The following is a 57,386-nucleotide window of genomic DNA, read 5'->3' on the forward strand; positions in this document are numbered from 1 at the left end:
TACGTCAAAAGGCCTGGTCGTAACTTTTTTTTCGCGCGCGTGCCGCGCGGTGGACACCTTGCCGCGTCGCCCGGCGAGGTGAGAATCGTAGCGAGCGGGTGTTCGGCGAACGGTTGCCGACTCAGCCGGGATCGCCTGGGCGCGCGGCCGCGCGAAGTGGCCCGCTCGACCGCGGAAACCCCGCCGAAATCCCCGGCGCGACCTGCGGAAGATAGGTTTTAAGTGTGGTGGCGATCCTATTATCGAACGCGAAACCATCGGCGCATTTAATCGGGCGCAGCCGTGCTGAAGCCATCCGCGGTGGCGCATGCTATTCGTGGGACACTGGTAACTGCCCTAATTTTGGCGCCGTTGAAGGCGGATGCCCGGCATCGCCTTGTGACGTTGCACCGATCGACGACGGTAGCGATACAATGGGCTACTGGTGCGGCGTTTCACAGGTTTACTCGCTTGACGGGAACATGCAGAGCATGCTAACCGCATTTGACGATATTTTTCCGGGCAATACAGATTGGGATCCGGCGCCTCCCTTTTTGTGCGGCAACTTTTATGCTTGCAACCAGACCCCGCCAACCGCGACAAGCACCAGTTGCCAACCCGACCCGCTTGGCATAGCGATGATGTGTGCCAACAACGGAACCGTTACCCCCTATACCATGAATACGTTCGACCCCGATGGGTTCTCGCCAACATGCAACATTGGCATTGCACGCCTCCAACGGTTGGACAAACGTACTCTTGCTGTCGCGCGCGCGAACGGCATTTTCTTTACATTGGCCCCCACGCTGGATTGATCGGGAGAGACGAAAATGGTTTGCAGCCGCCGCAGGCGACTAGTACTAGTAGTGTGTGTGTGTCTCGCCGTTTGCCTGTCTGCGCGGCCAGCCAGGGCGGATTCGCGGGATCGCACCGAGCGAGTCAAGTTTCTAATGACGGGATTGCGCGACGGCCGTGAACGCCTTCGGCAAGGTATTGTGCGCATCCGCGGTTCCAAATTCGAGCATGCCTACAGGCAGGAGCCGCTGCGCGGCGAGGTCACACAATTCTACGCGTTTGACTACGACGCGCTGCTGCTGCGCTACGAACGCGCGGAGCCACGCCGATCGTTTGTGCCGACGGAGGCCAAACCTGGCGACAAGCCGAGCATGCCTCGAATCGGTGTTACGCCAACCGAAGATCTGGTGACGAATAGGATCTACTACCGACGTCCCGGCCTTAGCGTGCAGTATATGACCGGCGGAAACAAGATCGCGATTAACGCTGAGGATGCAAGTCGCCCGATATGCTCCGCGTTCGACGTCCGCGCAGTCGGCCTGCTTTACTTGCAGAGTTACCACCGCCAGAACACATTTGAAGAGATTTTCGAGAGCTTTAATAGGTACGCGGCCGACGAGCTAGTTGACGAGGGGAACGGTGTTTTCCGCGTTCAGTGGACCATTGGTACCGGCGATTCTTTTCCGCATCACCGCCGCACGCTATGGATCGATCGCGCCAAAGGCTTTAGCCCAATCAGGCTTGAACTACGGGAGCATCCTTACGGAGTGCCGCCCACGGAGCCGTGGGGAGAGCCTTATTGCAAAAGCGAAGCGACATGGGCCGAGGTATCGGGCGTCTGGGTGCCCGAGACGTTCCGTATTTCGGACGGCCCCGACGATCCGAACCGCGATGCTGCCCATCGCATGTCGAGCCGGTTTGAGCACAAGTTTGAGTGGGAGTCCGTCAATGAGCTACTGCCCGACGCATTGTTTGAGGTCGATTCACTCAATCCGCCCGAAGGCTGCCTCGTTGTCGACTGGCGTGGGCAGCGGCCTGTGGTGGAACGTGTCATAGGAGCGCCGAATTCACCAATAGTTGGAGAACTGCCTAGCAGAACCCGCGAACAGCCGCCGCCTCCGGTGGCGGGCCTGACAAAGTGGTTTTTTATAGTTAACGTCATACTGCTGGCGGCGGTGGCACTCGTTGTAGGTCTGCGAATGCTGACACGCCGCGCCGGCAGGCGGGGGTAGGCGACGACGGAGGCCCGCGTGGGGCACCAGAAAAAGGCGCGGGCGTGGAACGAGCAGGGAAAAGCGCCATGAGCGTGTCCGTGTCGCACAGATGCGTTCTTGCGATATTGTGCGGTATGCACTTGGTGCTTCTTATCGGGGCGGCGACAAGCGAGGGCCCGACGCGACCGGAGCCCGCCCATCTTGCCGCGGGCAACAGCCATTGGCGGTTCGCCGACTTCAGCCTCTATCGCGTCAACCCACCGCTGGTCCGCATGGTTGCGGCGCTGCCAGTTCTTCTGGCCGGCACAAGAGACGACTGGTCGTCGTTCAGCACGTCGTCCAATTCGCGAGCGGAGTTTGCCGTCGGCAGAGACTTTGTCGCGGCCAATGGTCCGCGAACGCTGAGGCTCATGATTCTGGCGCGAATGGCTTGCATCCCTTTTTGCCTCGTCGGCGCTTACATCTGCTATTGCTGGGGAGCGAGCTCTACGGCGGCACGCCGGGATTGGTTGCGACGGCGCTTTGGTGTTTTTGCCCAATCGTATTGGGGCACGGAGCGCTCGTCACGCCGGATGTGGCGGCCGCCAGCATGGGCGTCGCCGCATGCTATCTGTTTTGGCGCTGGCTGGGCGAGCCGACGTGGTCTTGGGCTCTCGCGGCCGGTGGGGGACTGGGCCTGGCGGAGTTGACCAAGTTCACCTGGCTGATTCTGTTCGCGGCCTGGCCGCTGACCGCCCTGATTGTAGCAGCGATCCGGTCTTTCAGCGGGTTGCGGGCCGCCGGCAAAAGCCCAACCGACGCCGCGATGATTGCGACGTTTCAGCGGCCGGTTTCGACGGCGGCGCAGCTCGCAGCAATGTTATCGCTGGCCGTGTTCGTCATCAACGTCGGCTATGGATTCAGCGGCTCGTGTGGGCGCCTTGGCGATCAGCGTTTCGTCAGCCGTCTGTTCAAGGGTTCGGAGGAAGGCCGCGACGAGCGCGATTACGGCCGCCATAACCGTTTCGCGGGCACCTGGCTGAAGTCGGCGCGCATTCCACTGCCGGGCGATTACGTGCTCGGCATCGACGTGCAGCGGCGCGACTTCGAAGCCGCCATGCCGACGTTCTTCCGCGGCGCTTGGCGCGAGTCGGCGCCCTGGTACGCATACTTATACGGCCTGGCGATCAAGCTGCCGCTGGGAACCTTGTGCGTATTGATCCTGGCCGCGGTTGACCGCCTTGTGCGGCGCGGCGGCGCCCGCGATGAATTCGTGCTGCTGTTTCCGGCATTGGTGCTGCTGGCAGTGGCATGCGGCCACACCGGGTTGAACAGCCAGGTGCGATACGTTTTGCCCGCCTTGCCGTTCCTCTTCATCTGGGCCGCCAAATCGGCGCGCGGCTTCGCAGTCGGGCGCCGCCGTATCGCCTGGCTTGCCGCGTTCGCGCTGGCGTGGTCCGTCGCGGCGACGCTTTATAACCATCCGCATCACCTCTCGTACTTCAATGAATTGTGCCGCTGGCCGAGAACCGCTCCGCCGCCGCTCCTCGACAGCAACCTCGATTGGGGCCAGGATCTCGTGTACTTGCGCGAATGGTCGAAACGCCACCCGGAGACGCGACCCTTGCGAGTGGCGTGCTATGCCAGCTTCGAACCCGCCGACCTTGGAATTGACTGCTTGCCGGCCGCCGACGTTTGCGATGGTCAGCCGGGCGAAAACCAGCCTCCCGGTGGCTGGTATGCCTTGAGCCTCGGAGAATTGTGGGGCAGGGGTGGCCGCTTTGCCTATTTCCGCCGCCTCGAACCGGTCGCCGTGGTGGGAACGACGATCCACATCTACCACCTCACCCGCGACGAGAAGTGAGAACACGCGTCACGGTCTTCGTCGAGAAACGATCGCCGGGACTTGTGGAGCTTGCCACGCGCTTTAGAATAGTTGGCTTACCGTGTCGGAACGAGCTTGCGCTGTTCGCTCAAGGTAGGGTGGGACCAGCGAGCTTGCGAGCGCCGGCCCACCAACAACGAGGGAGAGAGGGAGGGAAGGAGAGAGGGAGAGCATGGCGAGGCGCGTTGCGCTGTAATTTCTCTCCCTCGCTCCCTCTCTCTGTCGCTCCCTCTCCAATCGGTGGGCCGGCGCTCGCAAGCTCGCTGACCGCACGTTACGATGGCGATGCCCCGGCGCGTCGAACCGGGGCATCGCTTGGCCGCATCGCGGTTTGGAGGGATCGGCGTCAACCTTTGCCAAGCTCTGTCCCAGCCGCCGCCCATCAGCCGCCACTTTTCATTGGCCTCACACCTCGACGGCGGCAAATCTTGGCACGACGGGCGAAACGTAACCCAGGGGCTTCACCGCCAGCAGCGGCCGCTGGCTGGTGTGCAAGATGTTTTCGGCCGTGTTGCCAATCAATAGCCCGGCCACGCCCGCACGGCCCAACGTGCCCATCACGATCAAACCCGCGTCGATCTGCTCGGCTGTGGCCAGCGTGCGGGGCACGACTTCGCCCCACTCCGCGTGCAGCGCCGGTTCGACCGGCAGGGCCGACTCTTTCACAAACGTTTGCAGTCGCGCGACCGACTCGTGACGCCCCCGCTGGCGGGCCAGGTCGAGATCGTCTTCGGGCATGAAATCGAGATAGTACGAATGTTCCGGCGCGAAAACGTGCAGCACGTGCAGCTCGGCATGAAACTGCGCGGCCAGGGCCGCGGCCAGCCGCAACGACTCGTGGCCCACATCCGAGAAGTCGATCGGCGCCAAGATGGCGTCCAGCGTGCTTTTTGCCTCCGGCTTGACGACCCACACCGGGCAAGGACACTTGCGGACCAGCTTCGACGAGGTGCTGCCGACCAACATCCTGGAAATGGCCGAGCGGCCCCGCGTGCCCACCATCACCAGGTCGTGCCCTTCCTCGAGGACGGCATGGATGATCTCGATGAAAGGCGTCCCCCACAGCGTCTGGCAACTGATCTCGACGCCTTGGCCGCGATAGGGCTCCACGGCCTCGCGCAAGTGCTGCTCGGCGGTGGCCTGCAATTGCTCTTCGATTTCGGCGACGCCCTCCGACGGCTGCCATGCGGCCATGATTGCATCCGGCCCCGGCGAAAAAGCGGCCGAGCCTTCCACCTGCGGAATGACGTGCATCACCGTGACCGCCGCGCCGAGGCGCTTCGCCATTGTCACGGCTTGGGCCAAAGCGACGGACGCCGTCTCGGAGAAATCAATCGGAACAAGAATCTTGTGAAAGAAGGACGTCGCATTCACGGTCCACCTCCGCCTGTTCGTCTGAGGATTTACCACCTATATTTTAGGCGTGCCTCAAGCAGGCGGATATGACGCGCGCTAGGCAGGCGGGCTAACCTGACGGCGTCGTCGTCTTGGGCTGGAATCTCAATCAGAGAGGTGGTTAATGGCAGTACAAGCAATTGCGATGGCGAACGTCCAGACGTATTTGAACCGCATCGATCAGTTGTACGCCGACGTGCGGAATTGGATGGCGGCGTTGGAACCAAGTGCTCGGTTTTCTGAATCCGAAATCGAGCTCGCGGAGCAAGCAACGGGAGCCTACAAGGCGAAGCGCCTGGAAATCACGCGACCAGCTCGGCATTCGCTGAGCCTCATTCCGCGCGGGCGCTACATGGTCGGAGCGGAAGGGCGGGTCGACGTGCATGGTTGGTTGGGGCGTGAAATCTTGGTGTGGGTGCGAGCCGATGCACCGGCGCTCGGCTTTCGATTCATGGAGGGAAACGGCGGAGCGCCGGAGGAACTCTATGGGCCTCCCATGTTTCCGGGGGTCGCGGAGGGCTGGGCATGGGACGACGAGGCTGGCGGAGAACTGCTGCATCTCGACCTGACCGTCTTCCGGGACCGGATTCTGAATAGCATCGGTGATGCCTAATCCGCTCGAACCAATCTGGGATGCACACCAAACGGCCGGGGCGGCCCTTAAGGTTGTAACACGTTGCGTGAAGGTTGCTGGAATTGACCGCGCCAGGGCGTTTTCAAATACGCTTTTCCGCGGTATGACGGATCAGCAGTGCCTTGACTTGATTGATACTGCACAGGCAGAGATCGATGACTCGGCGGTTTTGTCTCTGTACGCGAGTTTCGAGGCGATTTTGCGGCAGCACGTCGTGCAGCAGGCGTATCACCTTCACGGAGCGCAACACCCGACACAGGACTTCGGCGTCGCGCTCGCCGGCTTGTTCTCGGAAAGTTGCGATCGCATACGGATGGATGATCTGGCGAACTTGTTCGTTTCGGCGGCTGGCCAGCCGTTGGTCGCCCAGGTCGGCAACATACGCACCTACCGGCACTGGCTCGCCCACGGGCGTGGGTGGACGCAACCGCCGACGGTCACGCCGAGGTTTGCCTACCAGACGCTGACGGCATTCTTGCAGGCGTCCAGACTCATTTGAACGACCCTTAGTCGAACGCCCACTCGCTCACCCGACTAGATCAATCCGATGGCTCAACAGTCGATATGCGGGATTTGGTTTGTCAACGACGGCGGCCCTTTAATCGTTTTGCCTCGCGAGTTGCTTGGCTACTGGCAAGGCGATACGGCCGTTCCGGGGCGCGGTGGATCTTCTGTCGGCTCAGACTACAAGAGGGCATGCGAAGCAGTTCACCCTGCGGCGCTCCTCACCGTTGGACCGGGCTTCGGGCTCGTAATCGGCGCTCAGGATCATATCGGAACCGCGAACTGGCTGGTTCTCACTGACCAGCCGGTCGCCGCATTGGTGGGGTGGAGTTATGGCGATGATGACTCGGAGGCCATGGTCATCGAACTGCTTCGCAAAGAGGCTTTGCCTTGGCGACGGCTACCATGCACGATTGCGCTATCACACGGCGACGTCGTGTTGTTTCATGCAGCTTCTCGGGGCGAAGAGTTACGGGAGCTTTCTTCAGCGGACGGCTATGCGGTCATCGGTGGCTGCGTTCCATTACGGTTAGATCCGGGCCACTACATGCTGGAAGTGCTGGAGGCCGGGGGCAATCTCGATCACGACAGTTTCGGCTGCGTCATCTGTCGGTGGGTTCACGTCCAGCGGAGCGACTAATGTCGCCCCGCAGCGCACCGCGCCTGCAGCAGTGCGCTACCTCGACCGCCGCCCATGCGTCGTGCGATGCGGACGATATCCCTGCTTGCGGCCGCGGATGTGGTCGCCTTCGCGCTGTTCGCCCATTTCTTCGTTGGCGCGACGACGACGCCGGTCGAGCGCTTCCTTCGGCGGCTTATCCGGTATCAGGCAATCGCAGCCCGATCCGATCAGGTCTTGCCGTCCCGCCTGCTCCAAAGCTTTGCGGACCTCGAAATAATTCTCCGGCTTGAAGAACTGCAGCAAGGCCCGCTGCAGCTTGCGGTCGCGCAGATGCTTGGCGATGTAGACCGGCTTCTGCGTGAACGGGTCGAGGCCCGTGTGGTACATGCAGGCCGCAATGTCGAACGGGCTGGGAATAAAGTCCTGCACCTGGTCGGGCCGATAGCCGTTTCGCTTCAGGAAAATCGCCAACTCGATCATCGAATCGAGATCGCTGCCCGGATGGCTGGCGATGAAGTACGGAACGAGATACTGCTTCTTGCCGGCCGCGCGAGAGGCCTTTTTGAACTCGCGGTCGAAGCCCAAAAAGTCTTCTTGGCCCGGCTTCTTCATCAGGTCGAGCACTTTGGGGTCGACGTGTTCCGGGGCGACTTTCATATAGCCGCCGACGTGGTGCGTGGCCAGCTCGCGCATGTATTCGGGACTGCGGCGGGCCAGGTCCATGCGGATGCCGGAGGCCACGAACACTTTTTTGATGCCCGGCTCTTGGCGGGTCTTTTTCATCAGCTCGATGAGCGGCCCATGATCGGTGCCCAGCAGCTTGCAGATCGTCGGATGAACGCAGCTCAAGCGGCGGCAGCGGGCCTCGACCTCCGGCCGCGTGCAGCGCATCTGATACATGTTGGCTGTGGGGCCGCCGATGTCGCTCACCACGCCCGAAAACTTCGGATCGGCGGTCATCTCGCGGACTTCGGCCAGCACCGATTCCTGGCTGCGGCTCTGGATGATCCGGCCCTCGTGGGCCGTGATCGAGCAGAACGTGCAGCCGCCGAAGCAGCCGCGCATGATCTGCACCGAGTCTTTCACCACCTCAAAAGCCGGAACCGGCTCGTCGTTATAACTGGGATGCGGACGCCGCGTGTAAGGCAAGCCGTAGACGCGGTCCATCTCGGCTTCGCCCAGCGGCAGGGCCGGCGGATTGACGACCACCGCCTCGCGATCGTGATATTGCACCAGCCGCCGGGCATTGTGCGGATTGGTTTCGTTATGGGCGATCTTGGTGAGTTGCGCGAACGCCCGTTTGTCGGCGGCGACCTCTTCGTAACTCGGCAGCCTGATCGTGTTCTCGATGGGGGGCAATTCGCTGGCTCCCAGCCGATACACGACGCCGCGCAGCTCGCGCAAATCGCGCACGCTCTCGCCGCGGGCGAGCCGATGGGCGATTTCGACGATCGGCCGCTCGCCCATGCCGAACACGACCAGGTCGGCCTTGCAATCGAGGATGATCGAGCGGCGGACCTTGTCGCTCCAGTAATCGTAATGGGCCAACCGGCGGAGGCTGGCTTCGACCCCGCCCGCGACGACGGGCACGCCCTTATACGCCTCGCGTGCCCGTTGGCAATAGGCCAGCGTGGCCCGATCGGGCCGGCGGCCGATTTGCCCGCCGGGGCTGTAGGCGTCGTCGTTGCGCACTTTGCGGTTGGCGGTATAGTGGTTGATCATCGAGTCCATGTTGCCGGCGCTCACGGCGAAGAACAGCCGCGGTTTGCCGAACGTCCGCCAGGCCTCGCACGACCGCCAGTCGGGCTGACTGAGAATCGCCACGCGAAAGCCCTCGGCCTCCAACAGCCGTCCCAACAAGGCCATGGCGAAGCTGGGATGATCGACGTAGGCATCGCCCGTGACGAACACGACATCGACTTCATTCCAGCCGCGGGCCAGCATCTCCTCTGGCGACATCGGCAGCGGCCGCGTCGCCCGGCGCGCAGCGGGAGCCTGACCGACGATCGGCAGGCTGAGCGAATCGAGTTGGCGAGGGGCGTTCATGGACAGGACGGCGGACAACGGGACCGTGGAAGAATGAACCTATTGTATCTGTCGCGTCCGGCGGGCGTCAGTCGGAACTACTCCGCGATGATCTTGTTGCCGAACAGAAGCTGATCGACGTCGGCCAGGCGGAACTCGCGCCGCTTGCCGATGCTCTCGTTGACGAGCCGCATTAGGGCCTCGGCTTCGATGAACACGACGCCGCGGATCGGCGTGCCGGTCATGAATTTCGCGAGCTTGTCCAGATCGTCGTGACGGAAGCCGCGACGCGCGGAGAGCAGCTCGGCCCAGGAGAGTATAAGGCATGCGCGGCGCGGAAAGAATACGGCGGAGGTCTTGGGTCTTGGGTCTTGGGTCTTCGCGGCGCGGCGCGGCTGGAACAAGCCAAGCCAGCGGCGTGATAGGATGCTGTCCGACTCTTGATCCGTGCCCATCCGTTTTATCCGTGGTTTTTCCCTCTTTTACGGCCATGCTGGCGTGCCTAAGAATTGAGCAGCGGGGCCGCGCGGGGTCCAACGCGGCACCTCGGCGCACGGCTTTTGCAAATTTGCAATAGCCGGTCAAAGACGGCGTTTTTTATCATCTCATACCTAATTGGAGGGGCAATCCGCGCGACTGCCTAATCTGTACGCATGCGGCTAATTTTGTGCATATATATTAGGCAATCGTGGATAAAGATGAGGGGTGCGAGACGAGGGACCGGAATCAGCGAAGCGGTGGACGAGCGCATCGCGAGAGCCATGCAAGCCAATGGCCGTGCAAGATGAGCGATGAGCCATCGGGGTTGAACCGCGCTCCAAGGACGGATGACGGAAAGATTACCTGACAGAAAAGTGAGCCACCCAAGGGCACCTCGCTCGACGCCCGCGGTTCCCCATTTTTCTGCCAGGTAATTCTTCTGTCAGGATCCGCGGCCGAAAGGTTCCATCACGGCGGAGCGTGATGCCTATCCCGGCGCGCCGGCATGCCCAAGCCAGTCGGCGAGTAGAACCAGTGGAGACGGCAGAGAGCAGACGGTAAACGGGAAGTCAAATCGACGATCCGCGACGCCCTGTCCCTCATCGCTCATCCTTGATCGCGCATCCCCCCGACGGAACTACGAGATGATGAAATCCCTCGGGTTTTTCCCGTTTGTGCAAATTTGCACGAACGAGGAACGCTCTGTCGGGAACGCCCTCCGTGGCGTTCCGCGCGGCGGGGTCGGCGCCAACCCGCACGACCTCGGAATGCCGGCGCGCCGGGAGAGGGCGGTCCCTACGGAGCCGCGAGAGAGTTCCGCGCTTGTACAAGTCGGCGTCGACGTTTTCGCGCGTCGCCCTAAGCCGCTGGCCCCTACCAGCTTAGATGGCCCAGGCGGCGCGCTTGGTTTTTATTTTTCACAAGCAAATCAGCCCCCCACGTGGCCGCGGCACACGCCTTGTCGCAGCAGCGAGTGGCCCAAATCGCCGCGCGTGTCGATGCCCGGCTCGCCGCCCACCCCGAACATCCGCTGGCCCAAAGCCTGCGGCTGCGCTGCGCGCGGCGCTGGGAGACGCTGTGGGATGAGTCGATGGCCAGCTTCGCGCGGAGCCGCCAAAACCGTGAAACCAAGAAAGAACGCACCGCCCGACGCAGGGCCACGGCCGCTGGCGAGGCACTACCCGTGACCACCGTCGTCGAACAGACTGTTCGCGAACAGAACGGCGACCCGCGGTTTCTGAGCATCGCCCGACATTCCAAGTCAAGGTTGCTTGCCGCTGGCGGCCGGGCAAACTAAGTTAAGATGCTGACCACGTTTGGAGCTTGAAAAGAATGCGTATCCCCGTGCTTTGCCCGCTTGCGCTCATCGTCGCCGCGGTGTTCCTGGTTTCCGCCGGCGCGGCGGCCGAACCCGACCGCGGCGGCGTGTTGCCCCTCGGCGCCGACGGCAAACCGCTCAACCTCGGCTTCGAAACCGGCACGCTCCGCGACTGGAAAGCCGAAGGCGAGGCGTTCGCCGGGCAGCCGGTCGAAGGCGACACGGTCTTTGCCCGACGTGGCGACATGCGCAGCCAGCACGTCGGCCGGTTCTGGATCGGCACCTACGAACGGCGGCAAGACCCGCCGCAAGGCACGCTCGCCAGCGTCGCCTTCAAGGTCACGCACCCCTATTGCAGCTTCCTCGTGGCCGGCGGACCCCACCCGGAAACGTGCGTGCAGCTTGTTCGCAAAGACACGGGCAAGGTCGTCTATCAGACCAGCGGCGAAACCACCGAGGACCTCAAGCCGGTGACGGTCGATCTGCGCGATTACGTCGGCAAGGAGATTTTCATTCGCCTGGTCGATCGGCACAGCGGCGGTTGGGGGCACATCAACTTCGACGACTTTCGTTTTCACGACACCAAGCCCGCCTATCCCACCAGGCCGGCAGCGCAGCCGCCCGACGTGTTTGCCCACGCGGGGCTGAGTCCCGAAGAAGCGGCCAAGGCGATGACCGTGCCCGACGGGTTCAAGGTGACGCTGTTTGCCGGCGAGCCGGACGTGGTGCAGCCGATCACCCAGGCCATCGACGACCGCGGCCGGCTGTGGGTGGCCGAGGCCTATTCCTATCCGCATCGCGTGCCGGAGGCGGAAGCCCATGACCGCATCTTGATCTTCGAAGATGAAGACGGCGACGGCCATTTCGACCGCCGCAAGGTGTTCATCGACAAGCTGAATCTGGTGAGCGGGCTGGAAGTGGGTTTTGGCGGCGTGTGGGTCGGCATGGCGCCGTACTTCCTGTTCATCCCCGACCGCGATGGCGACGACGTGCCCGATGCCAAGCCGCAAGTGCTGCTCGACGGCTGGGGATCGCACGATACGCACGAGACGCTGAACTCGTTTATTTGGGGTCCGGACGGTTGGCTGTATGGCTGCCACGGCGTGTTCACGCACTCGCGGGTCGGCAAGCCCGGCACGCCCGACGCGGAGCGGACGCCGATCAACGCCGGGCTGTGGCGTTATCATCCGACCAAGCACCGCTTCGAGGTGTTCGCCCACGGCACGAGCAATCCTTGGGGCGTCGACTTCAACGATCAGGGCCAGGCGTTTCTCACGGCCTGCGTCATTCCGCATCTCTACCATATGATCCAGGGCGGGCGTTATCAGCGGCAGGCCGGCACGCACTTCAATCCTTACACCTACAGCGACATTCAGACGATCGCCCTGCACCGGCACTGGATCGGCGACTTGCCGCATTCCGGCAACAACCGCTCCCACGCGGCGGGCGGTGGGCATGCCCATGCCGGGGCGATGATCTATCTGGGCGGAAGCTGGCCGGCCGAATATCGCAACCAGCTTTTCATGAACAACATCCACGGCGCCCGGCTGAATGAAGACCGGCTCGCGGCGAAAGGTTCGGGCTACGTCGGCGACCGCGCTCCCGATTTTTTGCTGGCCAACGACCTGTGGTCGCAGATATTGAACTTGCAATACGGCCCCGACGGGCAAATGTTCATGATCGACTGGTACGACGCCAATCAGTGTCATCACGGCAACGCCGCCGGGCACGATCGCACCAACGGCCGCATCTTCAAAGTCAGCTATCGGAACGCAAAGCCGGTGAAGGTCGATCTGCGCGCGAAGAGCGACGAAGAGTTGATCGAGCTGCTGCTGAACGAAAACGATTGGTATGTCCGCCATGCGAGGCGACTTTTGCAAGAGCGGGGCGTCAATCCGGCACTGCACGAGACGCTGGCGAAGATGGCCTTCGAGCACGCTGACCCGACGCGGCGGCTGCGCGGCTTATGGGCCCTACACGCATTCGGCGGACTGAACGAAGAACGAATCTTACGCGGGCTGACGAATGACAACCCTTATGTTCGCGGATGGACCATTCAGCTTGCCTTGGAAGACCGCAAGCCCTCGCCCGCCACGTTGGCAAAGCTCGCGGGCCTGGCCCAGAGCGATCCGTCGCCGATCGTGCGGCTGTATTTGGCGTCGGCGGCCGACCGGTTGTCGCTTGACCAGCGGGCACCGATCGTTCTGGGCTTGGTGGCGCATGGCGAGGACGCCGGCGACCACAATTTGCCGCTCATGTATTGGTACGCCGCCGAGCCGCTGGTCGAGTGGAATCCAGCGGAAGCCGCGACAATGCTCGATCGCGCGCGGGTGTCCTTGGTTCGTCAATATCTTGCTCGCCGGCTGGCGCAGTTCGCTTCGCCTGAAGCGCTGGCGATTCTGGTGAAGCGGCTCGGGGTAGAGAACGTTGGCTCGCAAAGAGAACTGCTGGAGCAATTCAACGTGGGCCTGCAAGGGAAGCGGCAACTCTCTATGCCGGACGGTTGGAACGATGTTTATGAGCGATTGTTGAAAACAGGCGATGCGCAGATTTCCTCGTTGGCCACCGCCATTGCCCTGACGTTCGGCGACCAACGGGCGTTCGGCCGGCTGGAGCAGACGCTGAGCGATGCCAAATCGAGCAACACGGCACGGCAGGAGGCACTGGCGGCGCTGGTCAAAGAGCGCGATGCGAACCTGCCGCCGATATTGCACCGCCTGCTCGACGACGCCGCGATGCGGCGGCCGGCCATTCGCGCCTTGGCCGCCTTCGCCGATCCGCATACGGCCAACCTGCTGCTCAAGATGTACGCGGGCTTGAATGCCGACGAAAAGCCCGACGCCCTGGCGACGCTCGTCTCGCGCAGCGACTATGCCGCGGACTTGCTGCGGGCGGTCGGCGAAAACCGCGTGGCCCGCGCCGATCTTTCGGGCGAACTGGTCCGTCAGATTCGCAACCTGAAAGACAAGCGGCTCGATGAAGAGATCAACAAGGTTTGGGGCACGGTCAACGACACGCCCGAAGAGCGGCGCAAGCTGATGGAGCATTACAAGGCGCTGGCGAGCAAGCCCGGCACGCCGCCTGACGCGATGCTCGGCCGGGCGTTGTTCGCTAAAACCTGCCAGCAATGTCACACGCTGTTTGTCGTCGGCGGCAAGGTCGGTCCCGACATCACCGGCTCGAACCGCGCCAATCTCGATTACCTCGTCAGCAACCTGGTCGATCCCAGCGCGCTGATCGGCAAAGATTATCAGGCGACGGTCATCCAGATGAGCGACGGCCGCACGTTGACGGGCATCGTGCGCAACGAAAACCAGGACTCGCTCGAGCTGGCCTTGGCCAACGAAACGGTCACGGTGCTCAAGAGCGATATTGAAGAGCGCGAGCTCAGCGCCAAGTCGATGATGCCCGACGACCAGCTCAAGCCGTTCAGCGACCACCAGGTCCGCTCACTGGTCGCCTATCTGTCCAGCCCATCGCAGACGCCGATGCTGGCGACGGCCGAGAACGTCTCGTTGTTTTTCAACGGCCGCGACCTGACCGGCTGGCGAGGCAACGAAGAACTGTGGAGCGTGGACGAGGGCGAAATCGTAGGGAAAACGACGGGCCTGGCCCGCAATGAGTTTCTCGTCAGCGACCTGGCGGCCGGCGATTTCCACTTGTCGTTGGACGTGAAGCTGGTCGGCAATGCCGGCAACAGCGGCATTCAATTCCGCAGCGAGGCGCTGGATGGCGGCGAGGTGAAAGGTTATCAGGCCGACGTCGGCGCCGGCTGGTGGGGCAAGCTTTACGAAGAGAACGGCCGCGGCTTGCTCTGGGACAAATCGGGCGAGGCGCACGTCAAGCCCGGCGAGTGGAACCAATACGAGATTGTGGCGGAAGGCGGCAAGATCATCACGCGCATCAACGGCCAGGATTGCGTCGAACTCGACGATCCCGCCGGCGGCAAGCGCGGCGTGTTTGCTTTGCAGCTTCATTCCGGCGGGGCGACCGAAGTGCGCTTCCGCAATTTGAAGCTGGAGCTTTTGCCGCCCACCACGGCCACGGACTCCGCCGCCGCCGGGCAATGACCTTACGCCGATTGTCGATCGGCAATATCCATGAGTTGGCTGACGCTGCTGCTGTCGAAAAGCTTCACGTCACCCTCGGTGCTGATATAGACCGCCACTGCTCCGCCATGTGCCAGTGCCTCTGGATGCTCGACCACGAAACGGTCGCCGCTGACCAGTTCCACCTCGAATGGCTTGAACGGTCGGCGGCGGATGAAAGCCTGCAAGCTCTTTTTGAAGTTCGCTTCGGTCATACAGATACAGCGATTATCGGCCAAGATTCTACATGTTAGTCATTAGCCCGCACCCCAAACAGTTTGCGCGCGCTCAATTTGGATTTCTCGACCAATGCACGGAATTTTGGATTCGACTCCAGCAATTCGTCCGTCAATTCATCGTCTTCCTGTGGATCGAGCGCACGAATTGCCAACCGTCGTTGATCGGGCAACTCGACGACCACCGTTTCGCCCGACTCGCAACACTCAGTCAGCGTCTCCGTTAGTTTCGCTTCCAGGAGGCTTAAGGAGATCGTTTTGATGGACATGGAATTCTTCTCCTTCGACAATCAGTTTGTTTCCGACCTATCGCCCCACCACCAAAATGATGACTTCATCGCCCTCAACATTATACAGCGCTCGAAGATCACCCGCTCGCAGTTCAAACTCGGCAAAAGGGTTCGGTCTCAGCCGCTTGATCGCCTTTGTAGCCGTATTTGGCTGGTGTTGAAGCCGCGTCAGCACCGCGTTTTCCAGTAGTCGCTGAGCGCGTGCCGGCAACGCACGGAACTGCGCGTCGGCGACTTCGGTAATCGTAATCTTGTAGGGCATGCGTCAGGAACCCCGGCGAATCTACGCGAAGATTACATGCCGTTTCAAAAACTCCTCCACCGCCCGATAAAAATGCTCGATCGTCTCCCGCTTTCGCCAGCCGTGGCCTTCGTCGTCGTAGACGTGGTAGATGTGCGGAGTGCCGTTGCGGCGCAGGGCCTCGACGATCGACTCGGCCTGGTCCTTCGGCACCACCGTGTCGATGCCGCCCTGAAACACCGCCAACGGACGGCGGATCTTTGCGGCGTGAAACACGGGCGAACGCTCGCGATAAACGGCCGCCGCTTCGGGCAACGGCCCCAACATCGAATCGAGATAGCGGCTCTCGAACTTGTGCGTGTCCGAGGCCAGGCTGAACTGGTTGGCCACGCCATACAGCGAGATGCCCGCTGTGAAGGCTTCCGGCTCGACGACCATCGTTTGCAATACGGTAAAACCGCCGGCGCTGCCGCCCATGATCACTGTCCGCTGGCCGTCGATCTCGTCGGCGTCAGCCAAGTGTCGCATTCCGCTCACCGCGTCCTCGACGTCGCAAATGCCCCAGTTGCCGCGGAGCCGCAGCATGTAATCGCGGCCGTAGCCGGTGCTGCCGCGATAGTTGACCAGCAGCACGGCGTAGCCGCGGGTGGCGAAGAACTGCGCCTCGGCCCGCCAGCCGGCCCGGACTTGCGACGTCGGCCCGCCGTGAATCAGCACGATCAGCGGCGGCCGGCCGGTCCCTTCGAACTCTTCGCTCGCGGGACGATAAAGCAGACCGTGCGCCTCGCTGCCGCCCGCCGTGTCCCACGTGATGGCCTGGCAATCGGCGAGCGACGCGGCGGGCACGGTCTCGCCGGCCGAGCGGGCCAACACGTGGGTTTGATTCGTTTGCAGGTCGTGCGTCACGACGCGGGGCGGCGTTTTCGGCCCGCTGGCAATGAAAGCGAACTTGGCGCCGGCCGGCGAGGCGGCAATCGACGAGACATCGCCGTAGCCCGCAAGATCATCGATCGCGTCGGCTTTTCCCGTCTCGACGATGTCGAGCACCTGCAGCCGGTGGCGGCCATTTTGGTTTCCTGCCGCGACCAGCGTGCGACCGTCGGCGCAGATCGCGTAGGTGCGCATGTCTTGCACCCAGGCGGGCATGCCGAATTCGACGCCCTCCGGAGTCAGCCAACGCGCCTGGCCCGTCGCCAACTCCTGCGCCGCCAGTCGGCCCCAACCGGTTTCGTCGGAAACGTAAACCAGAAAGCGGCCGTCGCGCGTAAACTCCGGCTGAAAGATCGCCACGTCGTCGCCGCCCGCAATCTGCCGGACATTACTCAGCCGCGGCAGGCCGTCGCCCTCGATCACGTCGGCCAGGTAAAGCCGCGTGCCGTCCCAGGGCATGTTGGGATGATCCCAGCCGATCCAGGAAAACTGTTTGCCGTCGGCGCTCCACCGCGGCTGCAGGTAAAAGTCGCGGCCGGCGGTGAGAATTTGCGGCCAGCCCTTGCCGGCCGCATCGACCACGGCAATCCGGTCGTGCGGGTCGTCATGGTGTACGTAGGCAAGCCAGCGACCGTCGGGCGAAACCACCGGCGCGGCCGCTTGGCCGAAGGCGGGCGTGATGGCCGTCGCGCCGCCGCCCGACAATGGCTGCCGATAGATCCGCCCGGTTTTGTGGACCACGAAGTAGACCCAACCGCCGTGGACCGTGAAGTCGCCGCCGCCGTAACCGACTTCGGCACGCACGCTCAAGTCGGCCGTCAGATCGCGGGGAGCGTCGTCGCCGGTCGCGGCCACCAGCACGCCCCGGCCGGAGCGGCCTTCGAGCCAAACCAGCGTCTGCCCGTCGCTGTCCCACGCGACGCCGTCCAGCCGTCGCCCTTCGGCCAGGCTGGCGGGCGTGATCGGGCTGGACCACAGACCAAATTGCCGGCGTTCTTTCATCATCCGGCCAACATGCGCCAGGCCACGATCAACGCCACAAGACCGAGGCCAAGCAGCGTGCCGACAAAGATCAAGAACCAGGGCGAATCCCAGCGGCTCTTTCTTGCGGACTTGCCCGCGGGGGCCTTCAAAGGCGCACCGCCGAGCACGTTGGACTGTGAGAGTGCCGGCCCCGACAGGCTTGCATCGGCGAGAAGTTCGTCGAGTAGTCCGCCGGAGGGAAGCGGGCTGGCCAGCGGATCGAGTTCGGGCAAGGGCGAAACCTCGGGCATCACGGGCGGCTGCACGCTCGGCTGCGGCTTGCGGACAGCCGACTTGCCTGGCCCCTTGACGCTCGATCCCGACGACCCTGGTTGCGTTTGCGTCGGGGACGGGCGGGGCGGACCTTTGACCGACGATCCGGGTGCTCGCGGCGAGCTGCCGCCGGCACCAGCCGATTTGCCGGGTGCTCTCGTCGACGAACCTGGGCCCGTGATCGACGAGCCGGGGCCTCTGGTCGGCCCAGCCGCCGGCGGGACTTTGCCTGGCGGTCCTTTGACCGAGGAACCGGCGGGCTTCGCCGCGGGCCGCTTGCCCGACGAGGAGGCATTCAGCGCCGCCGCCGCTCGCTCGACCTTGGTGGTGTCGCCCTTGCCGGAAGTCGAAGATTCCGCGGCCGATTTGGCGGACGACAAGTGGCCGCGTGCCGGCTCGTCGTCCAGCGGGGCCAGCTTCAGATCGTCGTCGGCTTGTTTCTCGGCGGCCACGTCCGATTCGCCGGCATCAAAGCGATTGATCCAGTTCGCCAGGGCCTGGCTGACCTCGGCGGCTGACTGGTATCGGGCGGCCGCCGACTTGGCCATCATGCGGCGGCAGATCGCCGCCAGACCCGCCGGCACATCGGCACGCTTGATGGAAATCGCAGCCGGCTCTTTCGTCTGGTGCAGCAGCACGCGCTGGGCCAGCGTGCCATCAGGAAACGGCGGATGACCGGTGAGCGCGAAATAGAGCGTGCAACCGAGGCTGTAGATGTCGGCCCGCGGATCGACCAGATGACTGTCGAGCGCCTGTTCGGGGGCCAGGTAGTCGACGGTGCCCAGCATCCGCTCGTCGTGGTCTTTGGTGAGCGAGGCGTCGATGTCGTCGGAGGTGCGGGCCAGACCCAGGTCGAGCACCTTGACTACCTGCCGGCCATCGACGAGCAGGTTGGCGGGCTTCACGTCGCGATGCACCAGTCCGGCCTGGTGCGCGTGGCCCAGCCCGTCGGCCGCCTGGCGGATGTAATCGGCGGCGGTGCGATAGGCCAGCGGCCCGTCGCGGTCGACGACGCCCTTCAGGTCGCACCCTTCGATATACTCCATCACCAGGTAATGCACGTCGCCGTCGTTGTCGACGTCGAAGGCCCGCACGATGTTGGGATGGTCGAGCGAGGCGACCGCGCGGGCCTCGCGGTGGAAGCGGGCCAGATACGACGAATCGTTGACGCGGTTCTTGGGCAGCACCTTGATGGCCACCCGCCGCCGCATGACGGCATGCTCGGCCAGAAAGACGGCGCTCATTCCGCCCGTGCCCAGATGGTCGAGCAGCTTGTACTTGCCCAGGAAGAAACCGGTGTGGCGACCTTCGAGCAGCCGCTTGCTCTGCCAATCGGTGAGCAGGCCGACGCGGCCCAGGTGCGACGAAACGATCAGGCTGTCGTTGGCGGCCTCCGGGCCGGACTGCCGCTCCAAATCGGCCAGCGAGCGCGCAAGCTGAGACTTTTCAACAAGCCCGCTTTGCTCGACGGTGTCGAGGAATTTGCTAATCGACAACTGCATCGTGCTGTTCCGCTAGACCGATGAGTGCCTCTCTCACGGCCGCCATGCCGGGAGCGTGTTGATCATTGAAATACTGGAAACTGGCCTCGCTCCGGTTCCATTGTAACAAGCCTTGCGAAACCGTGAAGTAGGCAAACCTGGAAATTGGGCTGGCACGGCGACTCTGTAGGGAACGCCCTCTGTGGCCTCTGTGGCGTTCCGCGGCCTGCTGCGGATGTTCCAATCCGGCACCACGGAAGCCACGGAGGGCTTCCCTACAGAGCCAGAGCGGAGCCTGCTATAATGGCCGGAGAACAATTGCAGACGGCAGGATCCGAGGTTGAAAAGCATGGCCACCATCGAAGAAATCTTGTTGACGGCGGAGCAGTACGGGGAACTTCCCGATCCCGGCTACCCGACCGAACTCGTGCGCGGGAGAATCGTTCGCATGAACGTGCCCTATTTCGAACACGGCAAGTATTGTGGCCGCATTGACCGGACGTTTGGCCGCTACGTCGACGACCACGACCTTGGCCATGTGCTGACCAACGATTCGGGAGTGATCACCGAGCGCGGTCCCGACACCGTTCGAGGTCCCGACGTCTCCTTTTATAGCTATTCGCGTGTGCCCAAAGACGCCAAGGTCCGCGGCTATCCGGCGGTGGCGCCGGAAGTCGTCTTCGAAGTACGTTCGCCCTACGACCGCTGGTCGAAGCTGTTGGAAAAAGTGAGCGAGTATCTGAACGCGGGTGTGCTGGCAGTGTACGTTGTCGATCCGCAGGTCGAAACGGTCACGATGTTCGACGCCGATCAGCCGGGGCAAACTCTGCACGCCGACGACGAGTTGACCTTCCCCGAACCGCTCTCTCAGTTTCGGATCCCCATCGGAAGCTTGTTTCACTGGTAGGTGTGGATGAACGCGATTCGGTTCTCACTGCGTTCGCTGCTGCTGTTTGCGGCATTCGTGGCCATCGGCACTGTTTCGTTGAGATATGCTTCCGGCATGCTGAGCAACTGCTTGTGGGTCGCGTGGCTGATGTTCTTGGCGGTGACGATTGTGGGTGTCATCTATCGGCGGGAGCGAGAGCGGGCGTTTTGGGTGGGGTGTTGCATCTTCGGCTGGGCGTTCGCCGCACACGCCCATTTGTTCTATGGCAACGCGACGGTCCACGAGTTGATCCAGTCTACCTATCGATCGATTTCGTGGAGTACCACGGTCGACGTGGATACTGCCCTCGCTCACAGGGAACGCGGCGGGAGCTCGATAACGAATGGAAATGCTCCGGCAACAATATTCTTTCCGCTGGAGGATCCGTTCAAGAAGGCGGCAAGCGTGCTCTTCGGCGGCGTGGTCGCCGTCGGCGGCGGGCTGATCGCGCAATGGTTTCACGCCACGCGCGACCGCGTGGCGAACAACGGAGCGAATCCGCAGTGACGCTTGGCCGTTCGTGCGACCGGCAACCATCGACAAAGGCGGGGCGAGCGAATACCTTATTGTGTCCTGGCCCATCATTACCGATCGGGTCAACTGCTCCGCAATCCCACCGCAAGACAACCGGATGCCCCTTCGCCTGTTGCGCCTGGGCCTGTGCCCGGAATACTCCGAGCCGCGCATGTTTCGGCAGCACGACCGGCTGCGCCCGGAGTACGACGTGGTGATCGTCGGCGCGGGCGGGCACGGGCTGGCCGCCGCCTACTATCTGGCCCGCGACTACGGCATCACCCGCATCGCCGTGCTCGACAAGGGCTACATCGGGGGCGGCAATACCGGGCGAAACACGGCCATCGTGCGGGCCAATTACCTCACGCCCGAAGGCGTGCGCTTCTATCAAGAAAGCCTGCGGCTGTTCAGCGAGCTGTCGCAAGACCTCGACTTCAACCTGTTCTACTCCGAGCGCGGCCATTTCACGCTGGCCCACACCGACGCCACGCTGCGCACCATGCGTTGGCGGGCGGAAGTCAATCGGCATCTCGGCGTCGATAGCACGGTCATCGGGCCTGATGAGGTCAAGCGGATTTGCCCCTATATCGACCTCGATTGCGGCCATACGCCGATCGTGGGCGCGCTGTGGCACCCGCCGGGCGCGATCGTCCGCCACGACGCGGTGGCCTGGGCCTACGCGCGCGAGGCCGACCGCCGCGGCGTCGAAATCCACCAGAAGACGGCAGTCACCGGCATCGACGTGCGCGAAGGCGAGGTCGTCGGCGTGAGCACCAGCCGCGGCTACATTCGTACGCGACGGGTGCTGTCGGCGGTGGCCGGCTACACGCCCCGCATCACGCAAATGGTCGGTCTGCGCACGCCGCTGGTCATCCAGCCGCTGCAAGCCTGCGTGACCGAACCGCTCAAACCGTGGCTCGATCAGATCGTCGTTTCGGCGAACCTGCACCTGTACGTCAGCCAGTCGTCGCGGGGCGAGTTGGTGATGGGGGCCTCACTCGATCCCTACGAACTGCACTCCGAGCGATCGACGCTCGACTTCGTGGAAGGGCTGGCGGCCCATCTGCTCGACCTGTTCCCGTTCTTGTCGGACGTGAAAGTGAACCGTCAGTGGGCGGGCATGTCGGACATGACGCCCGACTTTTCGCCGATCATGGGCACGACTCCCGTTCGCGGCTTCTATCTCGACAGCGGCTGGGGCACCTGGGGCTTCAAGGCCACGCCCGTCTGCGGCACGACGATGGCTTACACAGTGGCCCACGACGAGGATCACGAGTTGATCCGGCCGTTTCGGCTGTCGCGGTTTGCCGAATACGAATTGGTCGGCGAAAAAGGGGCCGCCTCGGTGGGGCATTGAGATTTTGGATTTTGGGTTTTGGATTTTCGATTGCGGCGTTTATTTGCCGGCCGCGCGTGCGGCGAGCACATCGCGCCAGCGCCTGGGTATCTCGTCGAAGGCGGTCTGGTAGGTCGCTTCCAGCGGCGCTTGCACATAGCGATCTTCGTGCAGGAAGAGCGGCATCGCCGGCAAGGGTGTACCGACGCCGATGGCCTCGACGAAGGCACGCTTGAGGCCCCCCGCGGAGTAGCTGGCCACCGTCAGCGGCCTCTCCGGGGGCAGATGGAAGTCGTAGTCGATCATTTCCGACCAGATGGCGGCGTGCATCCCCCGCGGGTCGCGAGAAGTGGGCGGAAACAGGTCGATGACCATCAGGTGAATGCCGTTTCGGAGGAAACGCAGCGCCTTCTCGGCAAACTTTTCGAAGGCGTAGCGGATGGACTTGTTGCCGGGAGAAACGACCTCGAGCACCGCCACCACCTCGTCGGCATCGTCGAACACGACGACCCGGTTGGTCTTGTCGGCATACGCATCGGATTCGATCGTGGCGGTATAGCTCACGCGCGGCGGCGCCTGGGCCAAGGTCAGGACCCCGCCGTTGGACGGCGCGGCCGGCGGCCCGTGTCCGTGGGCGCCCGATGCCGTCTGGCCGACCTGGAACGTGAGAACGTCGGGGAAGTGGCCCGACGAGGCCTGTTCGATCATCGCATAGTAGTCGGGCGGCAGGATGCCGCCGTTCAGCGCAAGCTCGAGTCGCACCGTCCAGTGTTGATGGAACTCGTGAAAAACGCCGGCTGGCACTTTTGTCCAGTCGTGTACGGGCATCAAAGAGGTCTCCCATTCCGCGGCGATTCAAGAGGCATTACTATTCTATCACGTTGGCGACACCAACCCGGAACGCCGCGGTCGCTTCAGCCTGGGCGACCGTAGCTGCGCCGCTCCGCGGCTGCGCTATTCGGCCGCCCGGCTTTCGCTCCCGGCTTGACTAACTGCCTGCTCTGGACTGAACGGAACGAGGGCCAGGCGGAAGCCGAGGTTGCTGACGCGGCTCGTGGGCTGGTTGAGGCCGCGGTCCGCCGACCGGCAGTTCGCGGCGCCGAGGTCCCAGCCGCCGCCCCGGACCACCCGGTTCGAGCCCCCGGGGGCGCCGAGACCGTCAACGGCATCGTCCACGTATTCACCGTACCAGTCGTGACACCATTCAAACAAGTTGCCGTGGATGTCGAACAGGCCACGGGGACTGGGCCGCAACTGGCCTATAACATGCGACCACCGCGCCGAGTTGTCCTGGAACCAGCCGTAATGCCCCAGCAGTTGGGCATCATTGCCGAAAGAATACGCCGAATTCGTGCCACCGCGGCAGGCCACTTCCCACTCGGCTTCGGTCGGCAAACGGAAGCCGTGCTTGCCAAGATCAACCGGCCATTGCCTTGGATTGCCCGCGCCGTCTTTCTCCAGCGAGGCGGGGTCGCCGTAGCACTGGTCGGAATCAGCCATGCCGGCCTGCCGCGTCAGCCAGCGGCAGTAACTCGCCGCCTCGAACCAGTTCACGCCGAAGGCCGGCTCCGCCGGCGTAAGCTGCCGGCCGAACTGCTTTTCCCAGGCGTCGTGACGGTTAAAGCGCACGACCCCCGCATCGAACGCGTTGATCTGCGCCCAGGTGATCTCGCGATCGCCCAGCGCGAACGGACGCGTGATTTCGATCGGGTGGCGCTTTTCAGGGCCCTGACGCTCGGCCTCGTCGTCCGGCGAGCCGATGAACTGCTTCCCTGGCGGAAAGACGACGAACGTGATGTAAAAGGGCGGCCCGGCGGCCACACCAACCCGAAGCGCCAGCGAGGCAGGTTCATCGCTCTTCCTCGCTGGCGCTTCGGGTTCGTGTGCGGAGCTCCTCGCTGGCGCTTCGCCTTGGTGGGGTTCGATCTTGAGCGTAAACCATTCGCGGTCAGGCGAGTAGGCCGTCGGCGTTTGATCGACCCGGTCTGCCAGCTTGTCCTGCTTCCAATGCCGCAACAGCCAGCCGCTGGCGCCGTGGATGCCAGAACTGGCGTCGTGGGCATACCAATCGGCGAGCTGCGCGATGAGGCGGCCGCGCTTGGCTTCGGGCAGGTCGGTCGAATCGAACTCGCCGAGCGCCAAAAGCAGCCCGAACAGCACCCGGTCTTCGAGCCTCCGAGCGGCGCCGGTCATGCCTTGCCGGGCCTGATCGGTGTGGTCGATGCAATCCAACAGATCGGCGGGCGAAACGCCCCTCGAGCGGCAGCGATGCACGAACTGCGTGAGCGATTCGGGGTCGTCGTCGACGCGCAAAGCTTCCAGGGCGGCCTCCCGTTCGCCTTGCCGCAAGAGCGCGATCGCCGCCCCCGCGCGGCGCCGGCCCAACGCCACGCGCTGGGCCTGTGGCAGGTCCGCTGGAGCGGTCTCGCCGGCCACGCCGACGAGCGACTGCCGCGCCGCCGCATCGCGCGCCTCGGCCACCAGCGGATAGACGACGCCGAATTGGCCGGGCGCGGCGACGGTCAACAGCCGCGCCAACCGCGGCGCGTCTTTGCCCGCAAAATCGGCCAAGGCGTTGGCGGCGCTCAGTTGCCGCCCCTCGTCGATGGCCCGATCGGCAAAGATCCGTTCCAGGTCGCTCAGCAGTCGCTCGCCGATCGGCCGCAAGCATTCTCGCAGTCGCGGTTGCTGTTCGGCGTTGGCGGCCACGAGTTGTTCGGCCAGCAAGGCGTAATCGGCCGCCGTCCACTGGTCCGACGCCGTGGCGTAGGCGGCCAGGGCCAGCCCGGCGCGGAACCGCCGCGCGGGCTCTTGGCTCGGGTCGCGCAGCAGTTTCCACAATTCTCCCTCCAACCGTCGCCGGTAGGGCGCCAGCCGATCGCGAATGACCTGCACGTAGACCGGGTTGCCCGCCAACAGGTCTTCCAGCAGCGCGGGCGCTTGTCGCTCATCGTGCGAGACCAAGGCCAGCCGCGCGTGGAGTTGCGCGCGGCGCTCGTCCGGCGACGTGGGATTGCCCGCCGCCAGCGCGGCCAAAGCGGGCGTTGCCCAGCGGCGATAGGAATCGACCTGCTCGAAGACGGGTTTCAAGCTGTACACGTCGGCGTGCGCCAGGGTATCGACCGCCGCGCGGGCCTGCAGGCGGCTGTAGAGGTCGTGGCCGGCGAGGCTGGTCAGCGTTATCGCCAAAACCAGCAAGCTGGCCGACGTGAGGCGCCTTTGGGTGGCCGCCCGCATCACGCGGCGCTCGGCCGCGGTCCAGTAGCGCCGCCGCGTGAAGAGCAAGATGTTGGGCCATTCCCACCAGCCGGGCAGGTAGCGCGCTTCGGGCTTGGCCGCGTAGGCGGCGGCCCGTTCCGCCAAACGCAGCTCGGCCCGGCCGCGGCGCGTCTCGCGCTGCTTGCGCGTCAGCCAGTCGCGCAAGGAGGGAACGAGATAGTCGTGGGTGAGCTGATAGGAATTTTGGATTTTCGATTTTCGATTTTGGATTGAAGCGTCGGGCGCCACGGGTGGGGAGGATGGCCTTCCTAGGCTGTCTGGTGCATCGTCGGCCTGCCTCGCTGGCGCTTCGGGTTGGTGTGAGGCGTTGTCAGCCTGGAAAGCCTGACCTACATCGCCTGAACCCTGAACCCTGAACCCTCATCGGGACGGCCTAGGAAGGCCATCCTCCCCTCTTCGTCGGCCGGCGTGACCAGACGCAGCTCGGAGTCGAGAATGCGCATCAGTTCGGCGAAGTCGGCGGGGCGACGGGCGTAGCCCGAGGCGGCCAGCAGCTCGTCGCGCGAACGGCGGTGGCCTTTGATCTCGGTGCCCGCTTCGGGCAGCAGCGCTTTGAGCACCGCGCGGGCCGCCTGCTGGTGCAGCCGGTGTCGCGGGGGCGCGGTCGAGGCGGAAAAGGTCTCTTCGAGGAACGTCACGCCGACGCCGGCAATGCCGCCGACCTGGCTGAGCGTGGCCGGCGTCCACGGCTTGCCTTTCACCATCTCGGCGAACAGGGCCAACCGCACCGAGACCACTTTGCCGTCCTCGGCCAGCCCGGCCACGGCCTGGTCGACGAACCGGTCTTGTTCGGCGGTTAACGCGGTTTGCGGAACGGCACGAAGTCCGTCAGGAGGCGGAACGGCACGGAGTCCGTTCCCTACAGAGTCGTCGCGCAACCGGCCGTAGGCGCCCCCAAAGAGGGCCAGCACCCGACGAGCGTGCAGCATATCGAATAAATCGACCAGGGCGCTGTTGTCGCCCTCCAGCAGCGGAATCTCCAGGCCCTGCATGAACCGCGAGGCGGAGAGCCAAAAGTCGTCGCGCACCATCACCAGGCATTGGACACTCGCGCCGTCGCATTGCCGCAAGGCGCGGACCAACTCGGTCGTCGGAGGGTCGCGATGGGCGTGCAACCATTGCTCGAACTGGTCGAGCACGATCAGCACCTTTTGGCCGGACGCCAGGCCGCGCCCGTGGCGAAGTTCGGCGATGGCTTCGACCAATTGGGCGGGCGGGACGCCCACACCACAAGATTCGACGGGCGGGACGCCTACACCACAAACCTTTCGCAAGGCGCGCAGCAGCCTGGCCTCGGTGTCGTCGGCCGTTGCTTCGAGAAAGACCGTGAGCACGTGCGGCGCGAGACGCGGCAGGAGGCCGGCTTTGACCAGCGAACTTTTTCCGCAGCCCGAGGGGCCATACAACAGTCCCACCGAAAACGTCCGCTCGGCGTCGAGCTGCTCGATGCGCGTCTTCCAAAAGCGGATGCTTTCGGGCAGGCCGTCGCGATCGGTCGGCCCTGGCAGCAACTGCAAGAAGAAGTCGGCATCGTGAGCGTCGAACGAACGCAGCCCCTTGGGAATGATTTTGGGCGGAGCGGGAGGGGGAGTCGGTGCGCCAGACATGCCGCCCTCACCCCGGCCCTCTCCCAGAGGGAGAGGGAGAAACGGGCCCTCACCCCGTCCCTCTCCCGCGGGCAGAGCGAGTCGATGGCCCTCGCCCCGGCCCTGGCGGCGAGTGAGGAAGTGCCGCAGGTCTTCGGCCAGATCGAAGGCGGTGGTATAGCGGTCGGCCGCGCGCTTCGACAAGGCCTTCAGGCAGATCCGCTCCAGGTCCTCCGGCAGCGTGTGGTCGAGCTGCCGCGGCGGCCGGGTGTCGCCGCTGGAGATTTCGTCCAGAAGCTCGTCGGTCTGCGTGCGGCGATAAGGCCGGCGCCCCGTCAGCAGTTCGTAGAACACCACGCCCAGGCTGTAAATATCGCTGCGGGCGTCGACGCGGTGCCCTTCGCCGCGGGCCTGTTCGGGACTCATGTAGGCCGGCGTGCCAAACATGCCCGCCGCGCGCCCATACGCCTCGTCGGTCAACGCCAGGCCGAAATCGGCCACCAACGGACGCCCGGCCTCGTCGAGCAGGATGTTGCCCGGCTTGATGTCGCGATGCACCAGGCCCTGCTGATGAGCGTGGTGCAGGGCGTCGGCGATGCGGGCCACCAATTCGGCCGACTCGTCGGGCGAGGGCCGGCAGCGGTCAATGAGCCGTGCCAGGTCGCCACCGGGCATGAACTGCGAGACGACGTAGCACAGACCGTCGTCGGTGCGACCGCAGTCGTGTACCGGCACGATGCCCGGATGGTTCAAGCGGGCCAGCAACTGCGCCTCGGCCAGATACATTTCCACGTCGGCCGGCGAGGCGACGCGGCCGCGGCGGGGCACTTTGATGGCCACCGCGCGGCGCAGGTCGGGGTCGTGTCCTTGGTAGACGATGCCGAAGCCCCCTTCGCCGAGCCGGTTTGTCACCTGATAGCGGCCGAAGGCGACGGGCAGTTCGCCCGTTGGCTGGGCATCGCGGAGCGGAGCGGCGGTCGTCTTATCGTCGCCCATGTCCTAGCTCCTCGAAAATGCTGAACGCGCTAATGAATTAGAGATGCGCCGCGCCGATTATAAGCGATGTTCTTGAGGCATCCAAGCATTTTTGGCGGGCCGGCCATTTGCAATCTCCCTGGCTACCGTCTACTGTCTACCGTCGACCATGAAACTACTCACCTGCCCCATCAACGGCCCGCGTCCACTGTCGGAATTCGTCTTCGGCGGCGAAGTGCGCGACATGCCCGATGCCGCTACGGCCTCGGATGAAGCCTGGGCCGATTACGTGTTCAACCGCGCCGGCGAGCCGGGCGTGCGGCGCGAATGGTGGTATCACGTGGCCAGCGGCACCTGGTTCGTCGCCGAGCGGGACAACTTGAAGGATGAGTTTTTGCGGACCTATCTGTATGGCAGCGATGAAAAGTAACCCAGACGCCGTGCGGCACCCACGGCATGGACGTAGGGTGGAAAAAGCGAGCTTGCGAGCGCCGGCCCACCGTTGGCGACGTCGTTTACGGTGGGCCGGCGCTCGCAAGCTCGCTGGTCCCACCCTACAAACCGGAGGGCCAGCACATGACCGCTCCAGGTGAAACGGCGCACCCGCCGGCTGACGACGCAATCGGCGCGTCACGGCATCGCTTGCCGCCGCAGCCGGGCGAGTGCATCGACCGTACGAGGCCAATTCAGTTTCGCTTCGAGGGCCGCACCTACTACGGCTTCACCGGCGACACGATCTCCAGCGCGCTGGCCGCCAACGGCGTGCGCCTGCTGGGCCGCAGCTTCAAGTACCACCGGCCGCGCGGCATCTATAGCCTGGCCAACCACGATGTGAACGTGCTCGTGTCCGAAGGCACGCGCACCAATATTCGCGCCGATGTGACGCCCATCTGGGAAAGCGCCGAGTTCACGGCGGTCAACACGTTCGGAGGCTTGCAGAACGATCTCGCGCGTCGATTCGACCAACTCGGCCGGTTTTTGCCCGTCGGCTTCTACTATAAGACGTTCCATAAGCCCAGGCGGCTTTTTCCGTTCTGGGAACGGCAGATGCGGGCCATGGCCGGTCTCGGCGCTGTCGATCCCAAAGCGCCGCGGCTGCGGACCGCCAAACAATATGAGTGGTGCGACGTGCTCGTCGTCGGTGGCGGGCCAAGCGGTCTCTCGGCCGCGATTGCCGCGGCCGAACAAGGGCTGCAGGTGATCGTCGTCGATGAGCAGCCGCTTGCCGGCGGCAGCTTGTTGTATCAGGGGAGCGATCGCCTGGCCGTGCTCCAAACTCTGCTCGACCGGGCCCGCGACTTGTCCAATCTGACGGTCCGCACCGCGACCGTCGCGGCCGGCTATTATGCCGATCACTGGGTGGCCCTCGTGGACCAGCACCGCATGACCAAGCTGCGTGCCAAGAGCGTGGTCTTCGCCACCGGCGCGCTGGAGCAGCCGGCATTGTTTCGCAACAACGATTTGCCCGGCGTCATGCTCGCCACGGCAGCGCAGCGACTGATACGGCTTTACGCCGTCAGGCCGTTCGATCGGCCCATCGTGCTGGCCGCGAATGCCGATGGCTATCGCGCCGCGCTCGACTTGCAGCAACTCGGCATCGGCGTGCGAATGATCGTCGATCTGCGGCCCGATGGCGAGCCGACCGACATCCGTCAGCAAGTGCTGAAGGCCGGTATCGTCGTGCGGCCGGGCCACTGCGTTTACGAAGCCAGCTCGGCGAGCGACGCCACGGGCATCGACGCCGTGACGATTTGCCCGATCGACGGCGACGGCCAGCCGCAGGTGAAGCGTGGAGAGCGCATCGAATGCGACGGACTTGTCATGAGCGTCGGCTGGGCGCCGGCCGATTCGCTCTTCTGCCAGGCCGGCGGCAAAATGAACTATTCTCGCGAGCTGGAGCAGTTTGTGCCCGACCTTGTGCCGCCGGGCATCTTTATCACCGGGCGATTGCGGGGCGTATTTGCTCTCGATGTCCAACTGACCGATGGCCGTCGCGCCGGGCTGGCGGCCACGGCCTATCTGGGGCGTTACTCAGGACCGCTGCCGGAAGTCGCGGTGACACACGCAACCCCTCCTTCGCATCCTTGGCCCGTCGTCGAGCATCCTGCCGGCAAGGTGTTCGTCGATCTCGACGAAGACGTGCAGCTCAAAGACATCAAGCACGCGGTGCAGGAAGGTTTTGACAACGTCGAACTGCTCAAACGCTATTCGACGTTTGGCATGGGTCCCAGTCAGGGCAAGATCGCCAACACGAACACCATCCGCGTGCTGGCGGATCTGCGCGGCGAAAGTATGGGCGAGACGGGGTCGCCGACCGCCCGGCCGTTCTTTCATCCCGTGCCGTTGAGCCATCTGGCGGGCAAAGGCTTTCACCCGCATCGCGAGACCGCACTGCACTCCCGGCACGAAGCGGCCGGGGCCAGGTTCATTCCGGCGGGCGATTGGCTGCGGCCGGCGTATTATGCAAGTAATAATGTCGATCGCCATCAGGCTATCGCGGCCGAAGTCGCGGCCGTCCGCCAGCGGGCCGGGCTGATCGACGTGAGCACGCTGGGCAAGCTGGAAATCACCGGCCCCGACGCTGCGCAGTTCTTGGAGCGGATTTACACGGGACGCTTCGCCAAAATGAAAGTCGGCACCACGCGCTACGGCCTGATGTGCGACGAAAGCGGCGTGATCATCGACGACGGCGTTATCGGCCGGTTGACCGACGACCGCTTCTACGTCACCACCACCACGACGGCTTCGGGCAGCGTCTATCGCGAGATGCAGCGTTGGGCGATCGTGTGGAAGCTGAACGTGGTGCTGGCCAATCTCACCGGAGCGATGGCCGCGATGAACCTGGCCGGCCCGCAGGCGCCCGCGGTCCTGGCCGAATTGACCGATCTCGATTTGAGCGATGCCGGCTTTCCTTATCTCGGCCTGCGTGAAGCAGCGGTGCTCGGCGTGCCCGCCCGTGTGCTGAGGACCGGCTTCGTCGGCGAAGTCGGCTACGAGATTCACGTGCCGGCGCAGTCGGCCGCACGAGTCTGGGACGGCATCCTGCAAGCGGGTGCGTCGAGAGGAATCGTACCCTTTGGCGTCGAGGCCCAGCGTCTGCTGCGGCTGGAGAAAGGACACGTCATCGTGAGCCAGGACACCGACGGCCTGACCACGCCCTATGAAGCCGGCATGGAATGGGCCGTCAAGCACGACAAACCGTTTTTCGTCGGCGGCCGCAGTCTGAAGATCGTGGCCCACAAGCCGCTCAAGCGTCGACTCATCGGCTTCACGCTGCCGCGAGGCTACAACGGCCCGCTGCCCGCCGAGTGCCACCTGGTGATCGAAAAGGGAGCGATTGTCGGCCGCGTGACGAGCATTGCCGACAGTGGCACGGTTGGGCGGGCGATTGGATTGGCGTATGTCGCTCCGCAGCAAGCGGCGCCCGGCACCGAATTTCAGATCCGCGTGGAAGGCGGCAAGATGGTCGCGGCCACCGTGGTGGAGTTGCCGTTTTATGATCGAACGAACGCGAGGCAAAGGGTAGCGGCCGAAGGGTGGAAAAAGCGAGCTTGCGAGCGCCGGCCCACCGTGAGCGAGCCATCAGCCAGGGAAGAGGCGTCAGGCGCCAGACGTCAGGCGTCGGGCCGGAGTGACGAGGCGAGCAAGCTCGAATTGCGCGACGTGAGCGAATTGGCCCGCATCGTGATCAAGGGTCCGGCAGCGGCGGATTTGCTCAGGCAACATGGCATCGGCGTGCCAATGCGAGTTTATCAGTTTCAGTCTCTGGCAGACGACGGCCTGGTTGTGCGTACGGGGGCGACAGAGTTTTTTATTGAAGATTCCTGGCAGTCGAGCGTGGTGGCCCGCTTACGCGCGGCATTCAAGGCGCACCTTCCCGGAGTGTTGCCGGTCTGGCGACAAGATTTATCGCTGCTGATTTCGGGCAGCGAGGCAACGACCCTATTGGCCCAGGTCGCCAGTTGCAACTTCCGCGATTCGGGCGAAACGTTCGTGATGACGCAGCTCGCCAGCGTCTCCTGTTCGGTTTTGGCCCGGCCGCGACAAGGCTTGCCGACATGGCAAATCTGGGCCGACGGCACCTATGGCCCCTATCTATGGGAAACGTTGACGGCGATCGCCGCGTCGGCAGCCAGAATTGACGCCGACTCGCTCGTCGATTAGTGCCAATGACGAACAACCACCGCGATCCGCCAAACGCTTGGAAAGGTTTTGTGGGCTCATGGGCATGATCGCCTTTACAGCAACGAAGACCGCCACACCATTGTTACAGCCTCGGCCGCTTCTCGAATGACCCGCGCTTCATAGATGAACCCGTTCGTGCATCCGCGGCACGCAGGTGTTCCAGCCGCGCTTGTCGTGCAGCTCGGCGGCCAGTGCTCGCGCACTTTCGATCTCGCCGTGAGTGAAAAAGGCCCGACGAGGTGCCGCCAGCGGCTCGAGCCAGCGCAGCAGCTCGCTGTGACCGGCATGCCCGCTAAGGGCGGAGACCCGCGCGATCGCGGCACGGACCGGCACCTTCGTGCCATGCACGCGTATCGATGGTGCGCCGTCTTCGAGTTGCCGGCCGCGCGTGCCGGCGGCCATGAAGCCGCCCAGCACGATCGTGTTCCGCGCGTCCGGCAATCGCTGCCGCAAGTGGTGCAAAATGCGTCCGCCCACCATCATGCCCGACGAGGATATGATCACCGCCGGTCCCCGCACGGAATTGATCCGCTTCGATTCTTCCACCGTGCGGGCCAAGTGGACGTTGCCGAAATCGAGCGGCCCGGCGCCGCCGGCGTGGCTCTCGCTCAGGTCGAGCTCGGCGGCATACGACGTGTAGATGTGCGTGGCATCGACCGCCATCGGGCTATCGAGATACACCGGCAGCGGCCAAATGCGCCGCTGGGCCGCCAGCACCGCCAGCAAGTAGATCAGTTGCTGAGCCCGGCCGACCGCGAACGACGCGACCAGCATCACGCCCCCGCGCGCGATGGCCGCCTCCACGACGTGGCAAAGCTGGTCGAGCACCCGTTCGTCGCCGTGTTCGCGATTGCCGTAGGTGCTTTCGCAAACGAGGTAGTCGCAGGCCGGCGGCGGAGCGGGGTCGTGATAGAGCGGAGCTTCGTAACGGCCCACGTCGCCGGAAAACAGGATGCGCAACGGCGTGGGGCCTTGGCGGACCTCGACCTCGATCATGGCCGAACCGAGCAAGTGCCCGGCGTCGTGATAGCGGCACCAGATCGGGCCGGCCGGGTTGAACCACTGGCCGCGATCGACCGGGCGCAACAGCTTGAGGCTGCGATCGACGTCGCGTTCGTCGAACAAAGGCAGCGCCGGCCGGTGCTTGCTGTAGCCCTTGCGATTGGCGTACTCGGCTTCCTCTTCCTGGTTGCGGGCGGCGTCGCGGAGAATGATGTCGGCCAGGGCCTGGGTGGCCGGCGTACACCACACGGGCCGCTTAAAGCCCAGCTTCACCAGCCGCGGCAAGTAACCGACGTGGTCGATATGCGTGTGCGTGAGCACCACGCAATCGAGCGACGCCACGTCGAACGGCGGCGGCTGCCAGTTTCTCAGCCGCAATTCCTTGAGTCCCTGAAACAGCCCGCAGTCGACGAGCACGCGTGCGTCGGCGGCCGTGAGCAGGTATTTCGAGCCGGTGACGGTCTCGGCGGCGCCGTGAAAAGCAAGTTCTACCATGCGCACCACTTTACAGGCTGCCCGGCGGTTGGCACACTATCATTCGTTTGAACGTTTGAATGTCGTGGCGTAAGGACCGGACGAATGACGAGCAGCATCGGTCATGCAAAGCGCAGGCGAGCGGGAGGCGTAAGCCTCCCGGTAGGTCCGTATTGCAACGAGGGCGGTTTCACGCTGGTGGAGTTGCTGGTGGTGATCGCCATCATCGGCATCCTGGTGGCGTTGCTGTTGCCGGCCGTGCAAGCCGCGCGCGAATCGGCGCGGCGCAGCCAGTGCGTCAACAATCTCAAGCAACTCGGCATCGCCCTGCACAATTTCGAGCAGTCGACCAAGACGTTTCCGAAAGGCAGCACGTCGCAGAGCTACGCGGCCGATCCGACCATTCCGCCCAACTTTTATCGTTGGTCGGCCTTCGCCTATCTGACGCCGTTTTTGGAACAGACGCCGGTCTACAATCAGCTCCATCTCGATGTGCCGCTCTACGGCGGGCCAAACCAGGGATATGCGGTCATGCCCGCGAACCAATTCGCCGTGCAGATCGTCGTGCCGCTGTTTCTTTGCCCCAGCGACCGCGGCCAGCCGGTGACCAGCTATCTGGGCACGATCTTCGGTCCGTGCAACTACGCCGCCTGCGTGGGCACCGGCATCAACGGCGGCAGCGAGTACGACACCGACGGCATGTTCTACATGAACTCGGCCACGCGGTTCGCCGATCTGCTCGACGGCGCCAGCAACACGGCGGCCCTGGCGGAAAGCATTCTGGGCGCGGCGCCCGACCCCACGAAGCCGCCCGATCCGCGCACCGTTTACGCCTATCTCGGCGGCTCGCCCGTCACCGATGCCAACTGCCTGGCCGCGAACCAATACAACGTCAGCGATCCGCGCAGTTTCGCCTGGGCCAACGGCGAGGTCCGTTGCGGGCTGTACAATCATTATCTGCCGCCCAATTCGCCGCGCCTCGACTGCGTCAGCTACGACCCCAACACGCAATACACCGACACCGGTTGGCGCACGGCGCGAAGCTATCATCCGAGCGCCGCCAATCTGCTGCTGGCCGACGGATCGGTCCACACCATCCAGGACACGATCGACATTGCTATTTGGAGGGCGCTGGCGACGCTGCGGAACGGCGAGTCGTTGACCGCGGGCGGCTGGTAGGCACCGGTTCGGAAGAGAAAATGATCGAGACCGATTACTTAGCACCCAAGGGCAACTGCGGGCGACGACCGGAGGATGGCCTTCCTAGGCCGTCTCCCCGGGCACGGGACGGCCTAGGAAGGCCATCCTCCGGACATCATGCGCAGCCGCTGGGCGACGATGAACTCGACCAATATCACGAACTTGGGTTCGTCGTTCGGCGAAATCTGTTCGGCATGGAGGAAATTGCCGCCCTGGCCGACGAAGCCGATCGGCTGCTGGCGGACTGCAAACACCTGATCGACCGAAACAACTTGCGGTGCCGCTTCATGCAGCATGTCGACAGCGGTGAGCCGCTGTTCGAGGTGTTCGACCCAGTAAGCGACATCTCGCCGCTTTGCGCCCGGTTGACGGAAGACCGCCGAGTTCGCGTCCTGGTCGACGCGATCTATGGCGAGCCGGCCTGCCTCTTCAAAGACAAACTGATCTTCAAGATGCCGGGGGCACCGGGCTATCCGCTTCACCAGGATATTCCGCGAAGCTGGTCGGGCTTTCCCCGCTCGTTCTTGACGGTGCTGATTCCAATCGACGCCCCGACCGAAGCGAACGGCTGCACCGAGGTGTTTTCGGGCTACCATCACGGGTTCCTGTTTCCGGAGAACGAAGACCTCTACATGCTGCCCGACGATTGCGTCGCCGCCTCGCGAAGCGTGAAGCTCTTGCTCGAACCGGGCGACGTGGCGGTTTTTCACGGTCTCACGCCGCACCGCTCCGCGCCCAACCGGTCGACGGCCATGCGACGAGCGTTCTATGTGAGCTACAACGCTTTGTCGGACGGGGGCGACCAACGTTCGCGGCACTACGTCCAGTTTCACGACTTCCTGCGAGCGCGCCTCGCCGCCGATGCACCACAGTCGACGTACTTCCGATGACATCCTACACCGCCAATCTCCGTCCGCCGTATGGCTGGGTCATCGTGGCCGTCGCCGCTTTGGCCATGGTGGCGACCTTGCCCGGCCGAACGCACGGCTTGGGGCTGATCACCGAGCCGCTGCTGACGGATCTCAGGATCGATCGGACCGTCTACGCCGACATCAATCTCTGGGCCACGCTGTTGGGCGCGTTGTGTTGCTGGCCGGCCGGAAGCTTGCTCGACCGCTTCGGCGTGCGGCGGGTATTGGCGATCATCGCCCTGTCGCTGGGCGGCGTGGTGGTGGCCATGACGCACGTGACGCAGGCGGCAACGCTGTTCGTGCTCATCACGCTTACGCGCGCTCTGGGGCAAAGCATGCTCTCCGTGGCCAGCCTGACGCTGATGGGCAAGTCGTTCCGCGAGCGGCTTGGCCTGGCGATGGGCGCCTATTCCCTGCTGGTCGGCATCGGTTTTGGGGCTGCATTCAAAGTTACCGGGCAGGCGGTGCTCCATTTTGGCTGGCGCGACACATGGTCGGCGATCGGCTTGCTGTTGATCGCCGTGCTGGCGCCGGTGTCGTGGTTGCTGGTGCGCGAGGCCGGCAAAACCGACCGGACGACGCCCGATGCGAGTGCGAGCAGCAACGGCGATTTCACTGTCCGCCAGGCCCTTTGTTCGCAAGTGTTCTGGGTGTTCGCGGTGGCCAGCTCGCTCTACGGCCTGATTTCGTCGGGCATCGGGCTGTTCAACCAAGCCATCCTCGAAGAACGCGGCTTCGAAGCGGAGACCTATCACACGGTGCTGGCGGTCAGCTCCGTGTGCGGCATGATCGCCAATCTGGCAGGCGGCTGGGCGGCCACGCGAATCTCGCTCGGGCGCTTGCTGGCTGCGGCGATGCTGCTCTTGGCCGCATCGCTGGCGGCCTTGCCGCAAGTGACCGAGTTGTGGCAAGTGTATGCCTACGCGGTCGCCATGGGCGCCGCCGGCGGAGTGGTGACGGTTTCGTTTTTCACCGTGTGGGGCGCCGCATTCGGGCAAGCACACCTGGGCAAGATTCAAGGCTGGGCGCAGATGATGACGGTCGTGGCCTCGGCGGCTGGTCCGAAGTTGTTTGCCGAATGGCAATCGCGCACCGGATCGTATACCGGCGCCTTCTACCTGTTTGTTCCGATCGCCGCCGTGCTGGCCCTGGCCGCGTGGGTCACGCGCCTCGAACGTGTGGCGAGCGTTACCGCAAAAACCGAGGACGAATTACAATGGGCCGCACCGTGAAGGCAGGGTGCGGCTTAACAACTTGCATGGAGAAATCTCAATGGCCACCGTAACCGAAACCGGCGTAACCAAGTTCCATCTTTCGCTCAACGTAAACGACCTGGGCCGCTCGATCGCGTTCTTGGAAGCGTTGCTGGGCGTTCCGCCTGCCAAGCGCCGAAGCGACTACGCCAAGTTCGAGATCGACGATCCGCCGCTGGTGCTCTCGCTGGAGCCGCACGGTTTTTCGGGCCGCGGCGCGCTGAACCATGTCGGCTTTCGCCTGCCCGACTCGGCGGCGCTGGTCGAGGCGCAGCGCCGGTTGGAGGCGGCCGGCATCGAGACGCAGCGCGAAGAAGGCGTCGAGTGCTGCTATGCCCGGCAAACGAAGTTCTGGGCCAACGATCCCGACGGCACGCTGTGGGAGGTATATGTCTTCGAAGGCGACATCGAGCACCGCGGCGCGGGTCAACGGTTGGAAGTGATCTCGCCGCCTGCGAATGCCGCCGAAGCTCCGCCCGCGCGCGTGACGATCGCCCACCGCCTGGGCCAGGAGTCGAGCGGCCGGCTTCGCACGGCCGACGGAGTCGCCTGCCCCGACGGCGCCGCCGATGAAGTGCTGCTGCAAGGGACGTTTAACGCCAAAATCGATGCCGATCAGCGCAGAGCCATTTTGCGGGACGCGCTGCGGACATTGCGGCCGGGCGGACAACTGCTCGTACACGTGTTGACGGGATCTTCACGCCTGCCCGAGGGAACGCGTTTGCAGTTGCCCGGTCCGGCGGCGGCGGTGGCACAGGTGCCGCTCGACCGCGAACTGGTGGCCGAAATCGAGGAGGCGGGTTTTGCCGGCCTGCATTACAGCAAGTTCGGTGCTTCAGCCTGCTTTCACTATCAGGGCGTTGAGATGCGCGAGACGAAGCTTTTGGCCTACAAGCCTCAGCCGTCGGGCACGAGCCGCTATCTGGCGATCTACAAGGGTCCGCATCGCGAAGTGCGCGACGATGTGGGCCGCGTTTTTCGCCGCGGCGAGCGTGTGGCCATCGACGAGGCCGGCCGCGACTTGCTGCAGAACGGTCCGGCCGCCGAGCAGTTTCTGATCGTCGAGGCCGCAGGCGATCAATAGCACTCAGGCCGCTTTGCCCAGCGACCGCACGGCGGCGTGCTTGCAGTCGCGCAGCAGAGTGCGTGCCTTCCAGAAATACGACGACTCCATCCGGCGCAATTGATCGGCCAACTGGGCCGCCACCGCCTCGGTTTCCTTGAGTCGAGCGTCGCGCTCAACCAGGAGATTGTTGGTCGCCGTCAATTGCGATTCCGTCTCGGTAATGCGCTGCTGCAATCGCGCGAGTGCGTTGTCGCGTTCAATTTGTGCCGCGCGAAGCTCGGCACATGCTTCTTGATGCGCAGCGACGGCCAGTTCGAGCTCGCGGCGCTCGTCGGCCTCATGCGCGCGGCGTTGTTTGACCTCGGTCCAAAACGGCCCGAGAAAAAAGCCGCCCAACTCGCGCACGCGCGGGTCGGGGTCGTCGAGCAACGCTTCATATTCCTCGGTCTTGAAGCCGTTGACCAGGCCCAGCGTGGCCCTGGTCCAGACGTCGGCGCGACTCGCGGCCATCCGCAACACCGGCAGCCCGAAAACACTGAGCACGCCGCTGCGCTGAAACGCACCGGCTACGTCGGCGTACTCGGGGCTGGCCAGCCGATCGAAGACCGCGCTCAACACGGTGAGCTGCTTCGCCGAACGCATGCCGTGACTGGAATAGCCTTGAGGCATGTCGGTCAACAGCGAGAGCATTTCGGGCACGTGGCACATTCCCTCGCGGAAGGCGACGACCAGGCTCAGGAACCAGTCGGAGTGCCATTCCAGGTCGGGCAAGAAGCCGCCCGCCGCCTCGAACGACGACCGCTTCAGAATCGACGCATGGCCGGGAATGCTGGAATGGCCGATCAGCTTTTCGAACTCGTCGGGTGCGAAGTAACGCGGAGCCGAACACCAGCCGCTGGCGTTCGGCCTGATCTCACCGGTGACGCCGTCGACCACGGAAAAATACGCGCTGCACACGCCCGCCCGCGGATGGGCTTCCAGCGTGCCGACCATCTTCTCGACAAAGCCCGGCAAGACATAATCGTCCGACGCCACGCAATAGACGTATTTGCCGCTGGCCCGTGCGAGGCCAATCTGGACGCTCTCATTGGTCCGGCGGTTCTGCGAGTTGGTGATCACCTTCACCATCGGATAGTCGCGGGCGTACGTCTCCAGAATTGCCGGCGTTTCGTCGGTCGAGGCGTCGTTGACGACGACGATCTCGGCGGGAACGACCGACTGCGTAACCAGCGCCTGTAGCGCACGCGGCAGGTACTGCGCGTGGTTGTAGGTCGGCATGATGACGGAAAGGTCCGCGATCGCGTTCATGAAAATAATCACCTTGCGCGCAGACTGGACCGCGTGATGCCAAATTCCGCCGGCCAAGATGTTAGTCGTCGCGGCGATTGAGGCAAGGCCAGTTTGGCCGCACAGATGCTTGAACTGCACGCAAACGGTGGCTGGGGCAGAACCGCGCGAGAGGACCGGTTCTGCGCCTAACGCTCCGTCGCGGCGATGCCCCGGTCGCACCACCACCGGGGCATCGCTGGCCGACGGCGCCGTGGCTGATTCCCGGCCCACACTCGGCCAGCTTCTGCCCCAGCCACCGTAAGGGACGTCCGTTACGGTGGGCCGGCGCTCGCAAGCTCGCTGGTCCCACCCTACATCCGCTCGCGATGCAAACCCGTTTCGCGGCGCCGATTGACGTTGACACGCATTCCGTCTGCGGCATAAAAGGTGTCAACCTTGCAGCAATCTTTGCGGCGCTGCGCCCTTATTTGCGATCGAAACGCCGGACGGATCCCACGTGCAGAAAGAACTCACTCGGCGGCTGTTCCGCTCGATGCTCCGCATCCGCCTGGTCGAAGAGGGCATTGCCGAGCTTTACGCCGAACAGCAGATGCGCTGCCCCGTGCATCTGTGCATCGGTCAGGAAGCCGTGGCGGCGGGCGTGTGCGATCTGCTGAGCGCGGACGACCGGGTGATGAGCACTCACCGCGCGCACGGCCATTATCTGGCTAAGGGAGGCAACCTGCCGGCCATGCTGGCCGAGATGTATGGCAAGGCCAGGGGGTGCTCCGGCGGCTTCGGCGGGTCGATGCACCTGATCGATCTGGCGGCCGGTTTTCTGGGCGCCGCACCCATCGTCGGCAGCACCATTCCGATTTGCGTGGGCGTGGCCTTCGGCTCGGTGCTGCGTGGCGAAGAGCGCGTGGTGGCGGCTTTCTTCGGCGAGGGCGCCACGGAGGAGGGCGCCTTTCACGAAGCCTTGAATTTCGCCGCCCTCAAGCGGCTGCCCGTGCTGTTTGTCTGCGAGAACAACCTCTATTCCGTCTATTCCCCACTGTCGGTGAGGCAGCCGGCGGGTCGGCCGGTCCATCGCCTTGCCGCGGCTCACGGCGTCGACAGCCGGCAAGGCGACGGCAACGACGTCGAGCAGGTGCGTGCCATGACGCAGGATGCGGTCGGTCAGATTCGATCGGGCGCCGGACCCGTCTTCCTCGAGTTTGCCACTTATCGCTGGCGGGAGCATTGCGGTCCGAACTTCGATAACGGCCTCGGCTATCGCACGGAAGAAGAGTTTGCCCGCTGGCGGGCGCTGTGCCCGATCGAGCGCCTGCGCCGACGCGGCATCGAGAATGGCTCGCTCTCGGAAGCGGACATCGAGCGGTGGTCGGACGAGATCCGGGCGGAGTTCGCCGCGGCGGTGGCTTACGCCAAAGCGAGTCCCTGGCCGGAGGCGGCCACGATGCTCGAAAAGGTTTATGCCTCCCCAAAGCCCGCCGATGCGAATCGGCGAGCGGCATAAAAAGCGGAAAGAAGGCGCCGACGGTGGGCCGGCGCTCGCAAGCTCGCCGGTCCCACCCTACGCATTACAATCCAAAATCCAAAATCGAAAATCCAAAATCTCCCCGATGACTCGCGAACTGAAATACTTCCAGGCCATCCAGGAAGCCACCGACCTGTGCATGGCGGCCGATCCGTCGGTGTACGTCATCGGCCTGGGCGCGACCGATCCCAAGGGCATCTTCGGCACCACGCTCGGCCTGGAGCAGAAGTACGGCGGCAACCGCGTGATGGATATGCCCTGCGCCGAAAACGGCATGACGGGCGTCGTGCTTGGCTCGGCCTTGGCGGGCATGCGGCCGATCATGGTCCACCAGCGGACCGATTTCGCCTTGCTGGCGATGGAACAGATCGTCAACCAGGCGGCCAAGTGGCATTCCATGTTCGGCGGCCGCACGTCGGCGCCGCTGGTCATCCGCTTGTTGGTAGGCCGGGGTTGGGGCCAAGGTCCGCAACACTCTCAAAGCCTGCACGCCTGGTTTGCCCACGTGCCGGGCCTGAAGGTCGTGCTCCCCAGCACGCCCCAAGACGCCAAGGGACTGCTGATCTCGGCGGTCGAAGACGACAACCCGGTGATCTTCATCGAGCACCGCTGGCTGCACAACATCCGCGGGCCGGTGGCCGAGGGAATGGTTCGCGTGCCGATCGGCGAGGCGCGCGTGCTCCGCCGCGGCGAAGACCTTACCATCGTGGCTCTCTCGCACATGGCACTCGAAGCGCACCGCGCCGCCCAGGTGCTGGCCCGAGAAGGCATTCAGGCCGAAGTGATCGATCCGCGCAGCATCCGGCCCTTCGACGAGCGGTGCATCCTCGAGTCGGTGCGGCGCACCGGCCGGTTGCTGGTGGCCGACACAAGCTGGCGGCACGCGGGCTTTGCGGCCGAGGTGGTGGCGCGGGTCGCCGAGGAACTGGGCGGCCGCTTGAAGTGTCCGCCGCGGCGGATTGCCTTGCCGGAATGTCCCACGCCGACCAGCCCGGCTCTGGCGGCCAAGTTTTATCCGACGTCGTCCGACATTGTGTCCGCGGCCTGCGAAATGGTGCAAGGCCGCAGTTGGCGCCCGGCCGCGCCGCTGGCGCACCATTGTCTGGATGTGCCCGACCCAAGCTTCACGGGGCCGTTTTAAGTCGTCTTTCGCTCCGCGAAAGAACGCCCTTTCGCGGAGCGAAAGACGACAATGTCTACCGCCTACTGATTCCTGGAGTCCCTTCTGATGCAAAGAATCGCCGTCCTCGGCAGCAATTCGTTTTCGGGCAGCGATTTCATCGACCTCTTGCTGGAATCGCCAGACCGGCAGGTGCTCGGCATCAGCCGGTCGCCGGAAAAGATCCGTTTGTTCTTGCCCTACCAACCCTGGAGCGACGGGCGGTTCAAGTTCCGCCAGCTCGACCTCAATCACGACACCGATGAAATTCTGGCCGAGTTGGATCGCTTCCAACCGGAGGGAATCGTCAACTTCGCGGCCCAAAGCGAAGTGGCGCCGAGCTGGCATCATCCCGAGCATTGGTTTCAGACGAACGTGGTGGCGTTGGCGAAATTGCTCAATCCGCTCAAAGAGCGGCGCTACCTGAAAAAGTACGTCCACATTTCGTCGCCCGAGGTCTATGGCACGTGCCAGGGCCGCGTGACGGAGGAGACGCCGGTCAATCCCAGCACGCCCTACGCCGCCTCGAAGGCGGCCGCCGATCTGTTTCTGTCCACGCTCTTCAAGAACTACCATTTCCCGCTGGTGACGATCCGGGCCACCAACGTCTACGGCGCCCATCAACAACTTTGGAAAATCATTCCCCGCTCGGTGATTTACTTGCTGACGAACCGCAAAATTTCGCTCGACGGCGGCGGGACGGCGGTGAAGTCGTATATTCACATCCGCGACGTATCGCGCGGCGAATTGTTGGCGCTGGAGCGGGGTCAGCCGGGCACGATGTATCACCTGTCGCCGGATCGGGGCTACGCAGTGCGCGACGTGGTCGAACGGATTTGCACACTGCTCGACCGCGACTTTGCCGCCTCGACAATCACGGTCGGCGAGCGGCTTGGCCAAGACGCCGCTTACGTGATCGATTCCACCCGTGCCCGGCAAGAGCTTGGCTGGCATCCACAGGTCGATCTTGATCAGGGGCTGCGGGACGTGGTGAGCTGGGTAAAACAGAACTTTCAGGAAATTTGCGGCGAGCCGCTGGAATACCGCCATGCGGCTTAGCGAGCGCGGGGGAAAAACTTTTGCTATTCAGGCTGGCGAACGACTTCGGTATTATTCCGCGATCGTTTCTATGTCGCACCCGCGGATTGCCCGCCATGAACCCGTCGCTCTACCAGCGCGCCTGGCACTACGTGTCGACGGGCTGCCGGCCCTTCATCAGACGTTCGCCGCCGCCCGCCTACGGCTACGCGTGGGCTTACTACCCCACCCTGTTGCGTCGGCTCAGTTCGATCTTGGGAGCAAAGACCGACGATCATTTCGGGCGCAGCGGTGTAAAGATTGGCACGCTACCGCCGGATGTCGCGAAACGGCTGCGCGAGGCGATTGACGCAGCGCCGCGCGTGCAGATTCAGCTCGATGACCACGACGAGGGTTACGTGTTTAATCCCGGCCTTGGGCCGTATGAAGCTGTGTTGAACCGCGACCATGTGTACGTTCAACTAGGCAGCAATCAGTCGGCCGCTCTGGTGGACGTGATGCGGGCGCTGCGGCGGCCGGTGGCGGCGGCGCTGGGCACTCCCTGGCATGTCGTCAACACTCGTTGCTGGAGGACGGCGGCGGGAGCAAGCGAAAGTGGGCCCAATGCCTGGCATACCGACGGATTTCCCCTTGCGTCTCCAAAGCTCATGGTATACATGACTGGGGCCGGACCTTCCCTGGGCACGACTGAGATAAAGACGCTGGACGGAAAAAAGATCGCCATCGAAGGACCGCCCGGCACCTGGGTGCTGTTTCGCAACGGCGATTTAGAGCATCGCGGCATCGGGCCGCGCACGGGCGAACGGATTATTCTTGAGTTGACGCTTTCGCCCGCGCTTCGATTCGACCCAGGGCCGGTCTTTGCGGGGCTCAACGCCAAGTTCCCGCGCCGTCCCTGGTATCGCAGTTCAAACCGGACCGGCCAACTCTTCAGTCGTGCGAAGGGACCGACGGCATGCGGCTGACCGATAGCGCCTCGGGCTTGGTCGAATGGGCGGTTGAACGCGCGCTGACCGACGACGGACTGCTGCGGCTGGCGAATCGCAGGCTGCTGCCGCGTGCGATCAACTTCGGCGGCGGGCCGGCATTCTCGGCGTTAGGATGGCACAACCTCGATGAAGCCGGACCGTGCGAAGCGGCATTTCGATTCTCGCCCGACTGTCGCGTTCCGTTGCCCGACGTGAGCGTGAGCACGGTCTATAGCTCGCACACGCTCGAACATCTCGACGCTCCGACGGTGGATCGAGTTCTTGCCGAGGCGTGGCGCATTCTCCGCTCAGCAGGACGCTTGGTCATTAAGCTGCCCGACTTCGACCGTACGCTGGAGTGTTGGCGAAATGGCGACGCGTCGTTTTTTCGCGATGAACTGTGGAACTTCAACGCCGTCACACCGACTTGGCCCACTCGCGGCATCGAAGATACACTCGAACGGCGAGCGTCGATGATTTTTTGCGGATTCTGGAACGACGAGTACGGTGATCATTTCAGCGGCCGGATCAACTCGCATCCTGGTGCCTACCACGGGCCAGCCGTGGTCGATGAAGAAGAGTTAGATACTCTCGTCGGCGATCGTACACCCGCGCAGATAAGCGCGTATCTGCGCGATTCCGTCCAGCAAAAGGAAACGAGTTTTAAGTTCAACCATCAGAACGCCTGGGGCCGTGCCGAGTTGAGATCGTTGCTCGATCGCTCAGGGTTCGATGTGGTTACGAGCGACAAGAATGTAGCGGCGGTCTGCTGCGCAGACATCCCGGACATCCGCTCGATGTTTGAGCAAAGCAGTTACACTGTGGCCGTTGCAAGAAAGTAGACTGGCAATTTCTATGCGAGGTTGCTGACCCGCGAATGACCAAGAAAGGTCCGGGCATGCTGAATAGCCCTATTCTCGACTCGTTAATGAGCACGCTACCGGCGATTCACGATCGGCATGCGCCCAGCGGCGGCTTGTACACGTTGCTCAAGCAGGTCGCGCGCCGAGAGATCGAAAGCCTGTTCAAGGCCGACCTGCCCGAGGCCGGCTTCGGCCCGTTCGGCCATTTAACGTTTCCTTACGAAGCGATGGGCGCGGTCGATTCGCTCAGCCTGTTCGATCTCGATGAGCTGATCTTGTTCAGCTTTTACTGGTGCCACCGGCACCGTTATCGGCGCGTGGCCGATATTGGGGCCAACATCGGCCTGCACTCGATCGTGCTCAGCCGCTGTGGATTCGAGGTGCGCTCGTTCGAGCCCGATCCGACCCATTTTCGACTGCTGAAACGCAATCTGGCTTTGAACGGCTGCCCGCGAGTGACGCCCGTCAACGCCGCCGTGTCGCGCAACACAGGGACGATGGAATTCGTCCGCGTGCTGGGCAATACGACCGGCAGCCACTTGGCAGGTGCGAAGCCGTCGCCCTACGGCGAATTGCAACGCTTCCCCGTCGACGTCGAAGCGATCGGGCCGATCATCGACTGGGCCGACCTGGTCAAACTCGACGTCGAGGGCCACGAAGCCGAAATCCTGCTGGCGACAAACGAGAGCCATTGGCGCAAGACCGACGCGGTCGTCGAAATCGGCAGCGCGGCCAACGCTCGTGCGGTCTTCGATCACCTGCGTACATGCGGCGTGCGGTTATTTACCCAGAAACAGAATTGGCAACCGGTCGACGATCTGTCGATGATGCCGACAAGCTACCGCGACGGCTCGCTGTTTATCACTTGCAAGAACGAGATGCCCTGGAGCGCGCCGGCGCTGGTCGCAGAACGCAATGCCTCGTAGCCCATACCGCGCCATGCCCGAACTGCCTCGGCGAATCATCATTTCGGCCTCCAGCGACATTGGTCATGCCCTGGCCGACGAGTGGCTCTCGGCGGGGTGTGAGGTCCATGGCACGTTTCGCACCGAGAGTGGGGCTGTCGATGAACTCAGGCGCCGGGGCGCCAGTTTAATTCACTGCGATGTTGCGGATTGCACGTCGGTCGCGCGCGCCTGTGGCGCGTTGCGAAAGCGGGGCCAATGGAACGTGCTTGTCCTGGCTGCCGGCGCGATCGAGCCGATCGGCCCTTTTGTGGACTGCGACTTTGCCCGGTGGTCGGAATCGATCCAGGTGAACTTCACCGGGCAGATGCAGGTGTTGCGCGAGCTGCTCCCTGCGCGGCGGCGCGGCGCCGCCCTCCCACCGCTGGCGCTTCTCTTTGCAGGCGGCGGTGCCAACGGCGCCACGCTGAATTATTCGGCGTACACGTTATCGAAGGTCGCTTTGGTCAAGGCGGTGGAACTGTTGGCGGCGGAAGTTACGGACTGCCGTTTTGCGATCGTCGGACCCGGTTGGGTGAATACGAAGATCCATCAAGCGACGCTCGATGCGGGACCGCGTGCGGGCGAGAACCTGCGACGCACGCAGGAGAAACTGGCCCGCGGCGACTGGGTGCCGTTGCGCCGCGTGGTCGATTGCTGCAATTGGCTCGTCGCCGCGCCCAGCGAAGTGATCAACGGTCGCAACTTCAGCACCGCCTTCGACGCTTGGGGCGATTCGCGCCTCGATGAGTTGCTGAAAGCCGACCACGATATGTATAAGCTGCGTCGCGCAGGAAATGAAAAAGGCGTCAGGCATCAGGCGTCAGGCGTCAGGAAGATCGCTCAATGAAACTTTCCGACTATGTCGCGGCGTTCTTGGCCGGCCAGGGAATCCGGCACGTGTTCGCCGTCTCCGGCGGCGCTTCGCTGCACCTGATTCACTCCATCGCCGAGACCGACGGCATCTCGTTCGTTTGCCCGATGCACGAACAGGCCGGCGCCATGGCGGCCGACGGCTACGCTCGCGTCACCGGCAACCTCGGCGCCGCAGTCGCCACCAGCGGACCTGGCGCCACCAACCTTCTCACGGGCGTGTGCTGCGCCTATTACGACTCGGTGCCGGTCGTGTTTATCACCGGCCAAGTGTCGACGTTTCGCGCCAAGGGCGACACCGGCGTGCGGCAGATCGGTTTTCAGGAAACGGACACCGTCGACATCTTTCGCCCAGTGACGAAGTGCGCCGTGCAGGTCGCTCGGCCCGAACGCATTCGCTACGAGCTGGAAAAAGCCTGCCACATCGCGAGATCCGGCCGGCCGGGTCCGGTGTTGATCGACATTCCCGACGACGTGCAGCGCGCCCAAGTCGATGTGGATCAGTTGGTCGGTTATACGCCGCCGCGGACCGTCCGCGATCGATCCGGCTTGAACGAAGCCGCAGTCCAGTGCAAGAAGTGGATTGCGGAATCGAAGCGGCCTGTGATGATTCTCGGCTGGGGCGTGCGCTTGGCCGGCGCCGCCGAAATTGCGCGCGACGTGTGCGAGCGGCTCGGCCTTCCCGTCGCGCCAACTTGGGCCATGGCCGATTTGTTGCCGGCAGACCACCCGTTGCGGATCGGCACGTTCGGCACACACGGCACCCGGCACGCGAACTTTGCCGTGCAAAACGCCGATCTCATCCTCTCCGTCGGTTCGCGCCTCGACACCAAGGCCACCGGCAGCCCGCCGGCAACCTTCGCGCGAGAGGCACGCAAGATTGTGGTCGATATCGACGCCAACGAGTTGAACAAATTTCCGCGCTACGGGCTGAATATCGACTTGCCGATTGCCGCCGATGCACGCCAGTTTTTCGAAGCATTGTCGGCCGCTGCCGACCGCGGCCCGCCGATCGCCGATTGGTTGCGACGAATTGCCGGTTGGAAGCGACGCTGGCCGGTCTGTCCCGACGCATGGCGGCAGGAAGCGGAGATAAACCCGTATGTCTTCGTGAAGGCGCTATCGCACGAGTGCCGCGAAGGCGAGACGATCTTTCTCGATACTGGCTGCACGCTGGCGTGGTGCATGCAGGCGTTCGATTTCAAAGCCGGCCAGCGGCTGTTCCACGACTGGAACAACACGGCCATGGGCTGGGCGCTGCCGGCGAGCATCGGCGCCAGTTTCGCACGAGACCGCCGCCCGGTGGTTTGTGTCACCGGCGATGGCAGCCTGCAAATGAACATCCAGGAAATGGCCACCGTGGCGCGGCACAAGCTGCCGATCAAGCTTTTCCTGCTCAACAATCACGGGCACAGCATGATTCAACAAACACAGGACCAGTGGCTCGGCTCGCGGTATCACGCTTCCAGCGTCGACGGCGGCCTGGCCGATCCCGACTATGTGGCGATCGCCGCGGCGTATGGCTTTCGCACGATGACGCTCAGCCGGAACAGGGATTTGGCCTCCGCCATCGCCAGCGCGATGAACGCCGACGGGCCGGTGCTCTGCCATATGGACGTTCGTGCGGAACATCGAGTGATTCCCCAGGTGAAGTTCGGCCGGCCGAACGAAGACCCCGAGCCGTTGCTGCCGCGCAGAGAGTTTTTGGAAAACATGATCATCGAGCCTGTGGAGGTATCGACGCGCAGTGCGGTTCCGGCGCCGCATATCGCACCGGCAAGAAAGCCTGTGGCGAACCAGGCCAATGTAGAAACAAGGTAGGGTGGGCCGGCGCTCGCAAGCTCGCTGGTCCCACCTTACGACAACGACCAACCGAAACCGAATGAATCTCAAAGAAGTGCGACCATCTGCCCGGCCGGCCCTCGGCCGAGAAATCAACCTCCTCGACCGATATCCCCGCAGCAAGCGGCCGATCGACGAGCGGGCCGCCCTGGTCACCGACGAGCACCGCCGCGTCGCGCGACAATTCGGCAAAGACTTTTTCGATGGCGATCGGCTGTTTGGCTACGGCGGCTATCATTATCATCCGCGCTTCTGGCAAGAGACGGTCCGCCGCATTCGCGATTACTACGCCTTGCCGGACGACGCGGCCATTCTCGACGTCGGCTGCGGCAAAGGTTTTATGTTGCACGACTTCCAGGAGCTGATGCCGCGGGCCACGCTGGCGGGCATCGACATCTCGCAATATGCGCACGACCAGGCCCTGCCGAGCGTCAAGCCGCTGCTCGCGGTCGGCTGCGCCACCGAGTTGCCCTACGCCGACCGCTCGTTCGATCTGGTGATCTCGATCAACACCGTCCATAATCTGCCGCTCGACGGCTGCAAACAAGCGCTGCGCGAGATCGAGCGCGTCAGCCGCGGGCAGAGTTTCGTCACGGTCGACGCCTGGCGCACCGACGCTGAACGCGAGCGGCTGTTGAAGTGGATCCTCACCGCGCTCACCTACATGCACGTCGACGATTGGAAGCGACGGTTCGCCGAAGTCGGCTATTCGGGCGACTATTACTGGTTCATCCCGGAGTAAACCATGCGCACCGAAGCCGCGCTCCTTGTCGAGCTGAACCAGCCCCTGCGGCACGGCATGCACTGTCGTCAGTTGCGTTTGCCCTAGCCGCACCTGCTCACGCGGCACTTCCGCTCTTGAATCGAGCGAAATAACCTTGTTGGCCGAGGCGGCTCACCGCGATCTTCATATTTTCCAGAGAGACCTCGGTCAGAACGATCAAACCGGGCTCCGCGAGAAAAGGCATTCCCTGCTTTGCTTCTTCCTCAAGGTCTTGCCGCAACCGTACGGCGTCGTAGAAGACGACGGGATGGCGTGAACCGTCATCGAGTTCGACGACGACCCCGCCCAGGTAGCCGGCCCCAATCGCATTAAACGCGTCTCGGTTATCGAAGCCGTATTCGAAAACGAGCTTGACTGCGCCAGCGTCCACGACGGTCTGCAATTCGGATGTCTTCATGAGATTACTCCAGTTCAACTTGATCGAGGGCCGCCTGGTACTCCGACGGGGTAAGCGACTGCCGCGGTACAATTTCGAAGTGCGTTAAACGCTGTCCTCGCTGGACGATTGTCAACATCGGTGGAATGCTCTTGATGCGCCTGACTTCCCCGAATCTCGCGAGGGCCGCCTGATCGGTTTCCACAGAGACGCCATGAGTGTTTTTGAGGTAGCCGCTCGCCCGATCCACCTTGTATTCATTCGGCTTCGCATCCAGGTCGTGCCCACCCCGATAGACGTTGATTGTCTGTGGGTCAATCTCCTCTCCCGGCCGCCCTTCGTATGGGTCGTTCATGGCAAATGTTTTTCACAACGGATTTGTCACGGGCCGATCGTCTTGCAGCGTTGCTTGGGTCGCTTAATGCAGTATACTTTTTCCGCGGGACTTTGTCTCGGTGTTCGCTTCCGCTCTTCCGCTCTTGCCCGTGGCACTCACTTGCCTTAGGCTAGGCGACCAGTTTCGCGATCCACGACGGAAGTTTTCCGAGCGAAGCGCCCCGCCATGAAAAGGCGGTTGGGATCACGGGCGACGATTACTGGTTCATCCCGGAGTCAACCATGCGCACCGAAGCCGCTCTGCTTGTCGAGCTGAACCAGCCCCTGCGGCACGCCGCCCTGACCCTGCCGGAACTCAGGCCGGGGCAAATGCTGGTGGAAGTGGCCTATAGCGGCGTCTGCCACAGCCAGTTGCACGAAGTTCGCGGCCGTCGCGGTCCCGACCGCTTCCTGCCCCATACGCTGGGCCACGAAGGTTCGGGCACCGTGCTGGCCGTGGCCGACGGCGTAAGCAAGGTCCGGCCCGGCGATCGTGTCGTGCTCACCTGGATCAAGGGACGCGGCGCCGACGTCCCATCGACGGTGTACTACGACGGCCCGACGGCGGTCAATTCCGGCGCTCTGAGCACGTTCATGCGGCACAGCGTGACCTGCGAAAACCGCGTCGTGCCGATCGCCGACAACGTCCCCTTGCGCGAGGCGGCGTTGCTCGGCTGCGCGGTGCCCACCGGCGCCGGCATGGTACACAAGGCGGCCAAGATCAGCCGCGGCAGCAGCGTGGCCGTGTTTGGCGTCGGCGGCATCGGCCTTTGCGCCGTGATGGCCGCCCGAATGCTCGACGCCAGTCCGCTGATCGCCATCGACGTGGTCGAGGCGAAACTGGCTGAGGCGGTGCGGCTGGGCGCGACGCATACCGTACACGCGCTCCGGCGCGAACCCCGCGCTGCCCTACTTGAGTTGACGGGCGGAAAGGGCGTCGATTACGCCATCGAATCGGCCGGCCGCCGCGAAACGATGGAGGCGGCGTTTCGATCGGTAAAAAATCAGGGCGGCCTGTGCGTATTGGCTGGCAACCTCCCGCACGGCGAGCAAATCTCCATCGACCCCTTCGATTTGATCCGCGGCAAGCGGATTGTGGGAACCTGGGGCGGGGAGACCCAGCCCGACGAAGACATCCCGCAGTTCGCCCAGTGGTATGTGGAAGGCCGCTTGCCGTTGGCCGAGCTGATTACGCACGAGTATCCACTGGAAGAGATCAATGCGGCCCTGTCGGACATGGAGCAAGGGCGAGTGAGCCGGGCACTGATCAAGATGGCGGCATGAGCCGTCCGTCAACAGCAAGGTGATGGCTGGGTAAGGTTCCAGCCAAAGCGTTTCGATCTCGCATGGCGGGCAAGTCTTACAAGCGATCGCTCTCGACTCATGGAAAAGTTCGCGCGGATTGTTGTCGGCTACCATGGATGCAAGCGGACCCTCGCCAATGACCTGCTGACGGAAAAGCTGCCGATCGGCCAGTGGAACAGGAGCGAGAACGCGTACGACTGGCTCGGCGAAGGGATTTACTTTTGGGAGCACTCTCCGACGCGGGCACTTCGCTGGGCGACCGAACGGTTCCGCAAGCGCGCGGCCGTCGTTGGAGCCGTCATTCAATTGGGCACCTGCTTCGACTTGCTCGATGAGAGAATCACCGCGCTGCTCGCGGACACGTACCCAGAATTCGCGCAGTCTTATGCGGTCGCCGGCAAAACGCTGCCTGCCAACAGAGGCAAGGGCAATAAGCTGCGGGAGTTGGACTGTGCGGTAATTAACGACTGCGTGCGTCGCATGGGACTGCGGCACATGCCCTTCGATACGGTACGTGGGGCCTTTCTCGAAGGGCCGCCCGCGTTTCCAGGCACCACGATTTCAGCCCAGACGCACATCCAGATTGCCGTGCGGAACGTCGATTGCATTCTGGGCGTCTTTCGCCCAAACTTAAACTTATAGAGGAGGGATGTCATGAACCAACCCACGATTGAAGAGATGCGGGCCGCCCTGGAGGCCACAAAGCTGCCTCCGAAAGAGCACTTTGCGCGAATGGTGGCGGACGGCCTGATTAACTCGGAAGGGCAGTTGACCAAACTATTCGGCGGCGAAGCCGAGCCGGAATCATGGGCCAAGCGCCCAGCCGCTGTGACGTCTGCCAATGTCAATGGCCGCGGCGACCGCGCCTAGCCTGGGTCTTGGGCGGCCATAGATGCCGCCGGCTTGCCCGGAGACGCGGTAACGGTCGTGGGCTACACGCCGCGGTCGATCACTTTCCGGCGGCCTTCGCTTCGACCGGCGGCGCGTCGATTATATCATGATATCGTAATGCCCTTGAGCCAGACCGCGAAAAGTGCTACATCCTGCCCGATTTCGCGGCATTCCCACCCTCGCACGCCCCGGACCTCCCTCAACATGGGCCATCGCAAGATCGTCCCCCTTGAAGAACTGGCGACGGCCCTGGCCGCCGAACGCACGGCCGGGCGGAGGATCGTCCATTGCCACGGGGTTTTCGACCTGCTGCACGTCGGCCACCTGCGGCACTTTCAGCAGGCCAAGAAGCTGGGCGACCTTCTCGTCGTGACGCTCACGCCCGACGAGTTTGTCAACAAAGGGGTGGGACGCCCGGCCTTCGGCCAAGGGCTGCGGGCCGAGTTCATCGCGGCGCTGGAGCCGGTCGATTACGTGGCGATCAATCTCTGGCCGACGGCCGTCGAAACCATCCGCCTGCTCGGACCGCACGTGTTCGCCAAGGGGAGCGAGTTTCGCAACCTGGACGACACGATCGGGCACGTCTCGAAAGAAAGCGAAGCCATTCAGGCCATCGGCGGCGAAATGGCCTTCACCGACGACCTGACGTTCAGCTCGTCGGCGCTGATCAACCAGTATATGTCGCAGTTTCCCGACCAGGTGCGGCAGTATCTCCACGACTTCGCCCGACGCTATACCGCCGACGAAGTGCTTCGACCGCTGCGCGAGGCCGAGGCGCTCAACGTGTTGGTGATCGGCGAAACGATCCTCGACGAATACATCTATTGCGAGGCGATGGGCAAGTCGGGCAAAGAGCCGGTGCTGGCCACGCGGCTGCTCGACGCCCAGCGCTATGCCGGCGGCGTGCTGGCGTGTGCCAACCACCTGGCCGGCTTTTGCGGCAGCGTCGATATGCTGACGTTTCTGGGCGAAGGGGGCGACGAAGAACTGTTTGTCCGCGGCTCCTTGAAGCCGAACGTCGCGCCGCTCGTCGTCTACAAAGACGATTCGCCCACCATCGTCAAAACGCGCTACGTCGAAAAGTACCTCGGCCAAAAGCTGTTCGAGGCCTATTCGATGAACGACACGCCGCTCTCGGACGGGGCCGATGCCCAACTGTGCGATCTGCTCGCGTCGCGGTTGCACGGTTACGACCTCGTCGTGGTGGCGGACTACGGCCACGGACTGCTCACGCCGCGGGCGATCGAGCTGCTGTCGCGCCAGGCGCCGCGGTTGTGCGTGAATACGCAGTCGAACGCGGGCAACCACGGCTTCAACATGATCTCGAAGTATCCGCGGGCCGACTATGTATGCCTGGCGCAGCGCGAGTTTGCCCTGGAGACCCGCAACCAGCGGTTGTCTCCGCAGGCCATGCTCCGACACGTCGCCGACCGGCTCGCTTGCCGCCGCGTGATGATGACGCAGGGAAAGTACGGCGCTTTGTTCTTCACGGCGCCGGACACCTTCGACCAGGTGCCGGCCTTCGCCACGCAGGTGGTCGATCGCGTCGGCGCCGGCGATGCGGTGCTCTCGCTCACTTCGCTGTGCGTCGCCGCCGAGGCGCCGGCCGAGATCGTGGCCTTCATCGGCAATGTGGTCGGGGCCGAAGCCGTGACCATCATGGGCAACCAGCGGGCCATCGAGCGGACCGGCCTGTTTCGTCATATCGAGTGCCTCTTGAAAACGCACGACGCCTCGCTCGCGCCTTCCTTGAAACTGGTGGCGTAACGAGCGTCGGGAAAGGATTTCGATGCCAGTGCAATGGTCTGTGCTCGTCACCGGCGGCGCGGGATACGTCGGCTCGGTGCTGGTTCCGAAACTGCTGGCCGCGGGACACAAGGTCCGCGTTCTCGACGCCTACTATTTCGGCGAGCAGTCGCTGGCGGGCGTCCGCGGACACGTCCACTTGAGGGAAATCAAGGGCGACTTGCGCGACCAGGCGACGGTCGAGGCGGCGCTGGTCGGCTGCGACGCCGTGATTCACCTGGCCTGCATCTCGAACGACCCCAGCTTCGAGCTCGACCCAGACTTGGGCCGCTCGATCAACTACGACGCCTTTCTGCCGCTGGTGCGGTTGGCCAAGCGTCGCGGCGTGCGGCGGTTCATCTACGCCTCGTCTTCCAGCGTCTACGGCATCAAGCAAGAAGACGACGTCACCGAAGACCTGCCGCTGGAACCGTTGACCGACTACTCGAAGTACAAGGCCCTTTGCGAAGACGTGTTGTCGGCCGAGCGCCGGCAGGGCTTCGCCGCGCTGATCATCCGTCCCGCGACCGTCTGCGGCTATTCACCGCGCCTGCGACTCGACTTGTCGGTGAACATCCTCACGAACCTGGCGTATCACAAGCGCGAAATCACCGTCTTCGGCGGATCGCAACGGCGGCCGAATCTGCACATCGACGACATGACCGATCTTTACGTGGCGGCCCTCCAATGGCCCGACGAGAAAATCGACGGTCGAATCTACAACGCCGGCTGGCAGAACCTTTCCATCCGCCAGATCGCCGAGCTGGTCAAGGGCGAAGTCGGCGAGGACGTGCGGATCGTCTTCTCGCCCACCGACGACCTGCGGTCGTATCACATTTCGTCCAAAAGAATCGAGCGCGAGCTGGGCTGGACGCCGCGACGCACGGTCGGCGACGCCGTGCGCGGCCTATTGGCCGCTTTTCAGGCGGGGAAAGCTCCCGAATCGCTGACCGACCGCCGATACTTCAACATCAAAACAATGCAAGCGATTCTGGCCGATCGGCGCCGTGCCGCGTAATCAGAACCATAAAGAAACTTCTCGGTGACAAGAGGTTCGACAGATGAACAAAAGCGTCGTCATCCACGAGAACGAGTTGAAGGGTGTATTAGAGCTACTCGGCCGTTTGGAAGCCGCCAAGATCCACTTCACACTGGCCCGCAATCAAGAAGACGCGATCACGGTCGAGGTCGCCGTTCCCGGACAACGTTGGGAGATTGATTGTTATTCGAATGGCATGCTGCAAGTCGAGATCTTCAAGAGCGACGGCTCCATTCGCGACGCGTCCGCGATCGACGAACTCTTTCAGGACTTTTCCGACTGAGTGTGCCTGCTACTATCTCCGTTCCAGCATTTCCGCCAGGTGCAGCACCTCAAGCGGCGTTTGCAGGCGGCGGAGGCGGCCGCCGATGTTCATCAGGCAGCCGGCGTCGGTCGAGACGAGGCAATCGGCCCCTGTTTCCAAAACGCACTTCAGCTTGTCGTCGACCATCGCGGTGGAGATGTCGGGATAGCGCACCGAAAATGAGCCGCCGAAGCCGCAGCACTGGTCGGCATGCCGCAACGGCATGACCTCCGCGCCTTCCACATGGCGCAGCAACCGCTCGGCTTCGTCGCTGAGTGCCAGGCCGCGCAGATGGCAGGCAAAGTGATAGGCGATCTTGCCGCGATAACGGGCGCCGACGTCGACGGCGCCCAGGCGATTGACGAGAAAGTCGCTCAACTCGAAGGTGCGGGCGGCAAGCTCGCGGGCACGCTCGTGCCAATCGGCCTCCGCCGCAAGCAGGTGCGGATACTCCACCTTGACCATCGCCGCGCACGAGCCCGATGGAACCACCACCGTGCGTTCGCCGGCAAATGCCGCGATGGTGTGTTTCGCCTGCCGCCGGGCGTAGTCGGCAAAGCCGCTGTTGTAAAACGGTTGGCCGCAGCAGGTCTGTTGTGCGGGAAAGTCGATCTCGTGCCCCAGCCGGCGCAGCAGGCCGACGGTGGCCTTGGCCGCCTGCGGCCGCAGCACGTCGCCCAGGCAGGTGACCATCAACGATAGTTGCATGCCATGGAAGGGTTCAGGGTTCAGGGTTCAGTCAGGGATGAGGGATGAGGGATAGCGAGCGGGATGCGTCAGCTTCCCGGTGGTCTTTTCTGACTACCGACTATTGTTTCCTTTGTTTCCTGAACCCTGAACCCTGAACCCTATCCCGTCGGCTGCGGAGGCGGTCCTTCGGGCCGTTGGCGATGCCGCTGGTAGGCCGAGTTCAAGGTGTCGAGCAGGCCGGGAATCTGCTGCGCCGACATGAACACCCGACACGAGACCGCCGAACGCGGGTAGAACGTGGTGATGAAATCGAACCAGAACTCCGACGGCGTATGCCCGATCATCACCGCGTTGGAATAGACGCCGCTGAGCACCTCGTCGGGCAGCTTGAGCTGGTCGTAGAGGTCGGAGATGCTGGCACGCGGCTGGTTGGGCGGCGGCGCCGGCAAGGCGGGCGGCGGGCCGAAACGCTGCTCGTATTTGCGCACGTTGTCGCGCAGCGCTGCGATATATTGCGAGAACACCACGTGCGGCAGCACCACCCGCGCGGCCACCTGGTGCGGCGAGCCGAGCCGCACCAGAAAGTCGATCACGAACTCGTGCGCGCCGTCGAACACCACCGCGCCGGTCGAGAACACGCCGCGGCCCACGTTGCCGGGCACGCGCGCGCTGACCGACGAATGCTGCACCTGTTCGTTGACGGCGCCGGGCGGCTTGGGGGGATTCGGTTCGTCGGGAGCGTGTTCGTCGGACGTGCTCATGCTAAGGATACGGCTGAAAGGTTGAAGCGAGCGCAAGGTTACCGCTGCGCTCCATGATAGCAGCGCGGTGCGGCGAGTACATGCCCGGCAAGGCGGCCGCTACGCCGAGAGCACGTGCTGCCAGGTGAATTCGCCGACGGCGCCCTGCTCGCGGCCTTCGGCCAGTTGCTGCGAAATGGTGGCGGCGATGCGTTCCAGTTCGGCCGCGGCGTTGGTCGGGGCCAGCATCCAGGCATGGCACTGCCACTGGGCCTGGTCGATGCCGAACTGAATCTGGCCGATCTCCTCTTCGCCCTTTTGCCAGACTTCGACGAGTGCGTTGGGTTGCATGAAAAAGGTCCTTTCGATGGGGCGCAGGCAATTCTACCGCGCCGGGCCGCCAACGCTAGCCGGTTCGGAACTTTTATATGCTTGGCGCTGCGGGCCGGAGAAGCTAGACTCAAAGCGCCAGCGTCGCATTCGACGGAAAGCCCGCTGAGT

General features: G+C 63.6%; 50 protein-coding genes. 31 read left to right on the plus strand and 19 right to left on the minus strand.

The genetic code is table 11. The annotated features are described in order from the left end of the window. Nucleotides 1–227 precede the first annotated feature (227 nt). From VNH11_01605 to VNH11_01615, 3 genes are all read left to right on the plus strand, one after another. Nucleotides 228–794 carry a hypothetical protein gene (locus VNH11_01605; GenBank protein ID HVA45055.1) on the plus strand — a complete coding sequence of 189 codons (567 nt, stop codon included), beginning with the start codon at nucleotides 228–230 and terminating at the stop codon, nucleotides 792–794. A 135-nt stretch (nucleotides 795–929) separates the two neighbouring features. Further along, on the plus strand, nucleotides 930–2,006 hold the full coding sequence (locus VNH11_01610; GenBank protein ID HVA45056.1) for a hypothetical protein: 1,077 nt from the start codon (nucleotides 930–932) through the stop codon (nucleotides 2,004–2,006). 424 nt (nucleotides 2,007–2,430) lie between these two features. Continuing rightward, the gene (locus VNH11_01615; GenBank protein HVA45057.1) at nucleotides 2,431–3,831 is read left to right on the plus strand and encodes a glycosyltransferase family 39 protein; all 1,401 of its coding nucleotides are present in this window, start codon (nucleotides 2,431–2,433) and stop codon (nucleotides 3,829–3,831) included. Between the two features lie 426 nt (nucleotides 3,832–4,257). Here VNH11_01615 and VNH11_01620 read toward each other — a convergent pair whose 3' ends face one another. Next, nucleotides 4,258–5,226, minus strand: coding sequence for a universal stress protein (locus tag VNH11_01620; protein HVA45058.1), 969 nt, complete (start codon nucleotides 5,224–5,226; stop codon nucleotides 4,258–4,260). A gap of 145 nt (nucleotides 5,227–5,371) precedes the next feature. Between VNH11_01620 and VNH11_01625 the strand changes: the two genes are divergently transcribed. Next, on the plus strand, nucleotides 5,372–5,860 hold the full coding sequence (locus VNH11_01625) for a hypothetical protein (GenBank protein HVA45059.1): 489 nt from the start codon (nucleotides 5,372–5,374) through the stop codon (nucleotides 5,858–5,860). A 103-nt stretch (nucleotides 5,861–5,963) separates the two neighbouring features. Here VNH11_01625 and VNH11_01630 read toward each other — a convergent pair whose 3' ends face one another. After that, on the minus strand, nucleotides 5,964–6,290 hold the full coding sequence (locus tag VNH11_01630) for a hypothetical protein (protein ID HVA45060.1): 327 nt from the start codon (nucleotides 6,288–6,290) through the stop codon (nucleotides 5,964–5,966). Between the two features lie 138 nt (nucleotides 6,291–6,428). Between VNH11_01630 and VNH11_01635 the strand changes: the two genes are divergently transcribed. Continuing rightward, a complete protein-coding gene (locus VNH11_01635; GenBank protein HVA45061.1) occupies nucleotides 6,429–7,025 on the plus strand; it encodes an Imm21 family immunity protein in 597 nt (198 codons plus the stop codon). Nucleotides 7,026–7,061: 36 nt separating this feature from the next. Here the strand turns inward: VNH11_01635 and VNH11_01640 are convergent, their stop codons facing one another. Together VNH11_01640 and VNH11_01645 are read right to left on the minus strand one after the other, a co-directional pair. Then, a complete protein-coding gene (locus tag VNH11_01640) occupies nucleotides 7,062–9,053 on the minus strand; it encodes a YgiQ family radical SAM protein (protein HVA45062.1) in 1,992 nt (663 codons plus the stop codon). A gap of 77 nt (nucleotides 9,054–9,130) precedes the next feature. Further along, nucleotides 9,131–9,436 carry a hypothetical protein gene (locus tag VNH11_01645; protein ID HVA45063.1) on the minus strand — a complete coding sequence of 102 codons (306 nt, stop codon included), beginning with the start codon at nucleotides 9,434–9,436 and terminating at the stop codon, nucleotides 9,131–9,133. Nucleotides 9,437–10,452: 1,016 nt separating this feature from the next. Here VNH11_01645 and VNH11_01650 point away from each other — a divergent pair. Together VNH11_01650 and VNH11_01655 are read left to right on the plus strand one after the other, a co-directional pair. Continuing rightward, nucleotides 10,453–10,809: a hypothetical protein gene (locus VNH11_01650; GenBank protein HVA45064.1), complete on the plus strand. Its 357-nt coding sequence runs from the start codon at nucleotides 10,453–10,455 to the stop codon at nucleotides 10,807–10,809. 35 nt (nucleotides 10,810–10,844) lie between these two features. After that, nucleotides 10,845–14,900 (plus strand): PVC-type heme-binding CxxCH protein, encoded by a 4,056-nt coding sequence (locus tag VNH11_01655; GenBank protein ID HVA45065.1) that lies wholly within the window; start codon nucleotides 10,845–10,847, stop codon nucleotides 14,898–14,900. Nucleotides 14,901–14,902: 2 nt separating this feature from the next. On the opposite strand, the gene VNH11_01660 is transcribed toward VNH11_01655, so the two are convergent. Genes VNH11_01660 through VNH11_01680 form a run of 5 tightly spaced genes read right to left on the minus strand, consistent with a single transcriptional unit; the run spans nucleotide 14,903 to nucleotide 19,413 of the window. Beyond that, entirely contained in the window at nucleotides 14,903–15,133 is a 231-nt protein-coding gene (locus VNH11_01660) for a hypothetical protein (protein ID HVA45066.1), read from the minus strand. 35 nt (nucleotides 15,134–15,168) lie between these two features. Further along, on the minus strand, nucleotides 15,169–15,423 hold the full coding sequence (locus VNH11_01665) for a hypothetical protein (GenBank protein ID HVA45067.1): 255 nt from the start codon (nucleotides 15,421–15,423) through the stop codon (nucleotides 15,169–15,171). A 37-nt stretch (nucleotides 15,424–15,460) separates the two neighbouring features. Then, complete coding sequence (locus tag VNH11_01670) at nucleotides 15,461–15,706, minus strand: hypothetical protein (protein ID HVA45068.1); 246 nt, start codon at nucleotides 15,704–15,706, stop codon at nucleotides 15,461–15,463. Between the two features lie 21 nt (nucleotides 15,707–15,727). Then, the gene (locus VNH11_01675) at nucleotides 15,728–17,620 is read right to left on the minus strand and encodes a prolyl oligopeptidase family serine peptidase (protein HVA45069.1); all 1,893 of its coding nucleotides are present in this window, start codon (nucleotides 17,618–17,620) and stop codon (nucleotides 15,728–15,730) included. Further along, nucleotides 17,617–19,413, minus strand: a complete 1,797-nt coding sequence (locus VNH11_01680; GenBank protein ID HVA45070.1) for a protein kinase — start codon at nucleotides 19,411–19,413, stop codon at nucleotides 17,617–17,619. Before VNH11_01680 ends, VNH11_01675 begins: the two co-directional genes overlap by 4 nt. Nucleotides 19,414–19,741: 328 nt before the next feature. Here VNH11_01680 and VNH11_01685 point away from each other — a divergent pair, with 328 nt between their 5' ends. From VNH11_01685 to VNH11_01695, 3 genes are all read left to right on the plus strand, one after another. Beyond that, entirely contained in the window at nucleotides 19,742–20,299 is a 558-nt protein-coding gene (locus VNH11_01685; protein ID HVA45071.1) for a Uma2 family endonuclease, read from the plus strand. Nucleotides 20,300–20,305: 6 nt separating this feature from the next. Then, a complete protein-coding gene (locus tag VNH11_01690; GenBank protein HVA45072.1) occupies nucleotides 20,306–20,827 on the plus strand; it encodes a hypothetical protein in 522 nt (173 codons plus the stop codon). A 124-nt stretch (nucleotides 20,828–20,951) separates the two neighbouring features. Then, nucleotides 20,952–22,190: an FAD-dependent oxidoreductase gene (locus VNH11_01695; protein HVA45073.1), complete on the plus strand. Its 1,239-nt coding sequence runs from the start codon at nucleotides 20,952–20,954 to the stop codon at nucleotides 22,188–22,190. 39 nt (nucleotides 22,191–22,229) lie between these two features. Here the strand turns inward: VNH11_01695 and VNH11_01700 are convergent, their stop codons facing one another. The 3 genes from VNH11_01700 to VNH11_01710 form a co-directional block, all read right to left on the minus strand. Continuing rightward, nucleotides 22,230–22,997, minus strand: a complete 768-nt coding sequence (locus VNH11_01700; GenBank protein HVA45074.1) for a DUF4058 family protein — start codon at nucleotides 22,995–22,997, stop codon at nucleotides 22,230–22,232. A 126-nt stretch (nucleotides 22,998–23,123) separates the two neighbouring features. Continuing rightward, nucleotides 23,124–25,676 carry a formylglycine-generating enzyme family protein gene (locus VNH11_01705; GenBank protein HVA45075.1) on the minus strand — a complete coding sequence of 851 codons (2,553 nt, stop codon included), beginning with the start codon at nucleotides 25,674–25,676 and terminating at the stop codon, nucleotides 23,124–23,126. A 101-nt stretch (nucleotides 25,677–25,777) separates the two neighbouring features. Further along, nucleotides 25,778–28,030 carry a serine/threonine-protein kinase gene (locus tag VNH11_01710; protein ID HVA45076.1) on the minus strand — a complete coding sequence of 751 codons (2,253 nt, stop codon included), beginning with the start codon at nucleotides 28,028–28,030 and terminating at the stop codon, nucleotides 25,778–25,780. Between the two features lie 148 nt (nucleotides 28,031–28,178). Here VNH11_01710 and VNH11_01715 point away from each other — a divergent pair, with 148 nt between their 5' ends. Beyond that, nucleotides 28,179–28,439 carry a sarcosine oxidase subunit delta gene (locus VNH11_01715; protein HVA45077.1) on the plus strand — a complete coding sequence of 87 codons (261 nt, stop codon included), beginning with the start codon at nucleotides 28,179–28,181 and terminating at the stop codon, nucleotides 28,437–28,439. A 146-nt stretch (nucleotides 28,440–28,585) separates the two neighbouring features. Continuing rightward, nucleotides 28,586–32,173 (plus strand): glycine cleavage T C-terminal barrel domain-containing protein, encoded by a 3,588-nt coding sequence (locus tag VNH11_01720; protein HVA45078.1) that lies wholly within the window; start codon nucleotides 28,586–28,588, stop codon nucleotides 32,171–32,173. A 138-nt stretch (nucleotides 32,174–32,311) separates the two neighbouring features. On the opposite strand, the gene VNH11_01725 is transcribed toward VNH11_01720, so the two are convergent. Next, nucleotides 32,312–33,691: an MBL fold metallo-hydrolase gene (locus VNH11_01725; GenBank protein ID HVA45079.1), complete on the minus strand. Its 1,380-nt coding sequence runs from the start codon at nucleotides 33,689–33,691 to the stop codon at nucleotides 32,312–32,314. Between the two features lie 84 nt (nucleotides 33,692–33,775). Between VNH11_01725 and VNH11_01730 the strand changes: the two genes are divergently transcribed. Genes VNH11_01730 through VNH11_01745 form a run of 4 tightly spaced genes read left to right on the plus strand, consistent with a single transcriptional unit; the run spans nucleotide 33,776 to nucleotide 38,118 of the window. Beyond that, nucleotides 33,776–34,849, plus strand: a complete 1,074-nt coding sequence (locus tag VNH11_01730; GenBank protein HVA45080.1) for a DUF1559 domain-containing protein — start codon at nucleotides 33,776–33,778, stop codon at nucleotides 34,847–34,849. 20 nt (nucleotides 34,850–34,869) lie between these two features. Beyond that, nucleotides 34,870–35,760, plus strand: a complete 891-nt coding sequence (locus VNH11_01735) for a phytanoyl-CoA dioxygenase family protein (GenBank protein HVA45081.1) — start codon at nucleotides 34,870–34,872, stop codon at nucleotides 35,758–35,760. Further along, a complete protein-coding gene (locus VNH11_01740; protein HVA45082.1) occupies nucleotides 35,757–37,013 on the plus strand; it encodes an MFS transporter in 1,257 nt (418 codons plus the stop codon). The genes VNH11_01735 and VNH11_01740 overlap by 4 nt, the downstream gene beginning before the upstream one ends. A 40-nt stretch (nucleotides 37,014–37,053) precedes the next feature. Continuing rightward, entirely contained in the window at nucleotides 37,054–38,118 is a 1,065-nt protein-coding gene (locus VNH11_01745) for an ArsI/CadI family heavy metal resistance metalloenzyme (protein HVA45083.1), read from the plus strand. 3 nt (nucleotides 38,119–38,121) lie between these two features. On the opposite strand, the gene VNH11_01750 is transcribed toward VNH11_01745, so the two are convergent. Further along, complete coding sequence (locus VNH11_01750) at nucleotides 38,122–39,408, minus strand: glycosyltransferase (protein ID HVA45084.1); 1,287 nt, start codon at nucleotides 39,406–39,408, stop codon at nucleotides 38,122–38,124. A gap of 478 nt (nucleotides 39,409–39,886) precedes the next feature. Here VNH11_01750 and VNH11_01755 point away from each other — a divergent pair, with 478 nt between their 5' ends. The 9 genes from VNH11_01755 to VNH11_01795 all read left to right on the plus strand — a co-directional run bounded on the left by VNH11_01755 (nucleotide 39,887) and on the right by VNH11_01795 (nucleotide 49,338). Continuing rightward, nucleotides 39,887–40,888, plus strand: coding sequence for a thiamine pyrophosphate-dependent dehydrogenase E1 component subunit alpha (locus VNH11_01755; protein ID HVA45085.1), 1,002 nt, complete (start codon nucleotides 39,887–39,889; stop codon nucleotides 40,886–40,888). Between the two features lie 106 nt (nucleotides 40,889–40,994). Continuing rightward, on the plus strand, nucleotides 40,995–42,050 hold the full coding sequence (locus tag VNH11_01760; GenBank protein ID HVA45086.1) for a transketolase C-terminal domain-containing protein: 1,056 nt from the start codon (nucleotides 40,995–40,997) through the stop codon (nucleotides 42,048–42,050). 87 nt (nucleotides 42,051–42,137) lie between these two features. Beyond that, entirely contained in the window at nucleotides 42,138–43,127 is a 990-nt protein-coding gene (locus tag VNH11_01765) for a GDP-mannose 4,6-dehydratase (GenBank protein HVA45087.1), read from the plus strand. Between the two features lie 95 nt (nucleotides 43,128–43,222). Continuing rightward, nucleotides 43,223–44,071, plus strand: coding sequence for a hypothetical protein (locus VNH11_01770; protein HVA45088.1), 849 nt, complete (start codon nucleotides 43,223–43,225; stop codon nucleotides 44,069–44,071). Next, nucleotides 44,062–44,916: a methyltransferase domain-containing protein gene (locus tag VNH11_01775; protein ID HVA45089.1), complete on the plus strand. Its 855-nt coding sequence runs from the start codon at nucleotides 44,062–44,064 to the stop codon at nucleotides 44,914–44,916. The genes VNH11_01770 and VNH11_01775 overlap by 10 nt, the downstream gene beginning before the upstream one ends. A gap of 35 nt (nucleotides 44,917–44,951) precedes the next feature. Then, nucleotides 44,952–45,863, plus strand: coding sequence for an FkbM family methyltransferase (locus tag VNH11_01780; protein ID HVA45090.1), 912 nt, complete (start codon nucleotides 44,952–44,954; stop codon nucleotides 45,861–45,863). Nucleotides 45,864–45,876: 13 nt separating this feature from the next. Next, nucleotides 45,877–46,731 carry an SDR family oxidoreductase gene (locus VNH11_01785; protein HVA45091.1) on the plus strand — a complete coding sequence of 285 codons (855 nt, stop codon included), beginning with the start codon at nucleotides 45,877–45,879 and terminating at the stop codon, nucleotides 46,729–46,731. Further along, nucleotides 46,728–48,575, plus strand: coding sequence for a thiamine pyrophosphate-binding protein (locus tag VNH11_01790; GenBank protein ID HVA45092.1), 1,848 nt, complete (start codon nucleotides 46,728–46,730; stop codon nucleotides 48,573–48,575). Before VNH11_01785 ends, VNH11_01790 begins: the two co-directional genes overlap by 4 nt. 61 nt (nucleotides 48,576–48,636) lie before the next feature. Then, a complete protein-coding gene (locus VNH11_01795; GenBank protein HVA45093.1) occupies nucleotides 48,637–49,338 on the plus strand; it encodes a class I SAM-dependent methyltransferase in 702 nt (233 codons plus the stop codon). 97 nt (nucleotides 49,339–49,435) lie between these two features. On the opposite strand, the gene VNH11_01800 is transcribed toward VNH11_01795, so the two are convergent. Then, entirely contained in the window at nucleotides 49,436–49,777 is a 342-nt protein-coding gene (locus tag VNH11_01800; protein HVA45094.1) for a hypothetical protein, read from the minus strand. Nucleotides 49,778–49,781: 4 nt separating this feature from the next. After that, nucleotides 49,782–50,111 (minus strand): hypothetical protein, encoded by a 330-nt coding sequence (locus VNH11_01805; GenBank protein ID HVA45095.1) that lies wholly within the window; start codon nucleotides 50,109–50,111, stop codon nucleotides 49,782–49,784. 263 nt (nucleotides 50,112–50,374) lie between these two features. Here VNH11_01805 and VNH11_01810 point away from each other — a divergent pair, with 263 nt between their 5' ends. The 6 genes from VNH11_01810 (at nucleotide 50,375) to VNH11_01835 (ending at nucleotide 55,434) form a co-directional block, all read left to right on the plus strand. Next, on the plus strand, nucleotides 50,375–51,415 hold the full coding sequence (locus VNH11_01810) for a zinc-binding dehydrogenase (GenBank protein HVA45096.1): 1,041 nt from the start codon (nucleotides 50,375–50,377) through the stop codon (nucleotides 51,413–51,415). Between the two features lie 99 nt (nucleotides 51,416–51,514). After that, complete coding sequence (locus VNH11_01815; GenBank protein ID HVA45097.1) at nucleotides 51,515–52,078, plus strand: hypothetical protein; 564 nt, start codon at nucleotides 51,515–51,517, stop codon at nucleotides 52,076–52,078. A 12-nt stretch (nucleotides 52,079–52,090) separates the two neighbouring features. Further along, nucleotides 52,091–52,306, plus strand: a complete 216-nt coding sequence (locus tag VNH11_01820) for a hypothetical protein (protein ID HVA45098.1) — start codon at nucleotides 52,091–52,093, stop codon at nucleotides 52,304–52,306. Between the two features lie 225 nt (nucleotides 52,307–52,531). Further along, complete coding sequence (locus VNH11_01825; protein ID HVA45099.1) at nucleotides 52,532–54,094, plus strand: PfkB family carbohydrate kinase; 1,563 nt, start codon at nucleotides 52,532–52,534, stop codon at nucleotides 54,092–54,094. Between the two features lie 22 nt (nucleotides 54,095–54,116). After that, nucleotides 54,117–55,130, plus strand: a complete 1,014-nt coding sequence (locus VNH11_01830; GenBank protein ID HVA45100.1) for an NAD-dependent epimerase/dehydratase family protein — start codon at nucleotides 54,117–54,119, stop codon at nucleotides 55,128–55,130. A 43-nt stretch (nucleotides 55,131–55,173) separates the two neighbouring features. Continuing rightward, nucleotides 55,174–55,434, plus strand: a complete 261-nt coding sequence (locus VNH11_01835) for a hypothetical protein (GenBank protein HVA45101.1) — start codon at nucleotides 55,174–55,176, stop codon at nucleotides 55,432–55,434. A 12-nt stretch (nucleotides 55,435–55,446) separates the two neighbouring features. Here the strand turns inward: VNH11_01835 and VNH11_01840 are convergent, their stop codons facing one another. The 3 genes from VNH11_01840 to VNH11_01850 form a co-directional block, all read right to left on the minus strand. After that, the gene (locus tag VNH11_01840) at nucleotides 55,447–56,163 is read right to left on the minus strand and encodes a (Fe-S)-binding protein (protein HVA45102.1); all 717 of its coding nucleotides are present in this window, start codon (nucleotides 56,161–56,163) and stop codon (nucleotides 55,447–55,449) included. 140 nt (nucleotides 56,164–56,303) lie between these two features. Next, complete coding sequence (locus tag VNH11_01845) at nucleotides 56,304–56,906, minus strand: DUF3467 domain-containing protein (GenBank protein HVA45103.1); 603 nt, start codon at nucleotides 56,904–56,906, stop codon at nucleotides 56,304–56,306. A 99-nt stretch (nucleotides 56,907–57,005) separates the two neighbouring features. Then, nucleotides 57,006–57,236, minus strand: coding sequence for a hypothetical protein (locus VNH11_01850; protein HVA45104.1), 231 nt, complete (start codon nucleotides 57,234–57,236; stop codon nucleotides 57,006–57,008). Nucleotides 57,237–57,386 lie beyond the last annotated feature (150 nt).

It is taken from the genome of Pirellulales bacterium, assembly GCA_035533075.1.
Lineage (GTDB): Bacteria > Planctomycetota > Planctomycetia > Pirellulales > JAICIG01 > DASSFG01.

What these genes read in the sequence shown, in the direction of transcription:
- VNH11_01725 (HVA45079.1), bottom strand. Translation starts at nt 33,691, where the DNA reads ATGGTAGAACTTGCTTTTCACGGCGCCGCCGAGACCGTCACCGGCTCG.
- VNH11_01750 (HVA45084.1), bottom strand. Translation starts at nt 39,408, where the DNA reads ATGAACGCGATCGCGGACCTTTCCGTCATCATGCCGACCTACAACCAC.
- VNH11_01680 (HVA45070.1), bottom strand. Translation starts at nt 19,413, where the DNA reads ATGCAGTTGTCGATTAGCAAATTCCTCGACACCGTCGAGCAAAGCGGG.
- VNH11_01775 (HVA45089.1), top strand. Translation starts at nt 44,062, where the DNA reads ATGCGGCTGACCGATAGCGCCTCGGGCTTGGTCGAATGGGCGGTTGAA.
- VNH11_01760 (HVA45086.1), top strand. Translation starts at nt 40,995, where the DNA reads ATGACTCGCGAACTGAAATACTTCCAGGCCATCCAGGAAGCCACCGAC.
- VNH11_01850 (HVA45104.1), bottom strand. Translation starts at nt 57,236, where the DNA reads ATGCAACCCAACGCACTCGTCGAAGTCTGGCAAAAGGGCGAAGAGGAG.
- VNH11_01675 (HVA45069.1), bottom strand. Translation starts at nt 17,620, where the DNA reads ATGATGAAAGAACGCCGGCAATTTGGTCTGTGGTCCAGCCCGATCACG.
- VNH11_01740 (HVA45082.1), top strand. Translation starts at nt 35,757, where the DNA reads ATGACATCCTACACCGCCAATCTCCGTCCGCCGTATGGCTGGGTCATC.
- VNH11_01635 (HVA45061.1), top strand. Translation starts at nt 6,429, where the DNA reads ATGGCTCAACAGTCGATATGCGGGATTTGGTTTGTCAACGACGGCGGC.
- VNH11_01730 (HVA45080.1), top strand. Translation starts at nt 33,776, where the DNA reads ATGACGAGCAGCATCGGTCATGCAAAGCGCAGGCGAGCGGGAGGCGTA.
- VNH11_01785 (HVA45091.1), top strand. Translation starts at nt 45,877, where the DNA reads ATGCCCGAACTGCCTCGGCGAATCATCATTTCGGCCTCCAGCGACATT.
- VNH11_01815 (HVA45097.1), top strand. Translation starts at nt 51,515, where the DNA reads ATGGAAAAGTTCGCGCGGATTGTTGTCGGCTACCATGGATGCAAGCGG.
- VNH11_01825 (HVA45099.1), top strand. Translation starts at nt 52,532, where the DNA reads ATGGGCCATCGCAAGATCGTCCCCCTTGAAGAACTGGCGACGGCCCTG.
- VNH11_01695 (HVA45073.1), top strand. Translation starts at nt 20,952, where the DNA reads ATGCCCCTTCGCCTGTTGCGCCTGGGCCTGTGCCCGGAATACTCCGAG.
- VNH11_01770 (HVA45088.1), top strand. Translation starts at nt 43,223, where the DNA reads ATGAACCCGTCGCTCTACCAGCGCGCCTGGCACTACGTGTCGACGGGC.
- VNH11_01790 (HVA45092.1), top strand. Translation starts at nt 46,728, where the DNA reads ATGAAACTTTCCGACTATGTCGCGGCGTTCTTGGCCGGCCAGGGAATC.
- VNH11_01765 (HVA45087.1), top strand. Translation starts at nt 42,138, where the DNA reads ATGCAAAGAATCGCCGTCCTCGGCAGCAATTCGTTTTCGGGCAGCGAT.
- VNH11_01655 (HVA45065.1), top strand. Translation starts at nt 10,845, where the DNA reads ATGCGTATCCCCGTGCTTTGCCCGCTTGCGCTCATCGTCGCCGCGGTG.
- VNH11_01780 (HVA45090.1), top strand. Translation starts at nt 44,952, where the DNA reads ATGACCAAGAAAGGTCCGGGCATGCTGAATAGCCCTATTCTCGACTCG.
- VNH11_01665 (HVA45067.1), bottom strand. Translation starts at nt 15,423, where the DNA reads ATGTCCATCAAAACGATCTCCTTAAGCCTCCTGGAAGCGAAACTAACG.
- VNH11_01715 (HVA45077.1), top strand. Translation starts at nt 28,179, where the DNA reads ATGAAACTACTCACCTGCCCCATCAACGGCCCGCGTCCACTGTCGGAA.
- VNH11_01840 (HVA45102.1), bottom strand. Translation starts at nt 56,163, where the DNA reads ATGCAACTATCGTTGATGGTCACCTGCCTGGGCGACGTGCTGCGGCCG.
- VNH11_01700 (HVA45074.1), bottom strand. Translation starts at nt 22,997, where the DNA reads ATGCCCGTACACGACTGGACAAAAGTGCCAGCCGGCGTTTTTCACGAG.
- VNH11_01660 (HVA45066.1), bottom strand. Translation starts at nt 15,133, where the DNA reads ATGACCGAAGCGAACTTCAAAAAGAGCTTGCAGGCTTTCATCCGCCGC.
- VNH11_01835 (HVA45101.1), top strand. Translation starts at nt 55,174, where the DNA reads ATGAACAAAAGCGTCGTCATCCACGAGAACGAGTTGAAGGGTGTATTA.
- VNH11_01745 (HVA45083.1), top strand. Translation starts at nt 37,054, where the DNA reads ATGGCCACCGTAACCGAAACCGGCGTAACCAAGTTCCATCTTTCGCTC.
- VNH11_01805 (HVA45095.1), bottom strand. Translation starts at nt 50,111, where the DNA reads ATGAACGACCCATACGAAGGGCGGCCGGGAGAGGAGATTGACCCACAG.
- VNH11_01820 (HVA45098.1), top strand. Translation starts at nt 52,091, where the DNA reads ATGAACCAACCCACGATTGAAGAGATGCGGGCCGCCCTGGAGGCCACA.
- VNH11_01625 (HVA45059.1), top strand. Translation starts at nt 5,372, where the DNA reads ATGGCAGTACAAGCAATTGCGATGGCGAACGTCCAGACGTATTTGAAC.
- VNH11_01845 (HVA45103.1), bottom strand. Translation starts at nt 56,906, where the DNA reads ATGAGCACGTCCGACGAACACGCTCCCGACGAACCGAATCCCCCCAAG.
- VNH11_01720 (HVA45078.1), top strand. Translation starts at nt 28,586, where the DNA reads ATGACCGCTCCAGGTGAAACGGCGCACCCGCCGGCTGACGACGCAATC.
- VNH11_01795 (HVA45093.1), top strand. Translation starts at nt 48,637, where the DNA reads ATGAATCTCAAAGAAGTGCGACCATCTGCCCGGCCGGCCCTCGGCCGA.
- VNH11_01810 (HVA45096.1), top strand. Translation starts at nt 50,375, where the DNA reads ATGCGCACCGAAGCCGCTCTGCTTGTCGAGCTGAACCAGCCCCTGCGG.
- VNH11_01685 (HVA45071.1), top strand. Translation starts at nt 19,742, where the DNA reads ATGGCCACCATCGAAGAAATCTTGTTGACGGCGGAGCAGTACGGGGAA.
- VNH11_01670 (HVA45068.1), bottom strand. Translation starts at nt 15,706, where the DNA reads ATGCCCTACAAGATTACGATTACCGAAGTCGCCGACGCGCAGTTCCGT.
- VNH11_01610 (HVA45056.1), top strand. Translation starts at nt 930, where the DNA reads ATGACGGGATTGCGCGACGGCCGTGAACGCCTTCGGCAAGGTATTGTG.
- VNH11_01690 (HVA45072.1), top strand. Translation starts at nt 20,306, where the DNA reads ATGAACGCGATTCGGTTCTCACTGCGTTCGCTGCTGCTGTTTGCGGCA.
- VNH11_01735 (HVA45081.1), top strand. Translation starts at nt 34,870, where the DNA reads ATGATCGAGACCGATTACTTAGCACCCAAGGGCAACTGCGGGCGACGA.
- VNH11_01800 (HVA45094.1), bottom strand. Translation starts at nt 49,777, where the DNA reads ATGAAGACATCCGAATTGCAGACCGTCGTGGACGCTGGCGCAGTCAAG.
- VNH11_01640 (HVA45062.1), bottom strand. Translation starts at nt 9,053, where the DNA reads ATGAACGCCCCTCGCCAACTCGATTCGCTCAGCCTGCCGATCGTCGGT.
- VNH11_01830 (HVA45100.1), top strand. Translation starts at nt 54,117, where the DNA reads ATGCCAGTGCAATGGTCTGTGCTCGTCACCGGCGGCGCGGGATACGTC.
- VNH11_01710 (HVA45076.1), bottom strand. Translation starts at nt 28,030, where the DNA reads ATGGGCGACGATAAGACGACCGCCGCTCCGCTCCGCGATGCCCAGCCA.